33 protein-coding genes and 1 pseudogene (1 of these 34 running past the window's edge) are annotated in these 48556 nt (G+C 46.6%); 5 read left to right on the top strand and 29 right to left on the bottom strand.

Annotated features, from left to right (window positions below; all coding sequences use genetic code 11):
- From BK127_RS28915 to BK127_RS29010, 20 genes are all read right to left on the bottom strand, one after another.
- Positions 1–344, bottom strand: the 5' portion of a protein-coding gene (locus tag BK127_RS28915; protein ID WP_076235578.1) for a GntR family transcriptional regulator. Its footprint begins 337 nt before the window's first position; only the first 344 of its 681 coding nucleotides appear in the window; it begins with the start codon at positions 342–344; the stop codon falls past the left edge of the window.
- A 37-nt stretch (positions 345–381) separates the two neighbouring features.
- Complete coding sequence (gene gucD, locus BK127_RS28920) at positions 382–1839, bottom strand: alpha-ketoglutaric semialdehyde dehydrogenase GucD (protein ID WP_076235579.1); 1458 nt, start codon at positions 1837–1839, stop codon at positions 382–384.
- A gap of 190 nt (positions 1840–2029) precedes the next feature.
- Entirely contained in the window at positions 2030–3625 is a 1596-nt protein-coding gene (locus tag BK127_RS28925; protein WP_256711496.1) for an extracellular solute-binding protein, read from the bottom strand.
- 30 nt (positions 3626–3655) lie between these two features.
- Complete coding sequence (locus tag BK127_RS28930; RefSeq protein ID WP_076235580.1) at positions 3656–4534, bottom strand: carbohydrate ABC transporter permease; 879 nt, start codon at positions 4532–4534, stop codon at positions 3656–3658.
- A 92-nt stretch (positions 4535–4626) separates the two neighbouring features.
- Positions 4627–5487, bottom strand: coding sequence for an ABC transporter permease (locus tag BK127_RS28935; RefSeq protein WP_076235612.1), 861 nt, complete (start codon positions 5485–5487; stop codon positions 4627–4629).
- Between the two features lie 327 nt (positions 5488–5814).
- The gene (locus BK127_RS28940; protein ID WP_083689680.1) at positions 5815–8178 is read right to left on the bottom strand and encodes a helix-turn-helix domain-containing protein; all 2364 of its coding nucleotides are present in this window, start codon (positions 8176–8178) and stop codon (positions 5815–5817) included.
- Between the two features lie 39 nt (positions 8179–8217).
- Complete coding sequence (locus BK127_RS28945) at positions 8218–9873, bottom strand: glycoside hydrolase family 43 protein (protein ID WP_076235581.1); 1656 nt, start codon at positions 9871–9873, stop codon at positions 8218–8220.
- A 188-nt stretch (positions 9874–10061) separates the two neighbouring features.
- A complete protein-coding gene (locus BK127_RS28950; RefSeq protein WP_076235582.1) occupies positions 10062–12377 on the bottom strand; it encodes a helix-turn-helix domain-containing protein in 2316 nt (771 codons plus the stop codon).
- 173 nt (positions 12378–12550) lie between these two features.
- Positions 12551–14092 (bottom strand): extracellular solute-binding protein, encoded by a 1542-nt coding sequence (locus BK127_RS28955; RefSeq protein WP_076235583.1) that lies wholly within the window; start codon positions 14090–14092, stop codon positions 12551–12553.
- A 336-nt stretch (positions 14093–14428) separates the two neighbouring features.
- The gene (locus BK127_RS28960) at positions 14429–15505 is read right to left on the bottom strand and encodes a lactonase family protein (protein WP_076235584.1); all 1077 of its coding nucleotides are present in this window, start codon (positions 15503–15505) and stop codon (positions 14429–14431) included.
- Positions 15506–15581: 76 nt separating this feature from the next.
- Positions 15582–17033: a DUF5060 domain-containing protein gene (locus BK127_RS28965; RefSeq protein ID WP_218639048.1), complete on the bottom strand. Its 1452-nt coding sequence runs from the start codon at positions 17031–17033 to the stop codon at positions 15582–15584.
- Between the two features lie 26 nt (positions 17034–17059).
- On the bottom strand, positions 17060–18532 hold the full coding sequence (locus tag BK127_RS28970; protein ID WP_076235585.1) for a DUF5605 domain-containing protein: 1473 nt from the start codon (positions 18530–18532) through the stop codon (positions 17060–17062).
- A gap of 42 nt (positions 18533–18574) precedes the next feature.
- Positions 18575–20110: a glycerol kinase GlpK gene (gene glpK / locus BK127_RS28975; RefSeq protein ID WP_076235586.1), complete on the bottom strand. Its 1536-nt coding sequence runs from the start codon at positions 20108–20110 to the stop codon at positions 18575–18577.
- Positions 20111–20122: 12 nt separating this feature from the next.
- Positions 20123–21061: a transketolase family protein gene (locus BK127_RS28980; protein WP_076235587.1), complete on the bottom strand. Its 939-nt coding sequence runs from the start codon at positions 21059–21061 to the stop codon at positions 20123–20125.
- Complete coding sequence (locus BK127_RS28985) at positions 21054–21887, bottom strand: transketolase (protein ID WP_076235588.1); 834 nt, start codon at positions 21885–21887, stop codon at positions 21054–21056. Before BK127_RS28985 ends, BK127_RS28980 begins: the two co-directional genes overlap by 8 nt.
- Positions 21888–22087: 200 nt before the next feature.
- A complete protein-coding gene (locus BK127_RS28990) occupies positions 22088–23524 on the bottom strand; it encodes an L-fucose/L-arabinose isomerase family protein (RefSeq protein WP_076235589.1) in 1437 nt (478 codons plus the stop codon).
- Between the two features lie 3 nt (positions 23525–23527).
- Positions 23528–25024, bottom strand: a complete 1497-nt coding sequence (locus BK127_RS28995; protein WP_076235590.1) for a DUF5605 domain-containing protein — start codon at positions 25022–25024, stop codon at positions 23528–23530.
- A 54-nt stretch (positions 25025–25078) separates the two neighbouring features.
- Positions 25079–25921 carry a carbohydrate ABC transporter permease gene (locus BK127_RS29000; protein ID WP_076235591.1) on the bottom strand — a complete coding sequence of 281 codons (843 nt, stop codon included), beginning with the start codon at positions 25919–25921 and terminating at the stop codon, positions 25079–25081.
- A gap of 1 nt (position 25922) precedes the next feature.
- The gene (locus BK127_RS29005) at positions 25923–26828 is read right to left on the bottom strand and encodes a carbohydrate ABC transporter permease (RefSeq protein ID WP_076235615.1); all 906 of its coding nucleotides are present in this window, start codon (positions 26826–26828) and stop codon (positions 25923–25925) included.
- A gap of 125 nt (positions 26829–26953) precedes the next feature.
- Positions 26954–28285, bottom strand: a complete 1332-nt coding sequence (locus tag BK127_RS29010; RefSeq protein ID WP_076235592.1) for an ABC transporter substrate-binding protein — start codon at positions 28283–28285, stop codon at positions 26954–26956.
- Between the two features lie 417 nt (positions 28286–28702).
- Between BK127_RS29010 and BK127_RS29015 the strand changes: the two genes are divergently transcribed.
- Positions 28703–29758 (top strand): LacI family DNA-binding transcriptional regulator, encoded by a 1056-nt coding sequence (locus BK127_RS29015; protein WP_076235593.1) that lies wholly within the window; start codon positions 28703–28705, stop codon positions 29756–29758.
- A gap of 114 nt (positions 29759–29872) precedes the next feature.
- Here the strand turns inward: BK127_RS29015 and BK127_RS29020 are convergent, their stop codons facing one another.
- The 4 genes from BK127_RS29020 to BK127_RS29035 form a co-directional block, all read right to left on the bottom strand.
- Positions 29873–31063, bottom strand: a complete 1191-nt coding sequence (locus tag BK127_RS29020; protein WP_372237383.1) for a class I SAM-dependent methyltransferase — start codon at positions 31061–31063, stop codon at positions 29873–29875.
- A gap of 663 nt (positions 31064–31726) precedes the next feature.
- Positions 31727–35155: an S-layer homology domain-containing protein gene (locus BK127_RS29025; protein ID WP_076235594.1), complete on the bottom strand. Its 3429-nt coding sequence runs from the start codon at positions 35153–35155 to the stop codon at positions 31727–31729.
- 231 nt (positions 35156–35386) lie between these two features.
- Positions 35387–35878, bottom strand: a complete 492-nt coding sequence (locus tag BK127_RS29030) for a hypothetical protein (RefSeq protein ID WP_076235595.1) — start codon at positions 35876–35878, stop codon at positions 35387–35389.
- A 191-nt stretch (positions 35879–36069) separates the two neighbouring features.
- Complete coding sequence (locus tag BK127_RS29035) at positions 36070–38364, bottom strand: helix-turn-helix domain-containing protein (RefSeq protein ID WP_179097646.1); 2295 nt, start codon at positions 38362–38364, stop codon at positions 36070–36072.
- Between the two features lie 241 nt (positions 38365–38605).
- Here BK127_RS29035 and BK127_RS29040 point away from each other — a divergent pair, with 241 nt between their 5' ends.
- Genes BK127_RS29040 through BK127_RS29050 form a run of 3 tightly spaced genes read left to right on the top strand, consistent with a single transcriptional unit; the run spans position 38606 to position 41752 of the window.
- A complete protein-coding gene (locus BK127_RS29040; protein WP_076235597.1) occupies positions 38606–39919 on the top strand; it encodes an ABC transporter substrate-binding protein in 1314 nt (437 codons plus the stop codon).
- A gap of 29 nt (positions 39920–39948) precedes the next feature.
- Positions 39949–40905 (top strand): carbohydrate ABC transporter permease, encoded by a 957-nt coding sequence (locus tag BK127_RS29045; protein WP_144026590.1) that lies wholly within the window; start codon positions 39949–39951, stop codon positions 40903–40905.
- A gap of 1 nt (position 40906) precedes the next feature.
- Positions 40907–41752 carry a carbohydrate ABC transporter permease gene (locus tag BK127_RS29050; protein ID WP_218639049.1) on the top strand — a complete coding sequence of 282 codons (846 nt, stop codon included), beginning with the start codon at positions 40907–40909 and terminating at the stop codon, positions 41750–41752.
- An 87-nt stretch (positions 41753–41839) separates the two neighbouring features.
- On the opposite strand, the gene BK127_RS29055 is transcribed toward BK127_RS29050, so the two are convergent.
- From BK127_RS29055 to araD, 4 genes are all read right to left on the bottom strand, one after another.
- Positions 41840–42814: a diaminopimelate dehydrogenase gene (locus BK127_RS29055; protein ID WP_076235599.1), complete on the bottom strand. Its 975-nt coding sequence runs from the start codon at positions 42812–42814 to the stop codon at positions 41840–41842.
- A 192-nt stretch (positions 42815–43006) separates the two neighbouring features.
- Positions 43007–44497 (bottom strand): L-arabinose isomerase, encoded by a 1491-nt coding sequence (araA, locus tag BK127_RS29060; protein ID WP_076235600.1) that lies wholly within the window; start codon positions 44495–44497, stop codon positions 43007–43009.
- Positions 44498–44919: 422 nt separating this feature from the next.
- Positions 44920–46590 carry a ribulokinase gene (locus tag BK127_RS29065; protein ID WP_076235601.1) on the bottom strand — a complete coding sequence of 557 codons (1671 nt, stop codon included), beginning with the start codon at positions 46588–46590 and terminating at the stop codon, positions 44920–44922.
- 19 nt (positions 46591–46609) lie between these two features.
- Entirely contained in the window at positions 46610–47305 is a 696-nt protein-coding gene (gene araD / locus BK127_RS29070; RefSeq protein ID WP_076235618.1) for an L-ribulose-5-phosphate 4-epimerase, read from the bottom strand.
- A gap of 108 nt (positions 47306–47413) precedes the next feature.
- Here araD and BK127_RS46100 point away from each other — a divergent pair, with 108 nt between their 5' ends.
- Positions 47414–47710: a YhjD family protein gene (locus BK127_RS46100; RefSeq protein ID WP_483874387.1), complete on the top strand. Its 297-nt coding sequence runs from the start codon at positions 47414–47416 to the stop codon at positions 47708–47710.
- A gap of 167 nt (positions 47711–47877) precedes the next feature.
- Here BK127_RS46100 and BK127_RS43955 read toward each other — a convergent pair.
- Positions 47878–48556, bottom strand: a pseudogene (locus BK127_RS43955) (collagen-like protein); the annotation flags it as partial.

Genomic DNA, 48556 nt, shown 5'->3' on the forward strand with positions numbered 1-48556 from the left:
CTGATTTCATCATCCGATATTTTTAAAGCTGCCAGCCTTGCTGCCACGCCCTCCAGTGCGGACCGGGCCCAGTTAATTTCCTCAACGGAATTCATGATGTCACTGGAAACAAAGGTCCCCCGTCTTGCGCTGGTTGTCACAAGCCCCTCCTGCTCCAGACGGCGAAGCGCCTCCTTCAGCGGTGTTGTACTGATTCCATACAGCTTGGCGAGCTCTCGCTCCTTCAGATGATGCCCCGGCTTGTACTGCTCGGATATGATAGCATCTTTCAATCTTTCATAAACAACGTCACGAATCGACTTTGTTTGTATTGCGTTTTCTTCTGCCATCTGGTCCGAATCCATAGTTGTTAGCCTCCTTCTATGCTACAAGCCGCAATTGCTATGCTTTTACAAATACGGTTTTGATTGATGTATAAAACTCAATGGCCGCTTGACCCTGCTCTCGCGAATGCGAGCTGGACTGCTTCATGCCGCCGAACGGTGCCTGCAGCTCAACGCCTGCACTTTCTGCATTGATTCTGACAAGACCAGCATCCATCTCGCTGATGAATGAGAGCATGTGACCAATATTTTGTGTGAAGATCGAGGCGCTAAGCCCGAATTCGACATCATTGGCTGCCTCAATCGCTTCCTCCAGCGACTCCACCTTGATCAAGGCCAGCACCGGTCCGAATATTTCTTCCTGGGCAATAGTCATTTTGGATGTAACCTGAGCAAAGATGGTCGGCTCAACGTAGTAGCCATTGTCCAAGCCTTTAGGCTTGCCACCTCCATACAGCAGTATAGCGCCTTCCTCCACGCCTTGACGGATATAGGAAAGTACATTGTTGTACTGATTCTCGCTTGCACACGGCCCCATCCAGGTTTGCGGACTCATACCGTCACCCACCTGCAGCTGCTTGACTCTTTCCAATAGCTTCGTTACAAACGGTTCATAAATCTCGTTCTGCACGATGACACGACTGGTTGCCGTACATTTCTGCCCTGTAGAACGAAGTCCTCCACTGATCGTTGCCTCCACGGCCAAATCCAGGTCTGCATCCGCGGCTACGATCACGGGGTTTTTGCCGCCCATTTCCAGTTGATACTTGGCGCCGCGGGCGATTGCCCCCACCGCAATTCCTTTGCCAACCGTATTGGAGCCTGTGAAGGTGATTCCATTAACATCCGGGTGCTCAGTAAGCGCCGGACCGATTATTGAGCCTTTACCTGTCACCATATTGACGACACCGCTCGGGAACCCGGCTTCATGAAAACATTGAATAACTTTGGCTGCCGTAAGGGCAGTTTCACTTGCAGGCTTCAGCACGACCGTATTTCCGTAGACCAGAGCAGGCGCCATCTTCCAAATCGGAATCGCTACCGGGAAATTCCATGGTGTAACCACAGCAACGACACCCAAAGGAACACGAGTGGTAAACATCATCGCCTCACTGTCCGTTGATGGAATGACATCACCCACCTTACGCATCCCTTCACCGGCATAATAGCGCAGAATAGCCACACCCCGGGCTGTTTCGCCCTTGGCCTCGGCAAAGGTCTTACCCATTTCCCGAGTCATCGTTTCAGCAATCTCGTTGATATGCTGCTCTACGATATTCGCTGCTTTATATAAAAAGTCGCCCCGAGCCGATCCTGCCAGCTTTCTCCAGACTATACGTGCATTCTTGGCTGCCTGAACGGCCAAATCGACATCTGCCTGATCAGAGCTTTGCAAATAGCCTACGACCTCGCCCTTTTTTGCAGGATTCAGGCTGGCATCCAACTTTCCGGTAAGGGCTGGCTGCCACTGACCTCCAATGTAATTCAAAGCTGTAAACGCCGTTGTATCGCTCATCGTTACACACACATCCTCACTTGGTTTTCATATTTGATATCTGATATATCAGATTTTAAATGAAGAGGGCAGCTTCGTCAATCCTTTTCTCCTCTGCTGCATCTTTTATCCGTACAGCATTTGTCCATCTCTGCACAATCAGCCTCCGCTTCTACCGCAATGGGCAGACAGCGAAGGCTGATTCGTTCCTTTATCTTTTCGCGTAGCGGTCATAGGAGGCTTGCTGGATTTTCACAACGGCGTCAATACCCATCTTGTCGATCTGCTTGACATAATCGTCAAACTTGCTGATCGGCTCTGAGCCAATAATGAATTTGTTCAGCATCTCGTCTTTATAAGTGGTTATTTCCGTGAACTTGGAGTTGAGCACGTCACGCTCCTGCTGCTTGAAGGAAAGGGCAACCGGGTACTTCGGTTTAATAAAAGGTGTGATGGAGTCACGGATTTGCGCCAGCTTTGGCGTTACCATGGCATTCTCGTAGCGGATATCCCACTGATAGGCAAACTCGCGGTGTCCCAGTTCGTACATCTTAATCAACGGTGAGTTGTTTTTATCCTTCATCACCAGATCCGTATACTTGGGTTCATTATTGTCCATCGTGTACGTTTCACCTAGTTTACCGAAGTTCATGGCCAATTGGCCCTCTGGACTGTAGAACCAATCCTGTACCTTGGCAATTTCAGCTTTGAATTTCGATTTGGAGCTGATGCCAAAGCCGTTCTTGATCAGATTTTGCTGGCTTTTGGTATAAGGAGCGATGCCTGTAGGCCCCTGTAGAGGCGTCAAACCGGTTAAATTGACCTTCGGATTTGCCTTGCCAACCAGCTTCTCCAGCGCTTCGATCCGTGGAAAGGAATCAAAGGTGGCACCCGACGCTTCATTGGTAAATCTCGACTCCCAGATCTTCTGATCATTCGTTATATATTCCTTGTCGATCAGACCTTCCTTGTACAGCATCGCCGTGTACTCAAGCGCAGCCTTTAATCTGGGATCGGTGTACGTGTATTTGACCTGACCGTTATCCACATAAAAATCCTCTTCAAATGATACACCAAAAGGCTCGATGAAAGGCAGCAGTCCCTTGATCTTGCTTCTTGTCGTGAAAGGAATTTCATCGTTCTTACCGTTGCCATTCGGATCCTTTTCCTTGAATGCCTTCAGTACCTGATACATTTCCTCGGTTGTTTTCGGTGCTTTCAAACCAAGATTATCGAGCCAGTCCCGACGGAAAATCTGTAGGTTGATCGTTTTGACAGCAGAGATTTGCGGAAAAAAGTAAATGTTGCCGTCATCGGATTTGATATCCTTCAAAACTGCCGGGTTTTGCTCAATCAGCTTCTTGAAATTAGGCATGTTCTGGTCGATCAGCTTGTTCAATGGTTCAAATACGCCGTTCTCTCCGCCTTTGTTCAACAAATCCGGCGGTGCCTCCATCAGGTCAGGCAGTGTTCCGCCAGCTAGCGTAAGATTAAACTTTTCGATATAGTCATTGGCATCGGCAGGAGCCTTCAGCCATTTGAAATTGACGTTGGTTTTCTCCGAAATCGGCTTCATCCACAGCAGCTCATTGGATTCGACTGATTCAGGTCTCGGCCTCATATACACACTGACCTCGATCTGCTTATCTAGAATCTTGCCATTCGCATTCGCGGCCTTCCCGGCTTCCCCTGCCTTGGCATCCGGAGTCACCACTGCTTTCTCCTGACCTCCACTCTGACAGCCTGCCAATGCAACCGATGCTAATAATACACCAGTCATTCCTTTCATCCATCTTGCTTTTTTCATGTTAACGCCTCCCTTTAGTATGAGTAATGATCAGCCTTTAATAGATCCCATCATGGAGCCTTGAACAAAATATTTTTGAATGAAAGGATACACCATCAGAATGGGTAATGTCGCTACTACCAAAGTTGAATACTTGATCGATTCGCTTAACAGATTTTTATCGTCAAACACATCAACCAACACTTGATCCGTCTGATTCTGAATCACGATGGCTCGAAGCAGGATTTGCACTGGAAACAGATTCTCGTCATTTAAATAAATCATCGCCGGGAAAAAGCTGTTCCATTCGTTGACCGCATAGAACAAACCGATCGTCACCAAGGACGGAAGCGCCAACGGCAAAATGATTTTGACCAATGTTTGCACCATCGAGCACCCGTCGATCTTGGCAGCATCCTCCAGCTCCAGAGGAATTTGCTCAAAAAAGGTTCGCTGAATAAATACATAAAAAGAGGTTACTGCCGCCGGAATCACGATGGCCCAGATCGAATCCCGCATCCCAAGCGCATTCACGACGAGAAAGGTCGGGATCAGGCCGCCACCGAACAGCATCGGGATCAGCACGATGGTGGTCATTAATTTACGACCGGGCAGATCCCGCTTGGACATCGGATAAGCCGCACAAACCGTTAATATCAGGCTTATCGCGGTTCCAAGCGCCGTATACAGGATCGTATTCAGGTAAGAGCGTCCCAACATCGGGAACTCCAGCACTCTTCGGTAAGCCTCCAGCTGAAAGCCCATCGGGATGATCCCGATTCTTCCCTGCTGAATATACAGCTGCTCGCTTAATGAAGCGGATACGACATACAAAAACGGGTACAAGGTCATTACAACGACCAAACCGAGAATCAATGCATTGATACAACCGAACGCCAATCCTCCAAGCGTCATACGCCGGAAAGTCATACTTTTACCTCCTAAAAGTTTTGCGTAGCAAAACTGACTTCGTAAGCATTAGCCAAGTTTTCGTAAGAAAACTGACTTCGTAAGCATTTGCGCTACCACAAGCTTGTTTCCGAATATTTTCGGGCCAATTTATTGGCAATAACAATCAGCACTAGCCCCATGATCGACTGAAATAGTCCAACAGCGGAAGCAAAGCTGTAGTTGGCATCCAATATCCCTCTGCGATACACATAGGTGCCGATCACATCTGCAGTCAGGTACGTATTGGGGTTGTACAAGAGCACGATCAGCTCATAGCCGATCTCCAGCATATGTCCGATTTTCAGCAGGAACAAAATAATAATGGTAGGCGCGATACCCGGAAGGGTAATATTCCACGTCTGATGCCAGCGATTGGCGCCATCTACTCTAGCCGCCTCGTACAATTCCGTATTAATGCCCGTTAATGTGGCAAAGTACAGGATCGCTGACCAGCCGAGCGTTTTCCACAAATCCATAAAAGTATAGATTCCCCAGAAATAGTTCGGATCCAGCAAAAAGTTCGTTCGCTCCATGCCGAATTGCACCAGAATATTATTGACCAATCCCACACTAGGTGACAGGAAGGTGACCGCCATACTGGCCACAATAACTGTTGAAACAAAATGAGGCAAGTAGCTGATCGTTTGCACCGTGCGTTTAATAAGCGAATTGCGAACCTCGTTTAACAGCAAAGCGAAAATAATCGGTGCAGGGAACACAAACACCAGATTCAACAGGTTGATCATCAATGTGTTGCGCAGCAATCTTCCAAAATACACCGAATTGAAAAAATCGATAAAATGCTTGAAGCCCGCCCATTCACTCGCAAGTATTCCTTTGTAGATATTATAGTCCATCATCGAAATCACGACAGCCATAACGACGGGTACATATCTGAAAATCAGATAATAAATTAGTGGCGGCAGGAACATCAGATAGTAAGGCAAAACTTTTTTGAAGGTACTTCGTCTGCTTGATGTTTTTTTGTAGCCCGCATTTATCGATGACGGGCCCGCAGTAACCACAGTTTGCTTAGCCAATGCAAGACACTCCTTTCAATGGTTTCATGTGCTTCGTTTGCCTACTCAATGTATCCCCTTACACGAATTTCGTATATCGCTAATTCTTTGGATGCATCTACTTTTTTCATGATGCATGCCAAAAAACCGCCAGGAATCAGCTCCTGGCGGTCATAGAAACGTGATAATTAAGTTCCGCTGCATGAATGAGGGATTCCTCTGGCTGCTACTGTTCCAAGTCTACTTGGAGTCTTCCTTCACATACATTTGCCTGAACTGCCCCGGTGTAACACCTTCATGCCGCTTGAATACCCGGATAAACGTATTGGAATTCGTGAAGCCTACCTGTTCAGAAATATCAACCACTGTATCCTGCGTTTGCCGCAGCCGTATTTTGGCCTGCTCGACACGCCGGGTATTGATATAATCGACAAAGTTCATTCCCGTGACCTCTTTAAAAATGCTGCTCAGATACGAAGGTGATAATCCGATATTCTCACCAAGGATCGTTAATGATAAATCCAGATGATAATTATTTTCCACATAATCCTTGATTTGATTGAACAGGGTATTGTCCTGCCCTTGCTTCTTGTTGTGAATCCAGTCGCTGATGCTCTGGAACATCCGTTCAATGTACTCCTTCTTGTCCTCCAGCCGTGGCTGCTGATTAACCTCCCTGTACAAATCAATGGAGTCACTGAAGATTTCGGCGGTTGTAGATTGGACCTCATAAATCGTTCGTATTGCGGTGCCTACCAGAGCCTGAAACAAATAGGTAATAATTTCAGGTGTAACATCTCCCTGTTTTAAATTGTCCCCCCATAATTTGTGCAAATGCTGCTGAAGGGCAAGCCGGTTTCCCGTTTTCACGCAGTTGATAATATGCTTCTCGGCTTCAATCGAATAGCTGAAGGAGCTCTCAGGCATCTTGCCCACCTCATCAACAAAGATCACGCTGCCTTCTCCCTTGACTATCTTGTACTGCAAAGCAGATAACGCCTCTACGTAAGACAAGGGTACTTCCTCAACCGAGCTGTAAATATTGCCAATCCCCACCGTGAAGGTCCGGGAATGCTCCTGCTTAAAGTATGAAATCACCTTGCTGATAAAATCATGAATAACCTCGGGCTTCGGGTTGGGATGGTCCAGATTTAATAATGAAATGATTTTATCATTGCGCTTGCGAATTGACCTCACGTTGATATGGGCATCCTCCAACTGTGCGATCCTACCATCTACAATCTCCAGAATATCGCGATTATGCAGGCCTATTTTATCCTCCAGAGAAAAATCCACCGTTTCAAATACGATCACCTGAAAGGAATCATAGCTGAAATCCAGTTGAATTTCCTTGGCAAGCTCCTTCACATTGGCCGATGACACTCTACCTTCAATAAGATCATAAAGAAATTTTTGGCGGAGCGCCGGCAAATTCTTTTCAAAGGAGCCTCTCAGGCTTTCATTCTCATAATAGACATAGTTGATAATACGATCAATAAAGCCAAGCTCATCCTCCTTGGCAGTTCGGTTTTGATTGGATGGTGTACGGCCCAACACATTGATGTATCCAATTATTTTGCTGATGGGACTGTAAATCCGGTTAATAAGAAAATAGGACATAATCAACCCGCCAATCAAACAAATGATCGCTGTTACAAATGTGAATTGACGAATCGCATTGGCTTTCTCGGTGATAAAGGCTGTCGGCACCACACTGATATAGGTCCAGTCATTCACCTTCGATGAAGTAAACAGAATCTGATAGGAGTGCCCCGCAATGGTCTGCTCCAAATAGCCCTCACGTGCTCCGATTCCTCTTACTTTCTCTGTAATGGCCCCTTTGACCGAACTTATCAGCCCGTCCTGGTCACTGCGGATTTTGCTATTGAAGACCACCTCTCCGTTGTTGTCCAAGGCATAGATGAATGCCGGGTACGGATCACTTGCACCCTGCACCCTGTTGGCAAAATCATCGGTTTTGATATTCAGATACAAGCCTCCCATAGGCTTGATTTCACTTAGTGGAACCGTCCTCTCAAAGGTAATCACAGATGAGCTCACGCCATAGGTAGTCGCTTGAAATCTGCCGATCGGGTTAAGTCCATGATGGGATGGACTAGGACGCTCCCAACCTGAGGACTTATCGGTTTTATAAATATCGTCATAGAAATAATTCAAATTATATTTGGACTCCTGATTGATGACGATTGGATAGCGGTAAAACTGAATCCATATATCCGAGATCAGTGTGTTGGAGAGCTTGACGCTTTTTAAATATTTAATAATATCGAGAAACAACAGCTGGTCCTGATCCCAGGTGGTTTCCGACAAATAGAGCGCCCGCCGAATCTGCGATTGAAGTGAAACCTGATACGATAAATTATCCAGTGAAGTCAACGTTTCATCGATATTATCCCTGGCCTGCTCGACATATTTATAGTTGGATTTCACGACTTCCTCGACTAGCAGAGAGGAGGATTGTGTATACGAAACATAGCCAAATGCAAGAATAGCGATCAGAATAAACAAATTAAATACTAACAGCATTTTGACAAAGATGCTTTTTTGCTTAAATACCTTTAAGCCTTGCGGGACTAATTTCAAATTGCATCCCCCCTATTTACTGAGCCTTATGAATGAATTCTATTCCAGGCTCTCTTCCAAGACGCTGCTTGCTTTCGCTGCATCCACACCTCGATAGCTAAAGCTTTTGAACAGTACCTTGCCTTCCGGCTGATACTTGACACCCATTGCATAGATGCCGACGCGGGGCGCGGTGTAGCACTTATATCTCGCATAGTTTTCAGGGTATAAAAAGGCAGCAGGTACCGAAAGATCAATCCCCTCATAATGAATGCCATCGATCGAATATGAAAAAGACAGCTGGTCGTTCGTGCTCTCAAGTCGGGTCTTTAGCCAAATATCCGCACCCACCGGAAGCTCCAGCCGGACCTGGTATAAGGTCGTACGGAAGCATTTCTCGGAACGGTCAATTTGCAAATACAGTCCCTCGTGCTCCTGCTTTTCATGCGAGCGGGAAACATCAAACTTTTGCCCGGAGGTTTGGCCGATTCCATTGCGAATACTCGCCAGCAGCATGCCATCCATATCCCGGTACAGAAGAAGTCCCGCCTCTTCACCGAGGGACTGTGGTGCGAAAGAGAGACACGCTTCTGCCTCAAATCCAAAATGCTCCCAACGGCGTGTCAGCAGCAGTGTCGAGCCCGGTACATACAGGGGATACGCAGCACAGTCCATTTCCAGTCCAGCAGCAGTGAGTCTAAATTTGTTCTCCAGTGGATGCCGTACCCACTCCCATACCGGTGACAGCTCTTTGCCCTCGAATCTGTCTACGGGGTCATCAGTGAATTCTTGGGAGATTGCAGCAGTCAATGCAGCCTTCTGGGACATCTCAATCCATTCCAATGGCGCACCCTCGTTACCAACCTCCAGCCAATCATCATCTGTCCAGCGTGCAGGCTCCAGAAATGTTTCGCGCCCCAGTGGTGTAGCACCATTCGGTGTTAACGGACGTCCACCAAGGTGGACCATCCACCAGTTACCATCGGGGTCCTCTACCAGCTTGCCATGCCCGGCCTTTTGCAGAGGTTTGGTTGGGTCCTGCTGGGATAGAATCGGGTTGGACGGACTCGCCTCATAGGGTCCCCATACCGACCGGCTGCGAGCAAGCGTTTCCATATGTCCGAATGCGGTTCCGCCTTCCGCCAGCAGCAGGTAATACCATCCGTTTCGCTTCACGATATGCGGAGCCTCGGGGGTGCTTCCGCCTGTGCCGGACCAAACTTGCCTGGCCTCTCCAATCAACCTTGATCCATCCTGCGCCAGCTCGTGTACCCAGCCTCCACCAAAAGCCAGATAACGTTTACCATCATCGTCGTTAAAGATCGAGGGGTCGATGAAGTGATGGTTAAGCACCACACCGTCACTGTATGGACCTTCCGGACGGTCAGCCGTATATACGATATTGGTGCAGCGAGGCTGGCCGTGAAAATAGGGAATTACAACCCAATACTTCCCGGCGTAATACGAGATATCCGGTGCGAATGCGCCATGAGAGTCAGGTATATCCATGAAGTCAAGCTGGCTGCGGCGTGTAATCACATGGCCTATGGGCTTCCAATGCACCAGATCCCGCGAATGATGAATCAGGGTTGATGGGAAATACTGGAAAGTTGAAGTGGCCATGTAGTAGTCGGAGCCGACTCGGATCACCGATGGATCAGGATGGTCTCCTCGAAGAACAGGATTAGAAAAACGCTGCTTATTGGTATTATTCATAGCTATCACCTTTCATTCATTAATGAACACGTGTACATAAAGCAATTAAATATTCGACCTTCGCGTATTAATTCCTTCCGCATCGAATTAATTTATTACCGAGCCACAGCGAAGAACCGGACTGCAGGTCAGTCCGGTTGTAACCCCTATATATGGAGCGAATAACTCGCCCCTCCATGGAGAGAACCTCACAAATCCTTGTTGTATTGATCCCGATACTGTCCCGGGGTCATATCTACAATCTTGCGGAAGGTACGAATAAATGCCGTCGTGTTCGTATAATTCAATCTCTCGGCTATTTCAGAAACCTTCCATGATGTGTTTTCCAGCCAGGTCTTGGCTATGTTCATCCGGTACTCAGCCAGGTATTCACTGAAATTGACCTTCATTTCCTTTTTAAATACACGACTCAAATATACAGGATGGAAATTCAAAATAGACGCACAAGCCTCCAACGAAATCTCCTGATCGTAGCGTTCATGAACCAGCTTGATCATCTGATTGGCAATATTCATGTATTGCGATTCGGCCTGCTGATTGGAGAAGCTGATAATTGGCTCAAACAGTTCCGCCTTAAACCACTTAATGATCGACTCCAGTGTAGTCAGCTTAAGAAAATGCTCGATCGTCGCCTTTTTACCGAGCACATGTTTAACCGAGCCACCCTGCTCCTGCACCAAATGAAACACTTTGGCAATAAGCTGCATCATCAGTACCGGGTATTCATTGAAATGAATCCCTTTCTCGACAATCGCCGCGATATATTTATCAAAAATCATATCCACGGCTGCCTGATCACCGGCCTTCAAAGCGTTGCCCAGCTGGTCCTCCATCAGCTTCAGCTGCGTATACACCGTGACCTCCATCATTTTCTTGCCGGCATCGATATCCTCATAATGGATAATGATCTCTTGTCCCAAGCTCATTCGGCACTTCAATGCCTCCAGACATTCTCCATAAGCCAGCACCGATTGCGTCACCCGTTCAAAAGGCCGACTAATCCCGATACTGACGGGGAGCTGCAGAAATTCATGCACCTTGGCTTTAATCTGCTCTGCGATATCATAAAACTGCTGCTTCAGCTGTGCCTCATGCTCGTAAGAACTGAGCAGCAGCGTAACCTGCGATTGATCCAGCAAGATCGGACTGAATCGCTCCTCCCTGGAGATGATTTCGCCTACGATATTATTAATAGCGAACAGCAGAAGGTCCTTATCGTGCTCCCGATAACGCGTTTCCTGCAAGGAATCAATCTGCACCGCCAATACACCGAGCCGCTTCCAATGGGCAGGATACCCGAAAGTTTGTGAACGATAGGCGAAGTCACTGTCAGACAGCTGACCCGCAAACAGCTTCAACATAAAAAATTCCTTCAGTTGGCTGAATTGCCCGATAACCTGCTGCTGCAGCCTTCTCTCCGTGCTGAACAGGGTGCTGAATCTTTTCTCGATCGACACCAACTCATCTTTGTTATCCTGGTCTTCGACTTCGATCCCCTTCGTGAACTCAAACAGCCGCTTAATCGGTGAATACATCCTCCTGCTTCCATACAAAGCAAACAGAGCGACCAGCACAAAAATGATCGAGCACACGATAAACGTGATCCAGGCGATTTTCCGTGATTGCTGGGTAATTTCCTTGATCGAGACAGCAGATACATACAGCCAGCCATTATAAGGCGAGGACCGGAACGTAACACCAAGAGCCTCACCATTCACATCCGCATTAAAGAAACCGGACTCCTCCTGGGTCTGGATGATCCGCTCAGCTACCAAGGCATGAATTGCACGGTTGCTGTCAGACGTATTGCCTTCGGCCAGAAAGTCGTATCCGTCGCGATTCACCAGGAAAACTTCTCCCAGCTTGGCATTGGAGGATAGCAGCTCCTTGAGTTCACTGTTGGCAATTTCCACAATCAACAGTCCCTTGGGCTGTCCCTTCGTTGGAATAGGAATCTTATAGATCATCCTGATAACCTTGGAACCACTGGTTGCTCCCTCGGAGGTTGCCTCTGTCAAGTTGGTCTGGGCTTCGTTGTTCACAAGATTGCCTGTCATCCAGAATAAGCTGTTAGGGTACTGGGCGTACGAAGCCATCCGCACGTGGTCTGTAAATGTGCTGAATTGGCGAAAAATGGAGAAACTGACCAACCAATCCTTTTGCAAATTGACCAGATAAGCTTCACGTATGCCGGTAAACGTTTGCAAATTATATAGACCCTTGGATAAATCCCGAATTTCAGAAAAGTCGTCTACACTCAGGTCCTTGTTCATCGATTCCATAACTAGCGGAGAATTTAAATATTGCAGGGAAGTAAACTCCAGCGTTTTCAAAACCTGCTCTACGCGCATTTGTGTTTGCAAAAGCACCTGCATATTGCCTTCCTTGACTTTTTCCTCAATATCGCCTGAAGCAATATAGTAAGAAATCAGACCGATCGAGATGACAGGAATTGCTGCGAGTATGAAACTGAAGCCAAGCAGCCGCAGCAAAAATTTGGGCATCGGTCGATCTCCTCTCTAGTTCGTGGTAACCATAATTATAGCATATACCATATAACATGTTTAAGAATGAGCCAAAAAACCTTACCAATGGCAAGGTTTTTTTAGCTCATTCCTTGTAACAGACAGTTTACTTAGGCTAACCCGTTATATGGTTCCTGTGATCGAATACAGCATTATTTCTTGTTTTTGGCATAAGCCGCTTCATATTCCTTAATCAGGTTGTCACCACCCGCTTTACGCCATTTGGCAACCTCATCAGCCCAGCCTGCATCGTCAATCTTACCTACAATGTATTTGGTCTGTGCATCTGCAATTTGGGTATCGAGCTCTTTGCCTCGATCTGAATAGGTTTGAGACGTTAACGTTAATGCCGGATTGGCAATCGCGTATTTAAGACCTTCTGGCTCCATTTTATACCCCTTCATAGCGAGTTCCGTATCCTTGAGTGGGGGTACGTTATAGGTTTCAAAGTTGATCAGATTATCACGGTAAGGTTTTACCTCACGGTTGAAGAGCGTGAGATCAGTCCATTCGACATAGCCATCCGCAGCCTTCTTGTGGTGAACGCCCTCAATACCACGCTTTTGTAAGAGAGACATATCCTTATCCAATAATTTATCCAGGAATGATAAGAGTTGTCTGACTTCGGTTTCATTTTTTACAGTTGCTTTAGGGAATGCGAGGAATCCGTTATTGCCGGACTGACCAGAAACTCTCGGACCTGCCGGCCCTTCCCATGGCGTAATATCCATTTGGGCTGTGCTCACTACTTTGACAATCCGGTCCTGAATATTCGCTGCGTTGGTAGCCACGCCATTGATTTTGATAACGGCACGTCCAGATTCAAACTGCTTATCCATCTCGGTAGCATCCAAAGCCGGGAAGTCCTGGTTGATCAATTTTTCTGTATACAGCTTTCTGAACAGCTTCAACGTATCAACAAATTGCGGTGTGATAAATTCAGGTGTGAATTTCCCGCTGCTGTCTACACCCCACTTGTTGACCCCGCCTTGGCTTACAGCCATCCTGGTCAGGACTGAGTTTACACCATCATTATATTTTTTGTCCAGCATGATTCCATACGTATCATTTTTGCCATTTTTATCGGGATCGTCTAATGTTAGCGTTTTCACAACATTGTACCAATCATCCAATGTCTTTGGTAATTTTAAGCCCATAGCACCCATCAGATCTTTGCGGTAAATAACAGCCGGACGGCCAATCTCCCGATAATTGGGAATTCCGTAAAGCTTGCCATCCACCTTAATATTTTCGTAGTACTGTGGATTTTGTGCAGCCAGGTTTTTGTAGTCTTTCAGATAAGCTCCAATTTCCCAGAATTGATCGCCCTGGACGGTGCTGATAATAGTAGGAACATAATTGACCTTCATAATTTTGGGCATTTCATTTGACGCGATCATCACATTGATCTTCTCGTCGTATGTCGAGTTGGGTACCCACTGAATACTTAATTTGGTATTGGTATATTTCTCAATCGCTTGTTCAATGGTATTACCCTTGGCTGGAATGTCTCCAACCTGCGGCATCACGATCGATACTTCTACCGGTTTGGCATCTGCCACTTTTGTATCAGCAGGTTTAGCTCCTTCTGTTGTCTTACTGGCCGGTTGATCTCCTCCACAGCCAGCTAATACCCCCATCGCCATTGTAATCGTCCCGACTGCTGCAAACCATTGCCTAGGTGTCCTGTTCATTAAACCATTACCCCTTTTCCTACTAAGTTTTGCAAATATGCCCATCTGATAATTGGATGAAACTGCTGGTTGCTGCTTCATGTAAGCCGAGTATATCGCCATGCCCCATTACAGACAATCCTCTTTATTTAACTTGTTGCAATCCACAGCTATTCCCAGCAATATCAAGGGTTTACGGGTATAAAAACAAATCTAATGAGCATCGCTGTACATCCGGATAAGGCAGAAACCAGTCGGGTGAAGCGCTCTAAAATGACAAAAAGCCGATCTCCTTATGAATAAGGAAGACCAGCTCTTATGTAAAATCATCCATGTATCCTGAGCAGCTTCATTGAACTAGGGAAGCTTATAGAAACGTACGCAGGTTGGTTGAGGCATTGTAATTTGTTGTCCGGTTGGCGTCAGCTTACCACTGTCGGGGTCCACCTTGAACCAGTATACCGAATCCGAGTCTTTATTAGCTGCGATCAGGAATCGTCCGCTTGGCGTCAGGCTGAAATGACGAGGATGCTTGCCCAAGGTGGACGTATGCTGAAGCAAGCTCAGCTTACCGTTAAGCGGGTCGATGGCGAACACAACGATGCTGTCATGCCCACGATTCGAGCCATATAGATAACGGCCACAAGGAGAAATTTGAACCTCAGCTGTAGAGCTGGTTCCCACAAAACCTTCAGGCAGTGTGTTCACGGTTTGAAGCGGAAGCAGCTTGCCGATCAGACGCTCATAGGAGAACACTGTGATTGTGGAGCTAAGCTCTTCAATGACATAAGCAAAGTTGCCGGTCGGATGAAAGGCAAAATGGCGCGGGCCTGCCCCCGGGCTGACAGCAACCTCATCGTGAAGCACCAATTTAGCCTCTTGTCGATCCAGTCGATATACCATAATTTTATCGAGTCCGAGATCGGGTACAATGACGAATTGATCCGATGGGTCCGGATAAATCGAATGCGGATGAGCGGAGCCTTGACGATCGGCAACAACGCCGCTCCCACCATTATGATGCATGCTTCCGCAGAGCTCGCCAATATTCCCATCACCCTGCAGCTTGAACAAGGAAACATTGCCTTCTCCATAGCTGACTGTCATCAGAAACTGCTCGCCAAGATCCGTATTGATATGGGTTGCCGATTTGTCTGTCCCTTCCTGACTTCCCGCCAATGTCAGTTTGCCGGTAGTCTCGTCAATCCGATAAGCATAAATGACGGATGTTGGCTGCCCTTCATAAGCCTGCGTAAAGGAATAGAGCATCTTATGCTTTTCACTGATCTTAATGAAGGTCGGGTCCTTCAGGCCGTCAACGGATTCAATAAAAGTTAGCTGCTCCGTATCCTCGTCAAACCGGTACGCAAAAATGCCAGGTAATTCCTTTCCCGTATAGGAACCCAAATAAATCACATAGCTCGAGCTTTCCAAAAGAACCACTCCATTTCTCGGTTAAATTTTCCCTCCCTATTGTACCCTAAAATTGCCTGCAAGTCCTCTTCACGCTTTACGAAACAGCAGTAATCCGCAGTGCTAAGTACGATTTACCTGGCAGTGTAACCTTGCAGGTTCCGCAATACGTCTGAGGAAGCCTCTCCACCTGCATTTCCCAAGTATCAATAAGATCGATGTGGAAGACCCGATGCTCAGGAAGCTGTAGTTCCCAATAGCCGGGACGGCTAAGCCCCAAATAAATCCAGAAGCAGGTGCGTTCACTCTCCAGTTCCCACAAGTCTGCTTGACCCGCTTCCATCAATTCGCGTAAAAACTGGATACGTTTCGGACTCTCTCCCACCAGCGTACCGCCGCGGGAAATCCAGGTACCGCCCCCTTGACCTTCGTAAGCTTCGCCATGCGACGCGTACCCGCCCCGGATCTGACTTTCCCAAATTCTCCGCAGCAGCTCTTCACCCGAGATATTTCCCCATCTGCGAATCGAATCGCCTTCATAACAGCATTCATCGATAACGACCGGTTTGTCGCACCTATCCAGCCAGCTTGTTGTCCATGAAGTATCCCAATGCTGAATACTTTGATGTGTTATCCAAGGCTTGGTGTAATCATAAAAGGCTGTCCTTTCATAATCGTACATCTTGGTTCCATTGTGGATGGAGCGCAAATGACCGTAGGGGTCCAAACGCTGCACGGTTTGCAATAACCGATCCCAATCATTCATGGATTTATGTATATTAAAATCAAACTCGTTGGCAATCGACCACCATACATTGCGATATGAAGAGAGCCGGGCTATCACATACCGCAGATAAGCTTCTTCTACCTCTGGCTCCAGCTGCTCAAAGCCCCATACACCTTGGTCGTACGGATGGAACAAAATTATATCAGCCTCAATGCCGAACTGCTGCAAATCATCGAGCCTTTTTTCCATATGCGTAAAAAAATCCGGGTTAAACTGCTGTATATCAACCCCTTGCTCCCTGTTACCGGCAAAAGCAAGCATCGAAGGCTTCATCTCTCCTGTTGGCAGTATGCACATCCGAACCTTATTAAAAGGTGACGCAGCGAGTGTGGCCAAGGTTGTCTGCTCCTGCTCCTCATCCCCGTGATGAAACCAATGATACAGCGTCGTGCCAAAAGGCAGGTACGGCGTACCATCGCTATAAGTAAACCTGTATGCATCCTTCACCCTTACCAACCCACGGTTAATTCCAATGGGAGCTGACACCTGCAATTGTCCATATTGAGCGTCCAGCTCTTTGCAATTACTGAATGTCACATAGCTCCAGGCTCCTACCGCATCAGGCATAAATCGAAGCTTGTATATACCACCACCATCGTAAAAACCTTCTGTTTTCACCACACGATTATGATGCCTGAACTCCGCTTGAAACGTGATTTCTTGAAAGGGATTCCCAGCAGCCGGTCCATGAAAGCTGCGCTCAAATCGTCCCCAGCATTCCAGCGTATCGGTAGCCATACCGATTGCATCCTTGCTGAACATCTCACCATCTCCGATCTAGCCTCTATTTACCTCTGTGAATGATCCTTCTTGGAAAGATCAGTCGTATAGTTGTCATTCTGTTCGGCATCGCGTATCTCTGAACTCCGTGCATCGGTAGTGAAGCTTGTACTACCTGAGCCTAGTAAGGATAAATCGTATTTCTTGATGGATTTGGCTTCCTGCGGGTACCATCTGCGTATGCGTAAGGCATGAAAAGGAAGCGTAGGCAGCTTCACTGTTACATGTTGTTCACAAATACCCGTTACAGCCGTAACCGTCATATTCCACACATCAATGATCTCGACGTTATAGCGACCCTCAGGTAAATGCAGCTCTCTGGAAGGAAATCTGTGAATACCAAAATATTGCAAATAATATTCCCCTTCGCAGCCAATCGTTGCTGCATCATAAAAAACCGGCATATAACGAAGTCCGAGCGGAGCCTCTTCCAGAATACGGCGTAAAAAAGCAATTCTCGGGACAGCAGATCCCTGCAAGGAGCCGCCATCGTAATGCCAACTGTGACCATTCGGCTGGATAAACATCTCGCCATGCCCGGCATATCCACCTCTACATATACTTTCCCAGACTCGGTTAACCATTTCCTGACCAGGCAAGCTTCCCCATAACGTGGGTGCATCTCCTTCACAGCCGCACACTTCCATCAGTATGGGCTTACGGTGTAATCTGGCATAATAGGCAACTTGACTGGGATCCATACCCTGCAGACTGACATGAGTCAGGCTCCTATGCCCGTAATCCTTTTCCGGAGTGCTGCTATGGATCGTTATAAGATGATGGTAAGGATCGTGCTCCTCCAGTATACGAAGAAACTCCAGCTTGTTGAACTCCAATGAAGCTTGTTCTCCATGGAGATGCAGCGACCACCAAATATTGCGATATGCCGCTAGTCTGATGACGACATGCTGTACAAAAGCTGCAACCTGAGCTTCACCAGACCCACAGTCCAGCAACAACTCGGCTTGCACGCCGAGTTCCATAAGACGGACAAGCACTTCCTCAAGTACGGTGAAATCATCAAGGCTGCTGTCCAGGGAAATTCGAACTTTATTAAATGGAGCGGTTGCCATTGACGCCAAAGTCGATTCCATATGCTCACGCTTAAACCCGTTCAGGCAAGTCGTACCGAACGGATAATACGGCGTACCGTCTGCGTAGCAAAAATCCTTATCATTAATAACGCCAACAGGACCGTGATTTCCCTCTATAGGCACAGTACAGTAGAGGCGACCACTGCCATACCCATTCTTGTAATCCACAGAGTCGCTGTTTATTTGATATAGCCATTCACCCTGTTCATCCGGCATAAAACGAGCCCGATACCCGCCTGAGTTATCGATAAAGGCATCCACTTCCCTTACACGGCTGCCCTTTGAAAAGATAACCTTTCCTGCAAACTCTCCTCCGGGCACACTCGCCACAGGAGGCAAGGCAAGCTCAAAGATGCCCCAGCATTCGACCTGATTGATAGGTTCCATATCTTGTTTTGTTCACTTCCTTTGCATTGTCAATGTCCCTGATCAGGAAATAACAGATTGAACCGCTTTTTTCCAGCCTTCATGGAAGCCATCACTCACTTGTTTATCCATCTTATGTGCGTACCCGATTGGAGTTTGAGCCAATTTATGCAGCTCCTCTATGCTGCTCCAGTAGCCGATGCACAGCCCGCCAAGAAACGCTGATCCGATAGCAGACAGCTCTGCAATGGACGGTTTTACGATATCTGCCTGCAGCATATCCGCCTGAAACTGCATCAGCAGTCGGTTTCCGGCGGCGCCTCCGTCCACTCGCAGCTCCACAATGGGGACACCGGACTCTGCTTCCATTAATGCTATCGTATCGCGCACTTGATAAGCAATACTTTCCAGCGCCGCTCTGATGATATGTCTCTTGTCACTACTTCGACTCAGACCAACAATAGCGGCTCGGGCATTTGGAAACCAATAAGGTGCTCCAAGTCCAACAAAAGCCGGAACCAGGTATACGCCCTCATTATCTGCAAGCGCAGCTGCTTGAGTCTCTGCCTCCGAATAATCCGTAAACAGTCCTAGTTGATCGCGTACCCACTTCATGCAATCACCTGTACAGTGGATGATCCCTTCCAGCGCATATTCCACCTTGCCATTAATCCCCCAGGCTATTGCCGTAACCAAGCCATTCACTGGTGGTACCGGATTCTCTCCAATATTCATCATCACCGAGGTACCCGTCCCATAGGTAGCCTTGGCCATACCTGGCCGGTGACACAGCTGCCCGAATAGCGCAGCGTGTGAATCCCCGATAACACCTGAGATCGGAATGGAATCGGCGAACAGCTCAGGCTCTGCCGTATAGCCATAAATCTCATTGCTTGATTTGACCTGAGGGAGCTTAAGATTTCCTACACCGAATAGCTCGATTAATTCCTCATCCCACTGAAGCGTATGAATATTAAACAATGAGGTCCGGCTTGCATTCGTGTAGTCTGTTGCGTGAACAGCTCCACCAGTCAACTTCCAGATCAACCAACTGTCGATCGTACCCGCGAGCAGCTGCGCTTTTTGCTCATTGCCATGATGCCGGGCTGCTTGATCACAAATCCAGCGAAATTTGCTGGCTGAGAAATAAGGATCAAGAACAAGACCTGTTTTGGCTTTAACCTGAGGCTCGTTGCCTTGATCCTTCAATTCTGCGCATAGATCAGCGGTTCTGCGGCATTGCCACACAATCGCGTTATATACCGGAAGCCCTGTTGCCGAATCCCAAACTACTGCCGTTTCACGTTGATTCGTAATCGTGATAACTGCTATTTGCCGTGTAGAAATCCTACTTCTACTGATAATCTCCTTGATCGCATGGACTACATTCCGATAAATCTCCATCGGATCATGCTCGACCCAGCCGGGCTGCGGATAGATCTGGGCATGCTCAATTGCATATTTGCTTACGATACTGCCTGACTTGTCAATCAATAAAGTTTTGGTGCCCGATGTACTTTGATCGACTGCCAATATATAAGTGTGATCATAATGTTTGTTGAAAGCTTGATGACCCTGTGAGGTCTCGTTCTCCTCCATAGCGCAAGCTCCTCACACTCGGTTAACCATACGGACAGCAATGGTGCGGATGGCGTCCACATGTATCCCGTAATGGTTGAACACCTCAGCTGTATTGCCCGTGATGGCCGGTTCATCCGGTATGCCAATAATTTTCATCGGAACTGCGCAGTTCTGCACGACGACCTCGGCAACGGCTGCACCTAATCCTCCGAATATACTGTGCTCCTCAACCGTAATGATACGCCCCGTTTCCTGAGCGGCCTTAATAATCGCTTCCGTATCCAGCGGTTTGATCGTATGCATGTTGATTACCCGGCAGCTAATGCCCTCCTGGGCAAGTGCATCCGATGTATCCAGTGCAACACGTACAGTTTCTCCGGCTGCAATAATGGTAATATCCGTTCCTTCACGAAGTGTCACTGCCTTGCCAATTTCAAAAGGATAATCGTCAGACTCGTAGCAATCCTGAACAGGATTACGTCCGATTCTTACATAAACCCCTCCCTTATGGGCGGCAAGTGCTTCGGTCATTTTCTTGGTTTCGTGACGGTCAGCAGGCAGAATGATCGTTAAGCCGGGAATAGCGCGTGTCACCGCGATGTCCTGAAGGGAATGATGAGACATGCCTAGTGCTCCATAGCTAACCCCGCCACTGATACCAATAAGCTTAACGTCCGTACCCGAGTATGCGACATCAACCTTTACCTGCTCTATGGCACGCATGCTGAGAAAGCAGGCCGGGGAGGTGACCCATGGCTTCTTACCGCTGGCAGCCAAACCCGCAGCGATTCCGACAATATTTTGCTCGGCGATTCCGGTTTCAACGAATTGTTCAGGCAGCTCCTTGACAAAAGGCGCCATCGACGCCGAACCTCTTGAATCGCTGGCAAGCAGCACGATATCCCGATCCTGTCTGGCCCGATCCAATAAGGTTTCACATATCACTTGTCGATTCGCGATTTTATTCATGTCCGATCACCCTCAATTCCTCAGTTAATTCAGCCAAAGCGAGCTCTAGCTCGGAATCACTTGGCACATGATGATGCCAATGCGGTACATTTTCGGCGAAGGACACCCCTTTACCCTTAATCGTATTTGCCATAATGAGCGTTGGTTTGCCTGCCACACGCGGTCCTTGATGAAGAACCTCACACAACTCCGCGATGTCGTTGCCGTTAACCTGAATAACATCCCAGCCGAAGCTGCTCCATTTCTCATCCAACGGCTCAAGCCCCATGACATCCTCGGTACTGCCGCTGATTTGCAGCTTGTTGCGGTCGATAAAGCCGACCAGATTATCCAGCTTGTAGTGAGCCGCCGCCATCGCTGCTTCCCAGACTGAGCCTTCGGCCTGCTCCCCGTCCCCCATCAAAGTAAAGACGCGATAAGCTTTGCCGTCCATCTTGGCTGCCTTGGCCATACCAACTGAAATCGATAAGCCATGCCCAAGCGCACCTGTATTCATCTCCACACCGGGTACTTTATTATTCGGATGCCCAATTAACCGCGAGCCAAAACGGCTAAAGGTCTTCAGCTCCTCCTTCGGAAAAAAGCCCTTATCCGCGAGTATGCAATACAATGATTCGACTGCATGACCTTTACTTGCTATAAAACGATCGCGATCCTCCCATTGGGGCCGAGCCGCATCCACATTCATCACATGGTAATAAAGCGCGGTCAAAATATCCGTGTTGCACAAGGATGACCCTGTATGACCTGTCTTCGCGTCGTATACCATTTGCAGCAGATCCATGCGAATTTGAACCGCTTTGCGCTTTAAATCTTGAATGTTCATTTTCTCTACACTCCTTTTTATATACGGGAATCCGGTGAATAACTAGCGGAGCGGCCAAATGATCCTGGAGAAGCGTCAGCGTTCGCCTTTGTTTTCGTACTTTTACCGCTAAATATTTTATATAATCAAAAAATACGGAAACAACAGCGATCGTAAGGATATTTGGCCGTGCAGCGATATCTATTCACCGGATTTCCCTGTCACTTCCACTCGTTCCCACGCAGCCAGGACTGAATTTCACTGACCGTCGGATCAACCGGATCTGCAATCAAACCTGGAATATACGTACAGGCCTCGAATAAAACAGGAATCACGTCCTGATGAATACCGACAGCATGATGCACATAAGGCCCCTTAACCAGCTTTTCTTCCCATAGCGGCCAATCATTCACTTCCACCCAAACGTAGGAGCCCCGAGTGTAAGGCCCTTGAATCCCTTTGGCTTTGCCGAGAAAAATCGAATATTCCCCATGGTCCCCGTCAAACCGCGCCAGCGTCATGGCACCGCCTTTTATTTCCCCTTCATGCGTACCCGGAGAATGATCATCAAACAAAAAATGCTTACGCAGCTTCGGCTTCTCTTCCACACTCAACGAGACCGGGAAGTTCCCACAATGGAACAATAGCTCGCCGTTCGGATTTTCGGGATGTCTGATCGTCAAATCAGCAAAAAACGTAGGCGCCGTATTCATCGAAGCCGCCTGCACCATAATGGAAGTAATCGCTCCATGAATGTCCGTTTCACAAGTAACCGGAATTTGTTCATCTGTTAGAATCGCGTTCGCCAAACAGGGCATGATCCCCATCGCATCCTGCAGCGACGACCAGCATTGAATCGCAATTGCGGTGGAGTTCGACTGGATCGCATAGTTTTTCATGGCAACCTTTAATGCAGCAATTTTGCGGACGGCCTCTTCGCCAACCTCGGTATAGTCGAGTTTCTCTTTGATATATTGAATAGCTTCCAATAATTCAGGACTATCCTTGGCTGCTGCCTTCAAAGAGGCGCGTTTGATATCCTCCAGCGTGATCGGATAAATCTCGATCCCGAAGCGTTCCAGCAGCTCACCCTCATTGCACATCATCGTCCAGAACGAAGTCGGTCTCGGTCCAATTTGCAAAATCCGCATACTGCGGAAATGCTTGACTACGTTCGCTGCAGCCACGAAATTACGAAAGCCCCGTTCAAATACCGGGTCGTCAACCCGACTGTTCGTGATATAAGTGAATGGCACATTGAAACGTCGCAAAATTTTACCTGTAGCAAACAAGCCGCATTGCGTATCCCGCAGACGCATACCATCCTCAAGCGGCGCTTCATCACGCGGCCCCCAAAGCAGGACCGGTTTACCAATCGCTTTGGCTACACGACCGACCATATCCTCTGTTCCGAAATTACAGTGCGGGAAAAACACAGCATCTACTTCCTGATGTTGAAAATGCTTAATAATTTCTTCTGCATTATAAAGGTCGTCATACAATAAACCTTCCTTATTCAAACCCTCCAAATCAACAATTTCGATTGGAAGTCCGAAGCTCTCCATCTTTTGACGAATCAAGACTTTATATTTAAAAGCATCCTCCGCGCTGAACACAAATCTTCTCGTCGGCGCATAACCCAGCTTGAATGTTCTCATGAATTAGTTCTCCACCCTTTCTACTCGGTAAGCCCGTAATGCAATGTATGGGGTTGCAGGCATGTTAACACGGGTCAAACCTGAGTAAACGCCATTTAAAGCTGTTATAGTCATATTCCAGGTATCTATGACTTCGATTTGAAAGCATGACTCTTCGGGCAGTGGAAGCTCCCGATAGGCCGGTCGGTGAACACCAAAATATTGTAAATAATACGCTCCCTCAATACCGAGCGTCGGGGCATCGCGGAAGGTCTCGATTGGCGTAATCCCCTCGGGAGAAGCATCGAAAATTTGCCTTAAGAAAGCAATTCGCGCCGGACTGTCCCCATAGAGCTGGCCTCCTTTGGACCACCATACGATTTCATCGGGATGCAAGAAGGTTTCTCCATGCCCCACATACCCGCCACGCATAAATCCATCCCACATTCGCGCCGTCATGTCTTCACCCGTAATATTGCCCCAACGCTGCGGCAGGTTCCCCTCGTAACAGCACTCGTCTACAACAATCGGCTTTCTGTAAAGCTTGCGCCAAGCCGTGGTTGGCGATAGCTCCCAATACTGCATACTGGCATGTGTAACCCAAGGCTTTGTATGATCGTAAATCGTCAAATGGGTAGGATCATACATTTTCGTTCCGTTATGAATCGAACGCAGGTGCTGATAAGGGTCACTCTCCTGCACGATGCGGAAGAAGCGATCCCAGTCGTCCAGCTTTTTTTCTTTCATAAAATCAAATTCGTTGGCAAGTGACCACCAAATATTTCGAAATGCGCTCAATCGGGCGATCACATAACGCAAGTAAAACTCGTCGGTTTCAGCATCCATCCGATCAAAGCCCCACTGCCCATTATCATAGGGATGAAAGAGAATTAAATCCGCTTCGATACCCAGCCTTTGCAGCTCCCCAATTCTTTGTTCCAGTCTTGCAAAGTAAAGCGGATTAAAGCGGGTCCAATCGAATCCATCCGTCTTGGAACCAACAAACGGAAAATGCTCGGGCTCGTTCGTATTGAAGCTGTAGCGCTTCGGAAACACGCACATGCGGATTTTATTGAATGGCGAACGACTTAAGCTTTGCAGCGTTTGTTCCTGCAAGGCTTCCTCTTGATGTGTCCATACATAGCAGGTCGTACCATAAGGTCGGTAGGTGGTTCCATCTGCATAGGCGAACCGGTCGGTATCACGAACATGAACAGGGCCATGATTTCCGACAGAGGCTGCCGAGCATACAAAACTTCCTGCTGATCCGTTCAACACCGCTATGCTGCTGCTGACCGAATACGTCCATTCCCCTTCGGTATCCGGCATGAACCGAATTTTATACTCACCATTTCCATCATAAAAGCCATCCACATCAATGACCCGTTGTTTATGCTTAAACTGTGCTTGCAAGTGAACATCCTTAAAGGGGTTACCGTCAATCGGACCCTCCAGGGATAGCTCGATAAAGCTCCAGCATTCGATTTTAACGGTAGATGAAGCAAGCTGACTCGATTTCATAACCCATCACTCCTATACGAATTAGTCTTTATCTCTATACCTCATGATCCGAATCTAGCCTTTAATCCCCGAGGTCGAGATCCCCTCAACAAAATATTTCTGACTGCTGAAGAAAATAATCAAGCTTGGAATCAACGACAATACCGACATCGCAAACAACACGCCCCAGGCAGATTCCCCGGATGAATCCATAAACAACCGCAAACCAAGCGGAATTGTGTACAACTTGGCTGTATTGATGTAAAGCAATTGACTAAAGAAATCATCCCACGTCCAGATAAAGGTAAAAATCGCTGTTGTAATCAGTGCAGGTGCTGCCAGCGGCATAATAACCCGCCAGTAAATCTGTGTCCGTCCGCAGCCATCAATTGTTGCTGATTCATCAAGCTCCTTGGGAAGCCCACGAATAAATTGAACCATCAGAAAAATAAAAAATGCATCTGTAGCCAGCCATTTCGGCACTGTCAATGGATAGTACGTATCAATCCAGTTCAGCTCTTTGAACAAAATGTATTGAGGAATGATCGTCACATGATGCGGCAGCATAATCGTAACCAGCATGAGCGAGAACCATACCTTTTTCCAGGAAAAATCAAGCCTGCCGAACGAGTACGCCGCCATCGAACAGGATAAGATGTTACCTGCCACGCAAAGAGCCGAGATAATAAAGGAATTCGTAAAAAAGGTTAAAAAGCTTACACGTGCAATCCCCGCCCAGCCTTTGATGTAATTATCAAAAGTGATTTCCTTAGGCCACAGACTCATATCTGTAAAAATCAAATTTGCAGGCTTCAAGGAGCTGCTGATCAACCAAAGAATCGGATACAGCATAATCAGACCCAGGATGAGGATAACAGCATGGAGCAGGTAACGGTTTATTCGGTTGGTAGCTGCCATCTTATTTCCCCCCGTCCGCATAATGCACCCAATACTTGGATGAACCAAATAGTATAGCGGTTACAATGCCGATAATAACGAGCAGTACCCACGCCATCGCGGAAGCATAGCCCATTTCGTAGAACGCAAAGCCCTTCATATACAAGTACAGCGTGTAAAACAACGTCGAGTCCATGGGGCCTCCAAGCCCGCCACTTATAATAAAGGATTGGGTAAAGGCTTGAAACGAACCAATCAATTGAATAACTAAATTAAAAAAGATAACCGGTGTGAGCAGAGGTAATGTGATATGCAAAAACTGCTTGATTTTGCCTGCTCCATCGATCTGCGAAGCCTCGTAATAGTCCTGCGGAATTTGCTTCAGTCCAGCCAGAAAAATAATCATCGAGGACCCGAACTGCCAGACGGAAAGCGCGACAATGGAGTACAGTGCATAGGATGGATTGGATACCCAGTCCGGTGCATGAATATTAAATAGAAGAAGGAATTGATTGACGACACCGGAGCCACCGAATATTTTGCGCCACAGTACCGCTATCGCCACACTGCCGCCAAGCAAGGTGGGCAAATAGTACAGCGTACGGTAAAACCCAAGACCTCGCAGTCCCTTGTTCATTAGCGCAGCGACCATCAGAGCGAAGGCCAGCTTTAATGGCACAGACAAAAACACATAAGTAAATGTCACCTTCAATGAAGTAAAAAATCTCGGGTCAGCAGTGAACATTGTCTTGTAATTGTCAAACCCGATAAATTGTGGCGGGGAAATCACATCAAATTTTGTTAGTGAGTAATAGAAGGAATTCACCATAGGACCAATCGTCAGAGCGAACAATCCTATAAACCATGGCAATAAAAACATATAAGGCACATTGTTTTTCTTCCAAAGCTTCACCCAATACCTGCTCATAGTGCTGGGAGCACTCTTATCTGCTACTGTAACCTGATTCATTGTTTCACCTCTTAAATGTAAGCTGTGTCAGAGACGAACCCGGATCATCTTCATCCGAGTCCGAATTCTCACATCAAGTTAGTTTACTTTTTCCCAATAGCTTTCTCCGCAGCTGCAAATACTTCTTGAGCCGCATTGGCGATTGTTTCCTTGGCGAAACCTACTTTTTGGCTCATATTAATGAGCGTCGTTTCAAACTCTTTGCCATTTGGAATTTCTCTGTCCGGCACTCGTGAATTTTTGGAGGCGATGTCGATATAATCGTAAACCTTTTTATCAACAGGTGTTGCGCTCGCTTTTAAAGCATCCCGAGCTTTGGAGGAGCCTGGAACGCCGCGCTCGCTGCCAAGAATCATCGTAGCTTCAGGATCGTTAACCATAAAGCTGATGAACATCGCCGCTTCCTTCGGATTCTTCGATTTTGCATTAATCGTCATAAATTGGCTCGGCTGCAGCCACAAGCCTTGTGCTGATCCTCCTGTTGGCGGAAGAACAACATTGATTTCGTCCTTCATCAGCTTTTGATACGCTGTTATTTGATTGGACCAGATCAAGTGCATCGCCGTTTTTCCTTCAACAAACGAAGAATTTTCCGGTGCTTCTGTATAAGCGGCTGTGACTTCGGCCGGAGGTGTGCTGCCTGCTTTACGATAGTTATCCCATAACGTAAACCAGTTGGCGATCTCTTCCTTGCCCAGACCAGCCTTTCCATCCTTATACAAGGTTTTATTCGTTTGTCTGGCAAAATAGTTCAGATATAATGGAAATCTCGATTCATCAACAGCTCCGTAATAGCCTTTGCCTAACGCTTTGGTCAAGTCTTGCGCATACTTACCGAATTCCTCCCACGTCCACTTGCCTGTCGGGGGCTGAAGTCCGGCTTTTTTAATCAGCTCCGTGTTATAAGCAATACCAAATGCATTGGATCCCAAAATAACGCCGTACTGCTTACCATCCATAGCGCCGGATTCAATATTCCCCTTATCGAAGTTATCCACATTGATCTCTTTACCCATATAAGGATTAATATCCAAAAGCGCTGAGCGGGACACATAATCCGGGTAGTTGTTACCGAGCTGGATCAGGTCTGGCGCATTCCCCCCTGCAACCTGAGTATTTAATTTGTCAAAATACCCATCGCTGCCCATGTATTCGCCATTTATTTTGATATTCGGATTTTTCTTCTCAAATAAATCAATCACTTTTAAAGTAGCATCATGACGAGCTTGAGAGCCCCACCACATCATACGCAGCTCAACATTTTTATCACTGCTTGGAGTTGGTGTAGCGCCTGCTGCTGTTGGCTGTTTGGTCTCTACAGGTGCAGATCCACCTCCCCCTGGCGTACATGCAGCAACCATAGAAGCTATAGTGGCCAGCATAACGAGCAAGGACGCATTCTTTTTAACGTTCATTGTATATCCTCCTCTAATATCTTCACTAAATTTGTTTAATCCCCACACCACATTTATAATAAATATGAAAGCGTTATCTTTTTATTCAAAAAACCTCCTTCGTTTCTGAATTTTCGCCAATTTCGGGTAATAAAGACATTATACGGCCTTATTCGATGTATTTTCTAGTTGCTAATCTCACTCGAATCATAACATCGGCTACTAAATGAGTCAATATACAAAATAAACTTTTTTATAAAAATAACTAAACTTGTCTATGTAAATGTTGCACTTATTTATTTTCCATCAAAGCAAAACATGATATATACGAAGCGAATAACACCACTGCAAAATTCAAACTTGTTAAATAAACAAGGTCGTAGTAAACTAAAATAGTTTAGTAAATGCATCTGTGATTTAGAAGGAGTGTAGTACAGCATGAAAATGGAGGACATCGCTAAACTGGCCAATGTATCCAAATCAGCCGTTTCGATAGCGCTTAGTGGAAAACCAGGCATTAGTGAGGATACACGAACCCGAATTTTGAAAATTGTCAAGGACAGCGGCTATTTGCCAAGGTCCATGATCAAGGCCGACAAGTTCTACAGCTTAACCAAAACACTACGTTTTGTCGCTTGCACCAATAGCGGGATCGTCTTGGAGCAGTACTATAAACAGCCCTTTTTTATGGAGCTGATTCATCATATTGAGGAGCAGTGCCGTGTACGCGGATACTCCTTGTTCTTCTCCTCCGTGACCACTGACCATTTGGAGGACGCCATGGAAACGATGGAAACCGAGCATGAATCGAACGGAATTATTTTACTCGGTACCAATCTGACTCCAGAGCAAATTCAACTGATCGCCAAAAAACAGCCGAATTTGGTCGTACTCGACACTTGTCTCGAAACGTTAAATATGAATTTTATCGTGATGAATAATGTTATGGGTGCTTATCAGGCAGGACGTTATTTATTGGAGCTTGGGCATAAAAAAATCGGGTATGTTCAATCGAATTCGCGGATGTACAATTTTGATTCCCGTAAGAGAGGTTTTTTGCAGGCTTTGGAGGAGTATAAGCTAACCGTTGATAAAGCTCACTATTTTGAGGTATCACCAACAGTCGTCACTGCACAGCATGAGTTTATGTTCAAAATAACCGAGCTGAAGGATGATCTGCCGACCGCGTTATTTTGCGAATGTGATTATATCGCCATCAGTGTGATTAAAGCCTTGAATGAGCTTGGTATTCGGGTGCCTCAGGATATATCCATCGTCGGCTTCGACAACATTCAGGAATCCACGATCATTACACCTGAATTGACCACCGTTCATGTGGAAAAGGGCACCATTGCGGAGCTGGCTGTCTCTAAGCTGGTGGATATGATCGAGCATGGAGATATGGTAAAGATTAAATCTTTGATCGATACGCAATTGGTGATTCGTAAATCGTGTTGTCCACTCCCTATAGAAACCGACGAAGCCCTGCTATGAACGGGTTCATAGCAGTGGGGATTGTAAGGAAAAAAGCCTGGTGCGTTTCGATGAAGCATGACTTCCATCGTCACAGCGTACCAAGCATTCCGGCGGTGGGCTTGAAAGCACGCACTAATCGTATAGATGCTGGCGAGTAAGCGATAAATCATTGTTAAAGCCTTTGGAAAACAACACCTGGTGAATATTCAGGTTGCCAGAGCGGAAGAAGGCCGCGCAGGATTGCAGATACAAATCCCACATCCGGATAAACCGCTCATCAAACATTTTTCTTACTTCCTCAAGCGAATTCTCATAACGAGTTGCCCAATGCTCCAGGGTCATCGCGTAATGCAAACGAAGATTTTCGATATCCAGGGTGTTGAAATCATAATCAGGAAGCAGGCTTACAATTTCCCGCAAAGAAGGGATATAGCCCCCAGGGAAAATATATTTTTGAATCCATGGATCTGTCGGCTCCTCCTTGGCATGGGTGATGGTGTGCAGCAGCATTAAGCCTTTATCCTTCAGCAGCGTCTCAAGTGCATGCATGAATGTAGGATAATGGGCTTGACCGACATGCTCGAACATGCCCACAGAGGCGATTTTGTCGAACTGCTCACCTCTCGCCGCCAAGTCACGGTAGTCGATTAACTCAACCTTCACTTGATCCTGCAGACCTTGCTCCGCAATACGCTCCAAGGTTTTTTTGTACTGCTCCTCGCTTAATGTAATCCCTTTCGCTTGGACTCCATACTGCCTCGCCGCGCGGATGATGAGCCAACCCCAGCCGCTGCCAATATCCAGAAGCGTCTCGCCGGGCTTAAGCTGGAGCTTTTTAAGCACATGGTCTATTTTTTGAAGCTGGGCTTGCTCCAGCGTATCTTCTGGGGTGCGAAAATAGGCGCACGAATAGCTCATCGTCTCATCCAGCCAGAGCGAATAAAACTCATTGCTAATATCGTAGTGATGCTGAACATCGTCCTTTTGTTTGCTCTTGGAAGTGAGCTTGGATAGGAGAGGCATTGCGCGGCTCCAGAGTTGCTCACGATTACCGGTAGCTAGTTGAATTACATCCTCAATTTTCCCTTCGATTTCAATGACCCCATCCATATATCCCTCTCCAAAGGACATGACGGGATTTTTAACAAAATCTTTGATCGAAACCTTTTCCTTAAAAGTCAGTACAAATCGTGGTGCATCTCCTCCATACGCGGTAGAGGTACCATCCCAGTAATGAACTTGAAACGGTACCGACCTCATGCCTGCGAAAAATTTATCCATGATATATCTCTGCATCGTATTCGGTCCTTCCTTTCCATTCATATAAAAACTGTGGAGTGCTGCGTGCTTCCCTTTATCCAATGACATATATGAACAATGAGCTGCATTTAGGTATGGAAATATGAAATTTATTGTTTGCAGTGAGATGTGAGACTGGATAAGCTACTAGACACTATTCCCTTTCTGATGGAGGTGTAGACGCGGTTAATTTAAAAATGAAAACAGGAGGTCCACGATAAGCTTTGAGAAAGTCTGGTTGATGCTGCATCCACATGAAAAAATCAGCCTGCGGCTAGGTCCTTGTTTAAACCCATACGTTTGTGCGTTGGCGAGGGTATGGGTATGGGGTTGCAGCCGTTGTTGAAGTCGTGTTCCATGGATAAGACTGGGCGGTGGGAACACGACTTCAAAGACGTATTTATAACCACAGAAAGCTTATCCACCCACCTTTGAGAAATATTTTTCCTAGCTCTCGATTCGTATTTACCCAAAATTTGCGACTGCCCTTCGCACATTTTTTTGTTAAAGTTAGTAAATCGCGTGAATGCTGTTTTATAACAGGGGCTGCCTTACCTCCAAGAAACAGAGAAAACTAAAAAAACTGACACCGATAGATTATCGATGTCAGTTAATCCATAACCCATATGTACTAAATAAGGTTACGACCAAATTCAGTTATATTACAGAGGAAATTCCCTTTACAATTTAGTTCATAAACTGCAAATATTGAAGCATCCGTTTTAACATAGTTGTGGATTGAGCCCGGGTTGCATGATCTTGAGGGGCAAATAATTCGTTCGAAACCCCTTGAACAATACCCGTTTGTACCAGGCTTGCCACTGCTTCCTGCGACCAATCCGAAATATTAGTACGATCCGCAAATTTATTCAGAACCGTCGTATCCGTAATTTCTCGATTCCCGACAAATTTTAAAGCTCTAGCGATCATCGTAACCATTTGTTCCCGGGTAATCAGGTCATTCGGTTTAAAATTACCAAACTCATCGCCGTTAATTAATTCAGCCTCTTGCGCGGCGCTCACAGAACCTGAGTACCACTCTGTCAGGTCCACATCTTTATATACCTTTTTAACCTTTTCAGTAAGAGCCAAAGACCGAACAAGAAGTGCAGCAAACTCGGCACGAGTAGTTGATTTATCTGGTGCAAAGCTATTTTCGTCGATACCCTTTACGATCAGTTTACTAGCAAGAAGTTCGATATCCTCCTTCGCCCAATGTGTTGAGACGTCACTGAACGACCTCTGGTGATCAAGAACGGTATATATGCTGTTCCCTTTTCTCAAAAGCGTCGCTTCAGATCCTTTAAATAAGGTGGGTACCGGAATATAAGTCTTACTCTCTGGGTTAAACCACACGCCTATCGAGGTTTTTGATTTTGGCTCTTGGGCAAGATGCAGGGTGCGAGACACATAATGGTTAAAAGAACTCACCTCTTGTACCTGACTACCGTTTGTAACAAATGTGACAGTAAACTCGACCGGACTGCTCAACAAATGTGCTCCCATTTGGGAAGCTGCTGCCGTAAGCTCTGCCGCTTTGTTACCTTGTACTTTTTCAATACCGACAATAATGTTAACCCCTTTGGCATCAACACCTTGCTGTTGTGCTATGGAATTAACGTCCACATCCGCTAACGGAAGCTGATAATCCCCGGCTTCTGTTTTGATCTGAAGAACAGCCAATGGATTTTGTTTCGTTAACATACTTAGTGCATCCGGAGTTATTTCAACCTTCACAATATCCCCGCTATTCCTTACCTTAATCGTATAAACCTTACTGTTAGAAGAAGCATTAGCAACGATGGCAGCCAATTTGGTAGTATCCAGTTCAACGATCACAACACCATTGGAAATCGCTTCCTTCACAGCATCTGATATTAGAATGTTTCCAGTTTCAGTTGTATCTAGAGTCGCCAACTTCTGGTTTGCGCCACCTGAACCGCCCCCGCCTCCTCCGCCACCACTGCTTCCTTCGGTTCGAGTCGTTATTGCCGTACGTGGACCATATTCACTCCAATTACCGGACGCATCGCCAGCTTTTATAGTAAACGTATACGTTGAATTAGGCATCAAACCCGTTAGATTGTATGTCAGCATATTACTTGTAGATCCTATTTCAGCGTAGGTGCTGCCTGACACAGAGAATAATTTATAGTTGGTGACTCCGTTATGATCCTCTGCCGCCGTCCAACTAAGTGTGGCCCCTCTGGAGGATATGTTACTTGATGTTAATGTACTGTCTTTCGGCCATGTTGGAGCATCCAAATCCTGAGGCACCGAGAGCGTTTGGAAAGTTAAGCTCGACCCATACTCACTCCAATTGCCTGAGGCATCGACAGCTTTAAGAGAATAGGTATAACTCGTATTCGGTATAAGTCCGGTTAGGTTATAGGATAATTGGTTTCCCAAGCTGGCTATGTTCGTATCCTGATTACCACGCTGGAAGATTGTATAACCAGTCACGCCTACATTGTCTTCAGCACTGGTCCATGTTAGTTTAGCGCTTGTTTGATCAACATCAGAGACTGCCAGCAATGGATGGCTAGCCCATGTAGGAGGAAGCGTATCTGGTGCATCCAGAACCTGAACCGTTGCACTTGCACTATAGATTCCATAGGTTGCACTGATCACAGCAGTTCCCACACCCACAGCAGTTACTTTACCCGTAGAGCTTACTGTAGCTACGCCAATATTCGAAGACTTGTAGGTGGAATCGTTAGTAATATCCATCCCTGTTCCATCTGAATAAACACCTTTAATTACAGTTTGATGAGTACCTCCTACTGTTAGGGAATAAATAGAAGAATCCGCAGCAATCGAAAACGTTGGAGGCAAAATTTTGAAAGGCATGGTTTGGTATTGGCCCCCAAAAAATGCGATGAGAGACGTATTACCTGGTTTTTTCAAAAGAAGTGACTGATCTGGATTAACTTGCCCCATCGTCATATCAGCTAATTGAAAAGTAGCTTGTTTGGTTATGTCAGTGATCGTTGTTACACCTGTATTCCAGTTATAGTAGCTAGCATAAACTTTTGGAGAGAACATCGTGCCCGCTATAAGCCCTTGACTTCCCGCATTAACTGAATCACTTGAAAAAGAAAGTGAGGAAATGGAAGAGTCATACGCACCAACTACATAGACAGGGTCTTGTTTTGTGAAGCCTCCATAAGTCGTCGTAATCACTGTATATCCAACAGATCGTGTTGTCACTTGACCTGTTGCAGGATTAATAGATAGTACTGATGGGTTGGTTAAGGAGTACTTGGCATATGGTTTCACATCGAACGAATTATTATTGGCATCATACATTCCAACATTAAAATAATAGGTAGATCCCGAATTCATCGTACTCAAATATGATGTATAGAAACTCTTATAATATCCGGGATTAATGGTTACGATCTTAGAACGAGTTAACTCACCACAAACGGCAGTTATCGTGGCACTCCCTGCTTCAAACACATTTAAATATTTTGTATAAAGATTACTACTAATAGTTGCAACATCAGGGTTCGATGAAGTAATATCGCAAGAAGATAAATCCGCCCCACCGGTGTTGTTACTACCCTGAGTAAAGGGATTTCCCCAAGCAGCTGATCCATGTATCCATAACAAATTCGGAGTATTATTCGGACCGGTATACGTAGTACTTGGAAGATCTAACGAAAAATCCTTGAAAATACCCGTGGATGGATTAGAGTATAAGTAAGTTTGTGAAGTTACGTTACCGAAATAATTCTTAAATAGATTCGCGTTCTGAGACAATAGATATCTACCATTATCTGAGATACTAAAGTAACTTGGATCATATACTCCTTGTACTACAGTATCCAAATTAAATTCAAATACTTTTAATTGATTTAATCCGTAAACCGTCCTGCTGGCCGAGAAATTACCAAAATTCACACTTGGCCAATGATCATTGTCAGTAAAACTAACAGAAACTTGCGGTTGATCTGAATAAACGGTTCCATAAACTCGACTCGTAACAGGATCATAGCTAAACTGATTATTCGGTACCCAAATAGAAGCAAAGGTTAATGCGGGTACAAGAAGCATGAAAACCATTGTACATATACAGAGCCTAGTCATTTTGAGAAAAAGTACCCGGTTCATCGATAAGGATTCTCCTTTATAGTAAAGTATATAAAAACTAATTATAGTATAAAACTGGTATTATTGTAAGGAATATATTACGTATAAATATTAAGTAATACTAAAGAAAGAATCCTGCCCAAAGGTTGACACCTATCATCAAAATAGAAAAAGGAGCTTGGGCCAGACCACTCCATAAATCCCTACACAAAATAGCCATCCAGTAGGATGACCGTTTTTGTTCTCTTAAAGTTACTCCATCTTGTGTGCACTTGCAGAATCACCGTCCATCGTCATACCAAGCCGTTCAAATTGCTCCGCAGGCGCATCGTGCTCACGCATCAATCGTGCCATCAGACGAAGCATGCGTGCTTCAATCTCGGGATCATCCAGTTGCGATTCCTGCTTCGGGTCCTGATGAAGATCGAATAACAGGCTGCCGTATCGATAAGGATTCAGATAGGTTTTAGCTTTAATTTTCATAACCTGTGCACCCTTGGTGAAGGAAAAAGGTCCCGCCAGCTCCATCCCTGCAAATTCACGGGGATCGAACCTTGTGTGCATATGCGTTGGCATCAGCGTGTATTCGTACAACGGTTTATTATCCTCCTGGATAGGGGCGCGCATGTATACATAGCGGCCATCCGTGCAATTGACATGGCCTCCGTGTGTCCCGAACAACACGGCCTCGCGGGGCCTATCCCAATCCGAATCGGTGAGTACGTTCAACGGCTTACCCTGCATATTTTGCTAACTGTCATGGTGTTCCTCCCTTATTGCTCGATAGCGCAATCATAGACGGAACTGCCCATTGCCGACAATAACACATTTCTCCCCTATTGTTAGGTGGTTATAACACTTTTTATTCGCTTGCACTTTTTATCCCTGTTGTAACAAAAAAAAGAGCGTGCCACCCATAACAGTGACAAAGCTCTTCAATTCCCTGTTCGTTGCTTTCGGTATTCCCCAGGCGTGATGCCCTCAAGCTTTTTGAAAAAACGGATGTAGCTATTCACATTATTGTAGCCAACTGCCATCGAAATATCGTGTAAATTCATCGCCGTTTCCAGCAGCAGCTGCTTACTTTGCTCCATTCGTTTCAACGTTAAGTTCTCCAATATCGTGCGGCCTGTATGCTGCTTGAACATACGACTTAAATAAGAGGCATTAAACCCGACCCCTTCGGCAATCATCTCAACTGACAAATCTTCAGGGTAATGCAAATTAATGTAGGAGGTGACCTTATCCACGGTTTTGTTATTCTTGTTGTCTTGCTCTTGAATATAGGTCGAGATTTTCACAATAATGGTTGTCATCCATAGGTTAATATCATCAATAGTCTCAAGTTGGGCTAACTCACGGTGAAGCACGGTATCATGACCAAACAGCTCCTGAGGGTTTCCATTATGCTCAAGCAGCGTTTCAATGCCGGTTTCCAGCAGCCGGTTGTACGCGATGTACACCAATTCGGGTGATAGCTGCTTTAACGCAATCTCCTGCTTCAGCCCTTCCAGTATAGCTAACGCTTCTTTGGTATTACCCACCTTCAAATTATTCGTCATCTGTTTGCCGGTTTGCAGGAATGAATAGTACCCCGTTTCCATTTCTCCCGCCGTTTCGAATATAAGCACGGATTTAGCTCCTTGCAGCAGCTTTGTTTTGAGCACCTGTAGAGCCTCTTGAAAAGAAACATGCGCTTCCATGATATTCGCATAGACGCTGCCAAGACCAATGGAAACCGACAGCTTCAATACATCTCCAATGACCTGCTGTATGTGCTGTGCCAGATCACGCAGCTCCTCAGCCTCCATCATATCAAAAACGTTCATAACCACGGCCTGCTGGTATTCCGATATATCGGTCATCACAAACTTGTAATGGGTTTTGGTCTGAATCAGCTCGGAAACGATGTTGGCAATAGCGTATTGATATAAATTCATATCCTTGTTTGTAAATCGTTGAGCCAGCTCTGCAGCATAATCCAGCTCAATAACGATGACCACATACCCTCGCAGCGACAGCTCAAGACGATACTGCTCAATTCGGTCCCTGATCTCCGTATCGCTCAATCTATGCTGCAGCAAGGCCATCGCGAATCGATCGAGCATGACAGGCACCTGCTGGCGAAATTGCTGATCCATAAGCTTCTTTTGTCCGACCGCAGTCTCCAGAACATCCGATACTTGACTCAGTTCATTGCCATGCTTGGAAGAATCCTTCAGCTCCAGCTCGCTCATGTAAGATCGGGTTCGTTCCATCAATTGTTTAATCGGATCGTACATTTTGCGTGATAGCCAGAACGAAACCGCAATGCCTACGATGCTCAAAAGCACACAAAATCCGAACGTGAGCCTGCCGATATAAGAGAGCTTCTCGTATATATTGGTAAGCGGCGTTTGCGAGACCAATCTCCACCCATTCCATAATGTGCTCGAATACGCCACCAAAGAGCTTGGATGATCATGATTGTCCGTGAAAAATCCTTCTCCTTGCAAAGAAGCGACCCTTTCCAAATGCATACGAGTCACCCCTGTGCTCACATCCGCCTGTCTGAAGGAAGTAATAATTTCTCCAGCTGCCGAAACCATATAGGTATTCATGTTGTCCATATTTTGCATTTGCTTTAATTGCCCCTGCAACTGCCGCTCAAACAAATGGATGGCCACATAACCAACCTTGTTGCGGGAGCCGAAGGGTACCTTACGAATGAAGGTAATGATGCTTTCTTCATGCCCGTCATAATTGCGTATAAGTTCCGGTGAAAGCCAGAGGCTGTCCTGCTCCGATTGACGAATCATGTCTACCCAGCGATCGTCGTGATCTCCTTGATAGTCGTGCACCAGAACATCTGATGAAATGATTTGTCCACCCGATTCAAAAAACAGCTGTACGGAATGAATCTTTCGGTCGGAGGCGACTGACTGCTTCAGCATATCTTGAACTTCATTCAACAGGTAGCGATTATCCATATTGGCTGAGTAGCTGTTCAACCGACTATCAAAACCAATGGCAACGGTTAGCGAATTAATTTTACGAAGCGTTTCATCAAAGGTTGTACCTGTATACCTTAGGGAATTAATATGGGAGCGGCTGATTTCCTCCTCTGCCGTGTACAAAGCAAGTCTGTATGAAAAATAACCAATACTTATTACAGGCAGCAGAATAACGAGCACATAAGAAATAAAATATAAAAGCAGCAGCCGATTGGGTTTCCTCCATTGCTTCCACATCTGCATAAAGACTTTCATCACTATTCCCTTTCATCTATTAAAGTGCCTTCATTATGCCATATTTCCTCCGATTTGAGTATTCAGTGTCAGGAAATAATGATGGAAGTCATAAATGTATGATGCCGGACTGTGCTTTCTGAGCATTCACCTGCCAATACTTCCTATATACAGTAGAGCTTACCGGACATTATGATCAAAATGTAAGTCAAACCACTCATCCATACAGGGGGATACCAACGAAATGAATAAAAAAGTTACCGTATTATTAAGCGTATGTCTTGCTTCATCCATGGTCGCTTGTTCTTCTCAAGGAGGCACGACTCCTGAAACGAACAAATCTGCAACCGGATCATCAAGCGAACCCATTACCTTAAAATTTGCCAGCTGGAGCATTAGTGAAGCAGCAACCAAAGATGCCCTGGAGCAAATGGCCAGCACATACACAAGCTTGAAGCCTAATGTCAAGATTGAATTCATTGGTATTCCTTTCGGCAACATTAAGGAGCAAACCTTCGTAATGGCTTCGAGCGGTGATGCACCCGATGTCATTCAGACCTTTACAGCCTCCTTTCCGACTTATGCAACCTCTGATATCATTGCGCCTCTTGATGAGCTGCTCGGTAAAGATTATGTCAACGACCTGCTGCCATCCTATAAGGATGACTACTCGTATCAAGGCAAGCTGATGGGTGTACCTTGGGCCGCTTCCCCTTATGTTCTTTACTGGAACAAGGAGTTATTCAAAAAAGCGGGACTTGAAGCCAAACCTCCTAAAACCTACGATGAGATGCTCGAAGCAGCACGTAAAATTGCTAAATTAAAAACCGATAGCGGTGAAGCTGTTTACGGACTGGGCGAGCCTACAGATAAACTGCCGATTAACGGAATGATTTTCTTGAAAACCCTTTATAGCTTTGGCGGGTCTATCTTTGATGCGAGCGGCAAAGTAAACCTGAACACACCTGAAGCCACTTCTGCTTACAAATATTACCAGACACTAACCAACGAAAACCTCACTCCACAATCGGCCAAGCTCAAAGATTTACGCAACCTGTTTTCTATTGGTCGATTGGGTATGTATGTAGATGGATATTATGGAAAAGCGGTATTTCGCTCATTAAGTGGCAAGGGAGAAGCATACGACAACGTATGGGAAGCAGCACTGGTGCCTGCCGGGAGTTCTTCTGGCAAAAGTGTCTCTATCGGCGAAGCGCATGGTCTGGTCATCAGTAAAGATTCCAAGCATAAACAGGAGGCTGCCGATTTCATCAAATTTTTAACGGATAAAGACATGATGCTGCTGTATCATCAAAAAAGCGATGTGGTTTCCGCCAGAAAATCGATAAGCTCCTTACCAGAATTTAATACCAGCCCTTTTGACAAAGTACTTAACGAGCAAATGAGTATTGTAAAAGCTCTCCCGAAAAATAATCCCGGTTTGGAGCAATCCTATCTGGATATGGCAGATGCTGTCCTTAAAGTCACATTAGCCAAGGAAACACCGGAGAAAACGGCTGCAGATATCGACGCTAAGCTGAAACAAGCTCTCAAATAGAAATTCCGGATAGAAGGACGTGAACGACTTTGAACGGCACTCAGGATGTAAAGGTGACGACGCACAAGCCATATGGAAGGGCCTGGTTATCGGATCGAGCCAAAGATAAATGGTTTCTGTTCTTCCTCCTGGCCCCCCCGATGGTCATGCTGCTGCTAGCGATTGGCATTCCGATCGCCAAATCGATTTATATGAGTTTTTTTAATGTTACACTGTTGCGGATGAATGACTATCAATGGAACAATTTTGCTAACTATGTGCATTTATCGACGGATGGCGAATTTATTGGTGCTCTGGGTACGACATTAAAATATGTTGTGGGTATTGTGTTGCTACAATTTATATTTGGAATTGTGCTGGCCGCATTACTTAACCGGATCGTATTTATGCGCAAATGGCTGCGTACGCTCATCCTGATCCCGTGGACAATTCCGACTCTTGTCGTAGCCTTGCTCTGGATGTGGATGTTCCAACCTCAATACGGCGTATTAAATTACTTATTTGTTAGCTGGGGACTGATCGGCAAGCCTTACGATTGGTTGACCTCTCTTGATCTCGCTCTGCCAGCCGTCATGGCGGCTGCCCTCTGGAGACAGCTGCCCTTTATGGCAACGATGCTGCTGGCCGGGATGCAGGGCATATCGCCCGAAATATATGAAGCAGCAGATATCGATGGAGCTAACCGCCGTCAAGCATTTTGGTACATTACCTTACCCCAGCTGAAGAGTACCATTCAAACGGTCACCTTGATAGCGATGATCGAAAATTTCAAAATGTTTCCCCTCTTCTGGATTATGACAGGCGGAGGTCCGCTTAATGCTACCACGACGCTGGCCATTTTAAGCTACAAAACGGCATTTGTAAAATTAAACCTGGGTGAGGGCGCAGCAATCGGCGTACTGTGGCTGCTTCTGCTGCTATTCATCGCGTGGGGCTATAACAAGCTGTTCACGATTAGTGAACATGCACATGGAAGGGGGCACTAACGTGAATAAATCCTGGAATGAACGGATACTACGTTATCTAGTGTCCCCAGCTCTAATGATCGTTTATCTGAGTTTCTTGCTCTTTCCGTTGTACTGGATGGCTATTACGTCTCTGAAGCGCAATTCAGATTTGTTCGTGATGCCGCCCAAATGGTTTGTAACCCAACCCATCTTGGAGCATTATATCAAGCTCTTCAGTGAATCTGCGTTCCTTGTTTACTACAAGAATAGTCTGATCGTCAGCTTGTCAACGACTCTGCTTACATTATTGCTGGCTATGATGGCTGGCTACGCGTTTTCCCGCTTCCGGTTTGCCTTTAAAGAGCTTGCTATGCTCTCCATTATGTCGACGCAAATGCTGCCAGTCGTCTCTCTGCTGATTGCCCTATACGCGATGTATAAAAGCTACGGACTTCTGAATACTCATATCGGACTTATCATCGCGCTGACAACAGCTGCTCTTCCTTTCTCGATCATGATGCTGAAGGTTTTCTTTGACAGCATACCGATATCTCTGGAAGAAGCCGCCAAAATTGATGGTGTAAGCCGGTCCGGGATCCTGTTCCGTATCGTGCTACCTTTATCCAAGCCTGGCATCTTTGCTGTCGGTATCTACTCCTTCATCATGTCGTGGGACGATCTGCTCTATTCGCTCACGCTCATTACCAAAGATCCATTGCGTACGCTTAACCCCGGTATTTCCATTCGTTATATGGGTGAGGTCGCCTACGATTGGGCTAACATCATGACGGTCTGTGTTTCCTCAACGATACCGATATTGCTGTTATTCTTAATGTTTCAGAAATATATGGTTTCGGGTCTGACGTCTGGAGCTGTCAAGGAATAATTAAAAATTGAAAAGATCATACCCTCCTTTTTCCCGCAAGAAAATGGAGGGTATGACCTTTGTGCGCAGCTTTACTCTCGTTTAATGCTATAACAATTCTTTTCTCAGCTGTTCCGCCGATTTGGGTGACAAATAACCGTATGGAATATCGAATACCGTTTTGGCTCCGACAAAACCTTCGGCAGCAAACTTATGGATGGCTCGGGCATAAGCTACCAGTACGCTGCCCGTAAATTCAGGATTGCTTTCCAGATTAAGTCCAAATTCAATGATCTGCTTGCTGTTGACGCCTGTCTTGCCACTTCTAAATACAAGCCCACCATGAGGCATAGTCGCATGCTGTTCCTGCAATTCCTCAGCGCTAATAAAGTGAACCACAGTCTCATAATCAGCAAAATAATTAGGCATCGTAGTAATCTCTTTTTCAATTCGTGACAGATCTTCTCCGGCTTCCGCCACAACATAACATTCTCTTAGATGCTTGTCTCTCGTAGTTAATACGGGATCTTCGCCATTTCTGACTTTATTAACCGCATCGTCATTAGGGATGGTATACTGGACAGCGTTCTTCACACCCTGAATTCGACGAATCGCATCCGAATGACCCTGGCTTACCCCTTTTCCCCAAAATGTATATTCTTTTCCTTCAGGCAGCACCACTTCAGCCAGCAAACGATTTAATGAAAACAATCCTGGGTCCCAGCCCGTTGAAATGACACTGGCATGTCCGGATTTTTTGGCTGAAGCCTCTACGGCATCAAAATATTGAGGGATTTTGCCGTGGTTGTCAAAGCTGTCCACCGTATGGAACATGGACGCGATGTACGGACCTTGCTCTGGTAGATCCGTTGCTGAACCACCACATAATATCATCACATCGATTTTGCCTATGTAGGTATCGATTTTCGAAATATGAACCATTTCTACAGCTGATTGAATATCTGCGGGTTGACGTCTTGTAAATATCGCAACGAGCTCCATGTCTGCATTTTGCTGAATTGACGATTCCACACCACGGCCTAAATTACCATAACCTACTATACCTACTTTTATCTTGTTCATCACGAATACCTCCATATTATAATAGCAATCTGCCCGTTCTAATATAACATGAAATGTAAGCATTGCACAAAAGTTTTAAGTATGAAGTCCGGTGAATAAGACCCGCTGCACTCATTATTCACCAGTGACGTAAAAAAGGAGCCTGTCACCTATTACGGGACAAAGCTCCTTATATTGGTTCTGTACCCTTTCTTAGCGGAGGCGCCAGAACAGTTCATTCCATTTCAGTTCATTGCGGAATCCGCGCAGGTTGGTATCTTTATTAATGATGACACTTTCGATTCCCGTCATTTCTGCCCAGTCGAGCAGCTGATCAACGGTTACCACATAGGAGAACACCGTATGATGCGCCCCACCGGCATAAATCCAGGCTTCAGCGGCCTCTTGCAGGGAAGGCTGGGATTTCCAGAGAACTCTCGCTACAGGGAGCTTAGGCATCGATTTATGCGGAGCTACAGCATCCACCTGACTGATGATCAAGCGGAAACGGCCACCCATATCGACCAAGGATGCGTTCACGGCTGCACCGGCACGACCATCAAAGGTCAGACGTGCTGGATCTGCTTTGCCGCCAATGGAAAGTGGATGAACTTCAATTTTGGGACGCGTCGCTGCGATGGTTGGACAAACCTCCAGCATGTGCGAGCCCAGCACCAATTCATTTCCCGGCTCCAGGTGATACGTGTAATCCTCCATGAATGAGGTTCCTTCGTTACCCGCAATAATCTTCATCATCCGTGTTAAAGCCGCTGTTTTCCAATCACCTTCTCCGCCAAAGCCGTAGCCTTGACTCATCAACCGTTGAACCGCAAGGCCTGGAAGCTGCTTAATGCCATGCAAATCCTCAAAGCTGGTCGTGAAGGCACTGAATCCGCCCTCTTGTAAAAAAGCCTTCATCCCGATTTCAATACGCGCTTGTTCAAGGATCGAATCCTTCAATGAGCCCGGCGCACGTCCTTCGGCGGAAATATCATACAGTTCGGCATATTCATCGAACAGAGCGTTGATTTGACTGCCCGATACATCGTTAATCCGCTGCGCCAAATCACCGACGCCATATCCGTTGATCGACCAGCCGAATTTAATCTGCGCTTCTACTTTATCGCCTTCGGTCACCGCCACCTGACGCATATTGTCCCCAAAACGGGCCAGCTTCAGATTGCGGCTTTCGATTACTGCGACAGCTGTGCGCATCCAGCCACCGATCCGTTCACGAACCTGAGCTTCCTCCCAATATCCGACTACGACCTTACGAACAATCCCCATACGACTGCCGATAAAGCCATACTCCCGATCTCCATGAGCCGATTGATTGGTGTTCATAAAATCCATATCGATCGTGTCCCATGGAATATCACGGTTGTATTGCGTATGCAAATGTAGCAGCGGCTTGCGCAGCTCGGTCAGGCCAGCAATCCACATTTTGGCTGGGGAAAAGGTATGCATCCAGGTAATAATCCCCGCGCAGGCTGCGTCTGCATTGGCATCAATGCAAAGCTGGAGAATGGCATCAGGCGTTGTGAGCACGCTTTTGAAGACGATTGTATAAGGAATTGCGTTATCGCAGTCCAAGCCTTGAGTGATCTCACGTGAATGCTGCTCGACTTCTAATAGTGTTTCAGGGCCATACAAGTGCTGGCTTCCGGTAACGAACCAAAATTCGTAGGGTTTTGTTTTTAACACGGTGGGTTAATCTCCTTTTTTTCGACCCTCCCAAACCCTCCCTGTAGGGAGGGCCCCAAAGGGCGCTGCCCTCTGGACTCCCCTGACTGTCTGCAGACTGGGGTGTTCTCGGGGCGCTTTCGTCCCTGCGGGACACGCTTGGCTTTGGGTGCTGGGGTGCGGGTGCATGGTTTTGTGTATTCGGGGCACTTTTCGTCCCAATGGGACACGCTTGACTTTGGTGTATAGATTTAGTTAAGGATAAGGGCACTTCGTTCCTTTCGGAACATCAGCAGGGCAAGAGCAGGGCGAGAGCAGGGCAAGAGCAGAACAAGAGCAGGGCGAGAGCAAAACGACGGTGGAGCGACGACTGAGCGATTACTGAGCAACGATAGTGACGACTGAGAGACTTCAGTGCAATAGCAGCGGAGCGATTTTAGCGATTAATTGATTTCTTCTTTAATCGCTTTTAGGCGCTTCATGACGTCGTTCGCGCCACGGCCAAAATAATCGTGGAGCTTGCTGTATTCCTGATACAGCTTCTCGTAGACCTCGACGTTAGCCTGAATCGGCTTGAACGTTTCCTCGCGGATGCGGGCCATTTGCTGAGCGGCTTCGACAATGGTGTCGTAGCCGCCATTAGCGGAGCCGGCGGCAACAGCGCCAAACATAGCAGCGCCAAGCGCTGGCGTTTGTTTGGAAGCGGCGATTTTGATTTCGCGGTTGGTGACATCCGCGTAAATTTGCATCAGCAGCTTGTTCTTTTGCGGCAAGCCGCCGCAGGCGTATAGTTCTTGGACTTCGACGCCATTATCATGGAAGGCGTCGACGATTTTGCGTGTGCCGAATGCAGTGGATTCCAGCAACGCACGGTAAATTTCCTCAGGCTTGGTCAGGAGTGTGCAGCCGACCAGCAGACCGGTTAAGTCGGTATCGACCAACACGGAACGGTTACCGTTCCACCAATCCAGAGCAAGCAGTCCGGATTGTCCTGGCTGGTAGGTGGAAGCTTGGCGTTCCAGCCATTCGTGGACGGAAATATTATCGCTTGCAGCGGCTTCGTGAACGTAAGCCGGGACGGCTTGCTCTACATACCAGGCAAAGATATCGCCTACGGCAGACTGACCGGCTTCATAGCCCATATAGCCGGGGATGATTCCGTCCTCGACGACGCCGCACATGCCTTCGACCTGCTTTTCATGGTCGCCAAGCAGCATGTGGCAAATCGATGTACCCATCGCCATCACGAGCTTGCCAGGTGTGACGACGCCAACAGCGGGAACCGCGGCATGAGCATCCACGTTGCCGACAGCTACTGCTGTACCGGCTTTGAGTCCCGTAAGTGCGGCCATAGCTTCAGTCAGCCCACCTGCTTTGGTACCAAGAGGCAGGACTTCTCCTCGCAGCTTGGTGTCCGTTAAATGCTCGAGTCTTGGATCCAATGCTTTGAAAAAATCTTTGCTCGGGTATCCATCCTGCTTATGCCATATCGATTTGTAGCCTGCCGTACAGCTGTTACAGACCGTATTGCCTGTCATTTGCGCGATAACCCAATCAGTCGCTTCCAGGAATAAGTCCGTACGCTCATAAATATGAGGCGCTTCATTCAGGATTTGCCAAATCTTCGCAATCATCCATTCGGACGATATTTTGCCGCCGTAACGGGGTAGGAACGCTTCTCCGCGCTGCTCAGCGATTTCATTCAGCAGATTGGCTTCATCCTGAGCTGCATGATGCTTCCACAGCTTCAGCCAGCTATGGGGCTGATCCTTCAGCTCGGAGTCAAAGCATAACGGCACCCCTTTTGCATCAACAGGCAGCATCGTACACGCTGTAAAATCGATGCCCAACCCGATCACATCAGCCGGATCGATACCGGATAACTTCAGTACTGCCGGAATCGATTGTTTGAGTACTGTAATATAATCGGCAGGATGCTGCAGCGCCCAATCCATATCCAGCTTGACACCGGATTCCGGCAGCTGCTCGTCAATAACATTATGTGGATACGGCGTAACATGATCCGCCAGCTCCGTTCCGTCGCTTAAATCGACCAGTACAGCTCGGCCGGATTCAGTTCCGTAGTCGACTCCGATTGCATATTTGTTGCCCAACCTGTTCGCCTCCATCGCTTTATTTTTGTCCGTAATATGCGTTAGCTCCGTGTTTTCTCAAAAAATGCCGATCCAGCAGCACTTGATCCATCGGAGCAATCTGCGGATTTAGTTGGTACGTATGGTAAGCCATTTTGGCGACTTCCTCCAGCACCACAGCATTGTGAACAGCATCATGGGCATCCTTGCCCCAAGCGAATGGAGCATGACAATTGACCAATACACCAGGGATTTGCCGTGGATTCAACTTTAAATTGTGAAAGGTTTCAATAATCACATTCCCGGTCTCCAGCTCGTAAGCGCCTTCAATCTCATCCTTCGTCATATGGCGTGTGCAGGGCACTTCACCATAAAAATAATCCGCCTGCGTCGTACCGAGTGCCGGAATCGGTCTGCCAGCCTGTGCCCAGCTCGTCGCCCAAGGCGAATGGGTATGTACAATTCCGCCAATATCTTCAAAAGCGCGGTACAATGCCAAATGCGTAGGCGTGTCGGATGAAGGGCGATAGCTGCCCTCCACAATAGTGCCTTGCAAATCCACAACGACCAAATCGTTTGCCTGTAATTCCTCATAAGGAACACCGCTTGGCTTAATGACCACCAGTCCGCGTTCACGGTCAATTCCACTCACATTGCCCCATGTAAAGGTGACCAAGCCGTACTTTGGCAAATCCAGATTAGCCTGCAGCACTTCCTGCTTTAACTTTTTTAACAAACGGTTCCACACCTTTCCTGAAATCGAGTTTGTTTTCGCTTCACTATACCCATTATATATTTGTACGTACAAATTTTCCACTTCTATTTTTAACTCTCTAAAAGCCCTGTGAATAAGGTCCCGCTCACGTCCAAATATCCTTCCGATCGCTGTTGTCGCTCGTATAGCAGCAACACAGATCCTAATGAATCGAATTCATACTGTAATGGTAAAAACAAAAATGAATTGCTGGCCAGACAAATCAAGGTGTTTGAGGATAACCGTATAGATGATGACCTGCACTATAAATATATTTGCCGGGGCTACGAGTATCCTTTCACCGTGATGCGAGATGTATTTAGAACGCGTATTAGTATCATGATGGGGGAAAACTTTAAAGTTTTATTGACTAGAATGAAAAAGTAATCCTATAGATAAATTCTTGTACGTATACCATAATGTCGTATATTTAGCTTGTTCGGAAGTACCGACAAAGAAAAATCCCCGCGCAGCTGCGTGGGGATTTTTCTTATATGAACAACTTCTTAAGAAACTTAAATATATCAAAGCTTGTTCGTCTATACCACCTTTTGCTAAGGCTGTATTAAAGCGCCTGTAAAAGTGATGGCCCCGATGGCATTAGCCGTACCGACAGTAGTTAATCCGCCTAATGAATACGTAACATTACCAGTTCCAGGGGTTAAATCAACATGGTTGACACTTGTAGCTGCAAATGTGTTGTTCCCGGTCCCATGTTGATTAATGCTGAAAATAACAGTTGCTCCACGAAGAATTTGTAATTGAACTATTGTATTACCTGCCGTATCTTGCCAACCAACGAGACCAGTTAACCAAACGCGACTTCCAGCAGGAACCCCTGTTATTGTGATCGTTTTTAATGTAGCCGGGGCAAGACCTACTGCGATTGCTGAACTACCAGTGGTATTTGGAGTATTTTCAGATACCTGAAATTGCTGGAAAATCCCGCCTTGTGGGCCTTGCGGCCCTTGAGCACCTTGTGGCCCTTGCAGACCTTGCGGTCCTTGCAAGCCTTGTGGTCCTTGCAGACCTTGCGGGCCTTGTGCACCTTGCGGTCCTTGCAGACCTTGCGGCCCTTGTGTACCTTGCGGGCCTTGCAAGCCTTGTGGTCCTTGCAGACCTTGCGGGCCTTGTGCACCTTGCGGTCCTTGCAGACCTTGTGGTCCTTGCAGACCTTGCGGCCCTTGTGCACCTTGCGGTCCTTGCAAGCCTTGTGGTCCTTGCAGACCTTGC

This window comes from Paenibacillus sp. FSL H7-0331 (assembly GCF_001956045.1).

Coding starts and splice junctions, on each gene's coding strand:
- BK127_RS28970 (WP_076235585.1), bottom strand. CDS start 18,532: ATGGAACCTATCAATCAGGTCGAATGCTGGGGCATCTTTGAGCTTGCC.
- BK127_RS29055 (WP_076235599.1), bottom strand. CDS start 42,814: ATGAACAAGATAAAAGTAGGTATAGTAGGTTATGGTAATTTAGGCCGT.
- BK127_RS28990 (WP_076235589.1), bottom strand. CDS start 23,524: ATGAGAACATTCAAGCTGGGTTATGCGCCGACGAGAAGATTTGTGTTC.
- BK127_RS29030 (WP_076235595.1), bottom strand. CDS start 35,878: ATGCAGGGTAAGCCGTTGAACGTACTCACCGATTCGGATTGGGATAGG.
- BK127_RS28950 (WP_076235582.1), bottom strand. CDS start 12,377: ATGCCCAAATTTTTGCTGCGGCTGCTTGGCTTCAGTTTCATACTCGCA.
- BK127_RS29040 (WP_076235597.1), top strand. CDS start 38,606: ATGAATAAAAAAGTTACCGTATTATTAAGCGTATGTCTTGCTTCATCC.
- BK127_RS28965 (WP_218639048.1), bottom strand. CDS start 17,033: ATGTTCAGCAAGGATGCAATCGGTATGGCTACCGATACGCTGGAATGC.
- BK127_RS29010 (WP_076235592.1), bottom strand. CDS start 28,285: ATGAACGTTAAAAAGAATGCGTCCTTGCTCGTTATGCTGGCCACTATA.
- BK127_RS28945 (WP_076235581.1), bottom strand. CDS start 9,873: ATGAATAATACCAATAAGCAGCGTTTTTCTAATCCTGTTCTTCGAGGA.
- BK127_RS29035 (WP_179097646.1), bottom strand. CDS start 38,364: ATGTGGAAGCAATGGAGGAAACCCAATCGGCTGCTGCTTTTATATTTT.
- BK127_RS29005 (WP_076235615.1), bottom strand. CDS start 26,828: ATGAGCAGGTATTGGGTGAAGCTTTGGAAGAAAAACAATGTGCCTTAT.
- BK127_RS28930 (WP_076235580.1), bottom strand. CDS start 4,534: ATGACTTTCCGGCGTATGACGCTTGGAGGATTGGCGTTCGGTTGTATC.
- BK127_RS29015 (WP_076235593.1), top strand. CDS start 28,703: ATGAAAATGGAGGACATCGCTAAACTGGCCAATGTATCCAAATCAGCC.
- gucD (WP_076235579.1), bottom strand. CDS start 1,839: ATGAGCGATACAACGGCGTTTACAGCTTTGAATTACATTGGAGGTCAG.
- BK127_RS29020 (WP_372237383.1), bottom strand. CDS start 31,063: ATGAATGGAAAGGAAGGACCGAATACGATGCAGAGATATATCATGGAT.
- BK127_RS28985 (WP_076235588.1), bottom strand. CDS start 21,887: ATGAACATTCAAGATTTAAAGCGCAAAGCGGTTCAAATTCGCATGGAT.
- BK127_RS28995 (WP_076235590.1), bottom strand. CDS start 25,024: ATGAAATCGAGTCAGCTTGCTTCATCTACCGTTAAAATCGAATGCTGG.
- BK127_RS29000 (WP_076235591.1), bottom strand. CDS start 25,921: ATGGCAGCTACCAACCGAATAAACCGTTACCTGCTCCATGCTGTTATC.
- BK127_RS28925 (WP_256711496.1), bottom strand. CDS start 3,625: ATGAAAAAAGCAAGATGGATGAAAGGAATGACTGGTGTATTATTAGCA.
- BK127_RS28935 (WP_076235612.1), bottom strand. CDS start 5,487: ATGTTCCTGCCGCCACTAATTTATTATCTGATTTTCAGATATGTACCC.
- glpK (WP_076235586.1), bottom strand. CDS start 20,110: ATGGAGGAGAACGAGACCTCACAGGGTCATCAAGCTTTCAACAAACAT.
- BK127_RS28955 (WP_076235583.1), bottom strand. CDS start 14,092: ATGAACAGGACACCTAGGCAATGGTTTGCAGCAGTCGGGACGATTACA.
- BK127_RS29025 (WP_076235594.1), bottom strand. CDS start 35,155: ATGAACCGGGTACTTTTTCTCAAAATGACTAGGCTCTGTATATGTACA.
- BK127_RS28980 (WP_076235587.1), bottom strand. CDS start 21,061: ATGAATAAAATCGCGAATCGACAAGTGATATGTGAAACCTTATTGGAT.